Consider the following 57,671-nt stretch of genomic DNA (forward strand, 5'->3'; position numbering starts at 1 on the left):
ATCAATTCCTGAAGCTTTAGTAACCATAAATATAGTATTGTTTCCTACTAGTTTTACATAAAAAACAGTATTTCCACTCTCTGCTACAGGGTTTATTCTTAAAATTTTCCCACGTGTAATCTTCTCTTTCGCCTTTATACTATTAGCATTTTTATTCGAAACATCACTTATTTTTCCATAAGATATAGCATTCTTGAAGCTTTCTATTGCCGCCTCTTTAGATTCTTCAAGGACTACATAACTATTCTTAGCCGCTACAATTGCTATTTTCACTATTGCTCCGTCGCTTTTATTAACTACAGGAACAACCCAAGCCTCTGATCCAAAAACATTATAAAATAGCGGTTGAACTGGAGTCCAGTTAGCTTTATCTGCGCCGAGAGCTTTGTCCACAGCATTCATTGCACCTTTTCCATTTATATACCCTGGTGTTTTATAATAAATCATTTCACCACTTCTCATATCCATCATTGAATATCCTGTCATTGTAGTAGAATTTTCAGAGGTATTAGTATGATCAGTAAACCACTTCATTCTACCATCAGTGTCTATAACCCCAGTGACTTCTTTAGAGTTAACCTTAAGCCCTTCAACCTGTGTTTGCCCTTCCCAAGCTGTAGGTACATGAACTCCTTTTTTAGCTATAATTTTGTTCAAAAGTCCCTTCTGATACGTACCGAAATATTTATTATATAATTCGGCAACATTAGACGGATGAACCTCATCAACCCAATTTGGAACTTTACCTACTTTATAATCTGTTGCCTTAGCATCCTTAAACGAATAAAGTATTACCCCGTCAATTACTGGAAATTTTCTTCCAAATTTATAATGACCATAACTTCCTACATAATACGGATTATTCTCGTCATCAAGTTCTACATTAGCCTGAAAAAGAATTGATGATGGTTTTTGCTGCCTTAGATACCTTTCTAAATCTTTTCCAAATAAAAGTGATTCTGCTACTTTCGATGGTACACTAATTACTTTTGCCTCTTCAGGTTTTTCAGCCGAAACATATATTGAACCTGGAATTTCGCTATTTGTAATAGCGCGAAAAAGACCATCCACTTCTATAGGTGCAACATAAGAGGCTCCTTCCTTTGTCATAGTAATTCCTAGCTGCCCTATACTATAAATACTTGGATTTGGAAGAGTTCCAATCATTTTTTGCATTTCATAATAAGCAGTTTCTGGCGATATAACTATTATATGACTTGCATCTGCTTTTAAAACGCCCTCACTACTTTCTTTTACTGGAACTTCGAATGCAAGCTTACTAGCTCCTGCAGTAATTATTGGATATAAATTATATCCAATACTCAAAACTAAAAGTATACACATAACACTTACAAATTTGTCTTTATTCTTTCCATTTAACTTTGATAATAAGCTCATCTGAAAAATAGCTGGTACCCATAGAGCGGCCATGATAAAGTAAATACTTCTATCAACGCATACTACGTAAAATAAAAACCAACTGAAAATAAGACCAGTTATACCTCTTGCAATCTGCTCATTTTTATCTTCTTTCTTTATGCTTGGTTTTAAAAATAGCAGTATCATTATAATATAATATATAAGAATCCCCCCAATTTATCTTTCCTTACTTGAATTATATAGTAATAGGTCATATTATACAATTTTTCCTAAAGAAACATAATATCTAGTAAATATAACAAAAATCTATTTCCTACATTTCTTGATTATCTAGCGTACCCTAAAAATATATATCTGAAAACTCAATCTTAATCTTTTCAATATTACTATTAGCACTCAAATTATTATTAACAAAAACTTCCTCAATATCTAGTAACTTTTTTATAGGAAGTTCAAAACTAAATTCACTTCCTATATTAATCTCGCTTTCTAAAAACATTTTACCTCCATGCATTTCTACTAACGACTTAACTAAAGATAATCCTATACCACTGCCTTCTCTATTTCTCGTAAGGGACTTATCAACTTGAATAAATCTTTCGAAAATACATTGTTGCTTTTCTTTTTGTATTCCAATGCCTGTATCCTTAACAGAGATAACAACACTATCTTTTCTTTCAAAAATATATACTAAAATATTTCCACCTGAATTTGTGAATTTTATTGCATTTGAAATAAGATTCAACATTATTCTTTCTATTTTATCTTTATCACAAGCTATTATTTTTTCTTCCATTTCTGTATCAAATAAAAGTGATATTCTTTTATTTGATACATACTCAGCTACAGACAACGTTATTTCCTCTATAATACTAACAATATTACAATTACTTAAATGAATTTCAAAATATCCTGCATCTATTTTTGTTACATCTATTAAGTTATCAGTCAATCTTATTAATCTGTAACAGTTTTGTTTCATAGTTCTTAAATATCTCTTGCTTTTACCCTCATTTTCATTAAAGAGTTCCTTGAATTTAAGTTCCATAAGCTGGACAGTACCCGAAATAACATTGATTGGTGTTCTTAATTCATGAGATATATTCGCAAAAAAATCCGTCCTAAATCTATCATATTTAATTGCTTGATTTAAAAATCTTGTCTTTTCCTCATTTTCTTTCATTATCGCTTCATTTTCAAGTCGCTTAGTAATATCCCTTGCTGACAATATTAAGGCTTTAACTTTATTATTATCATCTAATAATTTATTACCACAAATCTCTAACCACACAATACTTCCGTTTGCATGCAAGCATCTACATTTAAATTTTTCATTTGTAGTTGAAGCAATTAGTTTTCTAATTTGCCTTAATACATTTTTCTTATCATCCCTGTAAACAAAATCAAAAACATGCTTTTCAATGACATCATCTGTACCATACCCAAGTATCACCTTTTGAGCAGCTGTAATATATTTAATTCTACCATCAATATCTGTTTTTATAATCATATCAGAAGTATTTTCAGTTATTTCTCTTAATAATGCTTCATTCTCCCTTAGATTTCTCTCCATCTTTTTTCTTTTGACAATATTGCGAATTACTATTAAAACTGCTAGCTTCCCCTTATATTTAAACGTAGATGTGCCTAACTCAACATCAATAATAGCCCCCTCGTTGGTAAGAAATTTTTCTTCGATAAATCGTGTATTCATTCCGCCTTCATATATTGTATTTATTCTACTCTTAGCAATATCAATATAATCAGGATGAACAAAATCCATAATGCTTCTTCCAATTATAGCCTTAGGGTCCTTCATGTCGAACAATCCTTCTGCTGCAGGATTAGCTAAGACTATTTTTCCATCACTGTGCACACATATAGCATCTGGAGATAATTCAAATAATCTTTTATACGCTTCCTCACTTTCTCTTAATTCACTTTCAATTTTCTGAACTTTAGCCTCTTCTATACTTATTTTTTCCATAACAGCAGCAACCTGAAAGCAAATTAGCTTAAGCATTTTTAGTTCCATTTGGCTATAGTGAAAATTTTTCTCTATGTATACAATCCCTAATAACTCATCCTTATAAATCAATGGATAAAAAGCTTCAAAACCTCCGCTACCCTTATTAATTATTTTTTCTTCTTTACAATCACAGATTTCTTCTATAGTGCCTCTAAATATATTAGAGATATCATTAATATTTTTTTCATTATAAAAAATTGCTTCGCCACAATGCTCTTTCCATTCTACTACTCCAAAATTTCTATTTACAATTTCTAAAACTAATACCCTTTTCACTTTAAAATAACTATTTATTATATTAATTAACTTGTTATACAAAGCATTTCTATCATTTTCAAATAACAAAACTTTCGATAATTCAATAACTTTATCAACATCTATTTCTTGTAATACATTATTATTAATATGTTCACTCATCTTAATTTCCCCTTTTTAAATCCATTGAAATGTCGTTAAACTTATAACCGAATTGACTTATTTTTAGAGCCTTCCCAAAATATTATATTCTACAAAATATAGTATAAACCTTTTTTTTTCGGATTTCATTTTGTATAATTTAGAATTTTTTACTATTTTATGACAAAGTCAAAGTAAAAACCTACAACAATAAAAATAATATCTAGTAATGAACTCATAATCTTGCTCCAAAATATGCTTACTACTTTTATAATCCTAATAGCTCCTCAGTAGTATTGTTTTGTCCCATAATATTTTATGGTACAATTAGATTAAAAACACATCATGTATTCTATGGAAGCTAGCTCACAAAAGGAGATGCAAAACTTTGGAAAAGTTATATTATGAAAATCCATATCAATCAGAATTTACAGCAGAAGTAATAAATGTAATAAAAAAAGAAAACAAGTATCACGTTGAACTGGACAAAACCTATTTTTACCCTGAAGGTGGTGGTCAACCAAGTGATACTGGATATATAAACGGTGCTGCAGTAACCTATGTATATGAAGAAGATGAAAAAATTTATCATGTAGTTGCCGTGAACCCTTTAAAAATTCATAGGGTTAAATGTAGCATAGACTTTGATAAAAGATTTGACTATATGCAACAGCATCTAGGGCAGCATATACTTTCTGCTGCTATTTCTGATTTATTTAATGCAACTACCATTGGTTTTCACCTTGGCACGGATTCTACTACTATTGATATTGATAAAGTTATTGGCATTAATGAAATTAAAATTGTTGAAAAAAAAGCTAACAAAATTGTATTAGACAATATTAAAGTAGAAATACTATATCCAACCAATTCTGAACTTAAAAAATTATCACTAAAAAAAATCCCAGTAAAAGCTGGTGAAAAAGTAAGAATAGTTAAGATAGGTGATATTGATATAAACCCTTGCTGTGGTACACATCCTCGCTCAACTATCGAGGTGCAATTAATTAAGGTTACAAAATTTGAAAAGTATAAGACTGGCATAAGAATTGAATTTATATGTGGACAAAGAGCTGTTTCTGATTATGCCTTAAAACATGAAGCCATGGAAAAAATGTCTAAACTTTTATCCTGCAATAATGCTACAGTTTTGTCCGTTGTAGAACGACTTTCCGGTGAACTTAATAAAGCACTTACTGAAAAAAGGGCCCTAAAGGCAGAGGTCGCGCAGTATGAAGTTCAAAATATGTTAGAGGCAGCCCCAAAAATAGAAGATATCAGGATACTTAAATGCATTTATGATAATGGAGATTTAAAATATACTAATACCTTAGCTACAAAATTGGTATCTGCTCCAAAGGTTATCGTTTTATTTGGAGTAAAATCTGGAGATAAAGCAAATCTTTTATTCATGTGCTCAAAGGATTTAAATATCATTAGCATGAGCTCTATTTTAAAAGATGCCATAACTCTAATAGACGGCAAAGGTGGTGGAAGTGCCTTTTCTGCACAAGGTGGTGGACGTAATAATAATAATTTAGATTCTGCGCTAGATTACGCTTACAACAAAATTAAAGAAAATATAATCTCTGGTTCAAAAAATTAAATACTTTACTAAGGTAATTTCATTAACAATTTAATAGTTACAGGTGAAAATATTAGGCACATTTCAATAAATAACTTGTTATTTATTGAAATGTGCCTAGCCTTGTTATTTCTAAAAAACAAAGTCTCTTGCCCCCTATAACCCTTCAATATACGTTTTACCATCCTCTGATAATCCGATACACAATGGAGAAACCATTACTTCGCGAACTTTATAATATTTTAAGCTTCCATCTTGTTGTGGTTTAAAAAATCCTGAAAAATCATGAATAGAATAATATTGACCTTTTTCTTTACCGATATAAATCATTGCATGTACTGGAAGAACATAGCTTTTCTGCTGCCGCCTTTACAGATTTTTTCCCGAGAATATCTGAAACAACTGCTATACCATCAATATTTGCTATCTTTAATAAAGCTACGTTTTTCTCAGTAATCCCACCAATAGCAACTACAGGAATAGAAATGTTATCTTTTATTTCTTTCAAGCAGTTCACTGAAACTGCACTTGCATCATCTTTAGTAGCTGTAGGAAACATAGCTCCAACGCCCACATAATCTGCTCCTTCTTTTTCTGCCTTTTGAGCTTCCTTAAGTGTTGAAGTAGAAATCCCTATTATCTTATTATTTCCTATTATACTTCGTGCAACACCCGCTGGCATATCACTTTGACCCAGATGAACCCCAGCAGCATCTATCGACTGTGCAATATCAATTCTATCGTTTATTATTAATGGGACCTTATATTTATCTGTAATAATTTTTATTTTTGATGCAATGTTATAAAATTCTAAAGTACTTAAGCTCTTTTCTCTAAGTTGAACTAATGTAACTCCACCTTTTATTGCTTCCTCCACACCAGTATATATATCTGTATCCACTAATACATCCCTATCCGTAACAAGATAAAGGCTGTAGTCTATATTATTCTTCATTTATTTTGCTCCTTTTCATTATTAGATCTTCAGATAAATTGTAAATAACATCTAGCATTTTCACTTTAAAGGTTCCTGATCCTTCACTATTTTTATCTAAGCTCTCATAAGCTATTTCTCCTGCAATACCCATTGAAACGATTCCTGCGAGTGCTGCTATTAAATTGTTATCTCCTGCACCTAAATAAGTGCCAATAACTGAAGTACACATGCAACCTGTACCTGTAACCTTGGACATTATTTTATGACCATTTTCTACGGAGTAGAGAGTTTTTCCATCTGATATAATGTCTACCACACCTGTTATAGCTACCACGGTATTAAATTTAATAGCAAAATCCCTTGCCATTTCCTTCTCTCTTGTAAATCCATCGCTATTCATAGAAAAACTCTCAGAAGCATCCACACCTCTTGTTATAGTTTCAATACCATAGAGTGTTTTTATCTCAGATAAATTTCCACGAATAACCGCTAATTTCACTTCACTTATAATTCTTTTACAAGTTTCTGTTCTATAAGTTGTTGCTCCTACTCCAACAGGATCTAGGATAACAGGTATATTTAATTCATTTGCCATTTTTCCTGCCTCAATCATAGACTCTATAATTACACTATTTAATGTTCCTATATTTATAACAAGTGAAGACGCCAGTGATACCATCTCAGAAACTTCATGGATATCCTCCGCCATAACTGGTGATCCACCAATAGCTAGTGTAATATTAGCACAATCATTAATAGTAACATAATTTGTTATTTGGTGTACCAATGGGTTCTTTTCTTTTAAATTGTTTAGTAATTCAACTATTTTCTTATTAATTTCCATTTAGACATCATCCTCCAACTTATTGTATATATAAATCCTGTAATAATCATAACAGGCACTGTAGCCCCTAGTACAAAATCAAGTTTTATAAAACTATAGTAAATTACTATTCCTATAATCCATACAAGGATTGCTCCCCAATTTATAAGTACACTAGATTGCAGCTTTGTATTTTTCTTTATTATAAAATAATCAGTAATCAAAATTGCAAATAATGGTGCAAAAACTGATCCTATAGCATATAAAAAGCCCTCATAATTTTCTATAGGAAGTATAATCGCTGCCAGTGTCCCAATAATTGTCATGACAATACCAACTTTTTTTTCACTGAGCTTTGGCATAATGTTTAAGAAAGAAACTCCTGCTGAATACACATCTAAAAATGTGGTGGTTACTGTAGATAACACTACTATCCCGAGAGCCGCCATTCCTAAATTTACAGCAAGCATCATAGCTGAAGGATCTGAATTATTCGAAACTATAGTAGCCCCGAGGCCTATAATAAACATCCATGAACTCCCTAAAAAATAACCTATGAAGCTTCCACAAGCTCCTTGTTTTTCACTTTTTGCAAATCTAGTATAATCTGCAATTAAAGGTAGCCAAGAAAGAGGCATAATTATACTGAATTCTAGTGCACGTCCAAAAGATATTCCTCCAGTACTTGCTTTTAGTAGTAATGTTTTATCTTTGAAGATAATTGTTCCAAGTACCAATGTAAGTATAAAAAGCAAAGATACAGCTGTAATATTTAATTTTTTCATACCTGCATTTCCAAAACAAAGCCATAATACTGTGAGTACTCCTATTAGAATGATACATACTAATCCATTATCAAAACCCCATAAACTTTGAGTTATTAAGTTTACAAAACTCGCTGCTACCTTTATCATAACTGCTGTCCAACCAATTAGTTGAAGTATATTTAAAATTGAAAATAAATAGGTACTATATACTCCAAAAGAAATATTGGTTGAAGTCATTGCTGGCACTTTTTCCCTAGTTCCGATGATGCCACCTAGTATCAATATTCCGGTGCCAATTAAATGTCCTAGTAAAATTACTATTATCCCTATTTTAAATCCTAAGGGTGCAATTAATCCTCCCGTCATTATTTCAGCAATGGATACCGCAGCTCCAAACCATAAAAATACAAAAGTCCAAAAACCTAGTTTTTCCTTATCATTAATCATTTGCCATTCTCGCTTTTTTATATAATTCATAGAAGTGATTGGTAGGCCCTACCCCATGCCCAATATCTAAGGAATGCTTTATAGCAGTTGTTATATACTGCTTTGAATTTTTTATTGAATCCTTCATGCTAAAGCCAAGCGCTAAATTTGCAGCTATGGCTGAAGACAAAGTACATCCAGTTCCATGAGTATTTTTTGTATTTATTCTCTTAGACGTAAAATGTATAATTTCACTTCCATCATAAAACACATCTATGGCATCGAACTGCATATGTCCACCTTTTATAAGCACATTTTTGCATCCTAGCTTGTATATTTCTTTTGCTGCACTTTCCATATCTTCTACTGTTTCTATGTCCAAAGCATCTGAATTTACTTCGCGAAGTATTTCCTCAGCCTCTGGAACATTAGGTGTAATAAGTGATGCTAGTGGAATTAGTTTTTTAATCAAAGCCGTTTTTGACTCTGGCTTTAACAGTGAATAACCGCTTTTTGAGATCATTACGGGATCCAGTACTATGTTTTTAGGATTGTATTGTTTTAATTTCTCACTTATTGCATCAATAGTTGAAATCCTCGATACCATACCAATTTTAACAGCATCTACATCTATATCTGTAAAAACAGCGTCAATTTGTGCCTTAATTATTTCCTCGTCTAGATCCCTAACTTCAAAAACACCCCTAGTATTCTGTGCTGTTATCGCCGTAATGACACTCATTCCATATACGCCATTTGCACTAAAGCTTTTTAAATCTGCTTGCACTCCAGCCCCTCCTGAGCTGTCAGAACCTGCTATAGTTAAAACTTTTTTCATATCAATTTCCTCCTAAAATAATTGTTTTTTAAATGTTAGATCAATTTTCTTTTGTATAAAACAAAAAAACACAAACCCATAGGATTTGTGTTTAAATTATCTTGATATATAAAAATCTATATATAATACACCAATAAACAACTTCCTACGCTGGCATTACCCAGTTCAGGTCATAGGGTCAAAGAATTAAAGTTCTTGCTCTCAGTTGGCCTATCCAACTCCCCTGTGTTAGGTTATTCTTTTTTATAAACTAAGGAATATGAAATGTCTTAACTAGTAATCATGTTAGTAATTTCATGTATCTTATAATAACATAAACAATTGTTATATACAATTCATGCCTTGTTATTACTATTCAAGTTTTATACCTGATCTTTTAACAGCTATATGCCATCCATGAAGTAATTCTTTTCTTTTTTCCTCGGTCATACTAGGTTTGAAACTTCTTGATATTGCCCAATGCTCCGCTACTTCATCTTTACTCTTCCAATATCCTACCGCAAGCCCTGCAAGATAAGCTGCACCGAGTGCTGTAGTTTCAGTAACCTCTGGTCTGTCTACTTGAACATTTAAAATATCAGATTGAAACTGCATTAAGAAATTGTTATTGCAAGCTCCTCCATCTACTTTAAGTTCTGTAAGTATAATTCCAGAATCTTCTTGCATTGCTTTTAATACATCACGTGTTTGGTATGCAAGTGCTTCAAGAGTTGCTCTTATCAAATGTTCTTTCTTTGCTCCTCTTGTAAGTCCTACAATTGTTCCTCTTGCGTAAGGATCCCAATATGGTGCTCCAAGTCCAACAAAAGCAGGAACTACATATACTCCATTTGTATCTTCTACCGCATTAGCATATTCTTCACAGTCACAAGCATTGTCAATCATGCGTAGCTCATCTCTTAACCATTGTATAGCCGCTCCAGCTATAAATACACTGCCTTCAAGTGCATACTGTACTTTTCCATCTATTCCCCAAGCGATTGTCGTAAGCAATCCTTGTGTGGATTCAATTGCTTTGTCCCCTGTATTCATAAGCATGAAGCATCCTGTACCATAAGTATTTTTAGCTGTTCCTGGTGAATAGCAAGTTTGTCCAAATAATGCTGCTTGTTGATCTCCTGCAGCTCCAGCAATTGGAATTTCTCCTCCAAACAATGAACTCTCTGTATATCCATATACATGACTTGAAGGTTTAACCTCTGGAAGCATTGATTTTGGTATATTTAATGTTTCGAGTATTTCATCATCCCATGTAAGTTTATGAATATTAAATAGCATTGTTCTTGAAGCATTAGAATAGTCCGTTACATATGTTTTTCCTTTTGTTAAATTCCAAATTAACCAAGTATCTATATTACCAAACAATAAATTGCCTGCTTCAGCTTCCGCTCTAGCGCCTTCTACATTGTCCAATATCCATTTTATTTTTGTTCCAGAAAAATAAGCATCTAAAATAAGTCCAGTTTTAGCTCTAACAACTTTATCGAAACCTTTTTGCGTTAATTCATCACAAGTCTCAGCTGTTCTTCTACATTGCCATACAATTGCATTATATACTGGAATTCCCGTTCGCCTGTCCCAAACTACAGTAGTTTCTCTTTGATTTGTAATACCTATTGCTGCTATATCAGACGCCGTAGCATTAACTTTAGCCATCGCTTCTGTTGCAACGCTAATTTGACTTGACCATATCTCCATTGGATCATGTTCTACCCAAGCTGCTTGCGGGAAAATCTGAGTAAATTCTTTTTGAGCGGAAGTTACAATAAGTCCCTTTTCATTGAATAGAATACATCTTGAACTGGTTGTTCCTTGATCAAGTGCCATTATATATTTAGCCATTTTAGCAAAACTCCTTTTTGAAATTAGTCTTATTCAATCGTTTACATATTGATAAATAAAAAAGCACGTCAAAACAAAGCATAATACTTCATAATAACGCGGCTCATTTTCTCTGCCATTTAATATATATCATTATATTTAGTATAACTGATTATTATAGTTATTGCAATATAACTTATAAACTTCACAGTTTAGCTTTATTCTTTAAATTTTTTAAATCAAAAAACTCTCAATATTTTCATCTATATTTTAAAACAAAATGGGTAAACTATATACTGTGCTGGATAATACAGTGTAATTTTTATATTAGAAGGGAGATTACTTATGAATAACAATTTAGAAGAAACAAAACAATTAAATAAACAATCAGCAGCTAATGGAGGTTCAAGCTCTTACGCAAATGCTGGTATGTCTAGTAGTACTAGTGATTCTACTCTACAAGAGACAGTACAATTAAATAATGAATCATCTGCAAATAAAGGTACTAGTGGTGTTTCAAATTCCAGTATGTCTAATATGTCTAGCAGCACCAGTGACTCTACTTTAGCAGAAACAAAACAATTAAATAGTCAATCAAGTGCTGGAATGTCTAATATGAGTAGTAGCACTAGTGATGCTACCTTAGAAGAGACAAAAAAGTTAAATAACCAATCATATGCAAATAAAGGTACTAGTTCAAAATAAACTTTTATTTATATGTTCTTTAGATTACATTTAATAATTTTTTAATGATATGATATTTCTTAAGGGAAGCCATTTAATTAAATGACTTCCCTTAAGATTTGTTTTATTGTTATATTAACCTATTCTTCTATATAAGTAATATTACCATCAAAAATATAATTCAAAGAAGTTTTTGTACCTTCTAGTGCATACATCATTTTTTCAATTACGACTTGTTCTTCTTTGCTAGTTGTTATAGAAAGTTTATCCTCTTCATTAACTTCAGACTTTAGTTCAAATTCATATATAAAATCGTTTATTAGTCTTATCCACTCAGATGTGTCATTAGAACCTATATTTTCTCTCTTTCCGAAATCTTTTAATGTTCTCTCTAATTGTTTTTTTGAATATCTCAATATATTTGCCATTCTTTTGCCTCCTAATTCTACCAATAAAGAGTATCTATTTAATAGGATAATACTATTTACTTATACTCTTTTTCTTACTTTATCAAAACATTTTAAATTTTATCCATAATAGCATAAAAGGATGAACTTTTTATGTTCATCCTTTTATCATTAAATAATTACTATTTTATTATTATTTAGCTTCAGGTTCAGCAACAACTGCTTCAGCTACAACTTCTTCTTTCAATTGTGATATAGCTGCGTAAATTTGATTTTCATCATCAGTAACTTTTATTTGTTTATTTAAATCAAAATCTTTTATTGTAATTGTGTCTCCAAGTTTTTTTTGTGATATATCAACACTTACTCCATCAGGCAATATGCCCATGCTTCCAAAAACATCTATCTCAGTTTTATAAACCTTCAACTCAAGTAGATTGTCAGTTACATTCGCTTCTCCCTTGAAAGAAATAGGTAATTGCATTTTTATTTCATGATCTTTTGAAACAAGTTGTACGTCTATGTGGCTAATTTTTGCTGTTACAGGATGTCTTTGAATTTCTTTTATAAGTCCAAATTTCTTATCTTCTCCATATTTAATCCATATTTTAGCATTAGAACCATGTTTTCTAAGAATGTTTATTAGTTCTACTTCTTGAACCTTCATAGGAGTTGCTTCCTTAACGCCATCACCATACATTACACCTGCAATAAAACCTTCTTCTACAAATTTTTTATTTGTTGGAATTCTTTCAAATGCATCCAAAATCATTTCTTCCATAATAATTCACTCCTCTTGGCTTATAAAGCCTTTCTGTTTATTATTTTATGTACATATGTTACCAATAATAATTTTCACTAAAATTTGTCTTGAACTTTAAAATGATATGATTTTTTTAACTACAATTACTTGAAAATTCAAAGTACATAATTATAAACATTAAAAGACAACATGAACTACCCTGCTGTCTTTCATGTTTTTATAAATATATTTATTGAATTTCCATGTTATATCCATTATTTATACAAATAAATAAAAAAAATCAGCATCACTACCTAAAAGATAACATTAGTATTTAAATATAACTGTATTATAACACATTATTGCACATGTTTGCAAACAGAAATTGTAAGGCGTATTACCGATTTCTAAAATGTCGTTAAATTTTTCAAAAATGAATATTAATAAATTGTTTTAAGAATGATATAATTAAATAAGCTAATTTTTATTACATATATATAATTGTATAGTGAATTTATAATAAGTGCTCTAAACATTGATTGGAGGAATTGCATTGATTAAATATAAAAAGATACCCTATATACAACTTGTCCCTATTATTATAATTACTCTTCTACTTTATAGAATAGTAAATAACGTTGAAAATATAGGTTCAATATTAAATAACTTTTTTTCTTTACTTACTTATTTTATTTGGGGTTTCGTTATAGCTTATTTGCTTAACCCACTTATGGTGTTTATTGAAAAGAGAACAAAAATGAAAAGAATTTATAGCATATGCATAATTTATACAATATTTATAGGTCTAATAATCTTAATAGTCACTTTATTCACTCCTAATATTATTAAAAGTTCCGTTGATTTATTTAATAATATCCCTCACTTTGCAAATAAAGCATATAAATGGTCTACCAATTTTTTATCTAAAAATGAACTATTAAACAAATTTGATGCTACTTCTTACTTAAATAGTTACCTTAGTACTTTTAATAAGGATGTATCTGCATATTTTAGCCCCGGTTTTCAAATTATAATTGATTACCTAATGGGTTTGGGTTCTTTCTTTATGAAATTAATGTCTGGAATTGTAATTTCAATTTACTTCTTAATGGACAAAGAATCTATTATTTTCAATCTTAAAAAGTTTACTTATTCCATTTTAAATGAAACAGTTGCTATTAAAATAATTGATTTTTTAAAAATAGTTAATACTACTTTTAAAAAATATTTTGTTGGTAAAATGATTGACTCTATTATTTTTGGTACTATTACTTTTATAGGATTTACGATATTAAAAATACCTTACGCTCTGCCTTTTAGTTTAGTAATAGGGGTAACAAATATGATCCCTTATTTTGGAAATATCATAGGAATGGTTCCCGCTGTTATAATAACAATCTTCTTTAGTCCAATGAAATGTGTACAGTTGGTACTATTTATTACAACCTTAAGCAATATTGATGGGTGGTTCATATCTCCAAAAATTATTGGAGATAAGGTTGGGATTAGTCCACTACTTATAATACTAGGAATTGTTCTAGGCGGAGGTTTTTTTGGTGTTTTAGGAATGTTACTTGGAGTTCCAACTATAGCCTTAATAAAGACTTTACTGGAAAATTTTATGAATAAACAAATTAAAGATAAACAAATTGAAGACAAATTAATTAAATAGCTTATTTTTCTGATTTTGAGTCGAATATAAAAGACAGTGCCAATGACGCTAAAGCAATTATTATAAATATTATAAATACTTCATGAAGCCCTGAATTTAAAGCTTGCTTTATCTGCTGCAAACTTACTCCACTACTCAAAGTCGCCTTAGAATACAAATTGTTAGGTTCTATTCCCTTTCTTCCTATATTATTAAAATATTTAACTATATTCATATTTAATATAATTCCAAAAATACTTACTCCTATAGTTTGACCTAGTGTACGCACTAGGGAATTCGCTGCTGTAGCTGCTCCTCTTTTGTTATATCCCACTGACTCTTGTACCATTATTGTTAATGTAGTAAAAGCTCCTCCAAATCCAAATCCCATAATGAAGCCATAAACTATAACTGATATTAATGAAGATTCACTACTTAAAGTAGACAAAAATACGCAACTAATAAGCAAAATTAAAGTAGATATACCAATTACTATTCTTCCACCATATTTAGGGATAGCTTTAGACAAAACAAACGAAGATAAGAACCAAGCAATAGACATCGGTGCCATAGACACTCCAGCAACTGTAGGACTTAATCCTAAAACATTTTGCATATATATAGGTAAATAAACCTCTATTCCTATTAAAATCCCTGCGGCTAAAAATGTTATTATATTTACAATAGTGCTAGTTTTTGTAAATATTTGAAAAGGTATAATAGGCTCATCCGCTCTTTTTTCCACATAATAAAACACAATCAACACTGCAATTGTAACTACTAAAGCTATTATAATATTATTTCTTCCACCGGTTAAGCTACCCAGTAAAAACGTTATAATTGCAATGGAAAATAATAAAGTGCCTACATAATCTATCTTATGTTTCTTTTTCTCAAAAGTTTCAATTAGGTTTTTTTGTAAAAGCACTATAGATATTATTCCAAAAGGTAGGTTTATAAAGAAAATCCAATGCCATGAGAAATTGTCTATTAAAAATCCCCCTAAAAAAGGACCAGCTAAACTTGCTATTCCCCATACTGTACTTAACCACCCCTGAATCTTTGGCCTTTCTTCAATAGTAAAAATGTCACCCAATATAGTATAAGTAACAGTAAATATTGCTCCCGCTCCCAGTCCCTGAACTGCACGAAACGCTATAAGCTGATACATGTTTTGTGATAACCCACAAAGACAGCTCCCAACTATAAAAATTATTATTCCAATAGAAAGAATGTTTTTTCTTCCATACAAATCAGCTAATTTACCGTATATTGGCGTAGAAATGGCTGTTGTCAATAAATAAGCGGAAAAAACCCAACTTATAAGTTCAAACCCATTTAGCTCTTTAACTATGGTTGGTATTGCAGTTGTCACAACTGTTCCCTCTACAGCTGCAAGGAACATTGACACCATTAATGCAATGACTATACTTCTTTTTTTTGATTTCATCCTTTGTGCCACTTCCTTTAATATGATAATTATCATCTATATTTCACCTAAAGTACAAATAAACGACAAATATCATTTTACCATTACTTATAAATATTTGTACAGTAAATTAAAAACTAGAGGCATGCCTTCTCAACTGCGTAGTTTGATCCTGAATTAATATTGTTTATATCATTTACTCTTTGCCGCTGGATGAATAGCTCTATCACCAATTTCTCTTTCAATTCTAGAATTTTCAAACAAAAGCTCACAAACTTTTTTTAAAGATTCCTCATCTTTTTTGATTTTACCAATTATAAGTTCGCTAATTGGAAACAATCCTTTTGTACCCATAACTGTTGCCATATCTAGTTGTAATAGCACCTAATTTATACACATGATAAGTTCTTTAGTTGATCAACCCTTCTTAAATCTCGATTGCACCGCTCGCTTTACAACATCAAAAAAACTTAACGAATGAACCATATGATTTGGCTCAACATATTTTCGAACAGCACGAAGTACTTTTTTTGGTTCTTTAGAAGAAAAAGTATAGGTACCATTTTTCTTCGTTTGGATCGCATATCGTGGAATCCACTTTCCTTTTAGCATTACGGACGCAATGACATTGTCAACCTCTTCCCAAGGAATTTGAATATATTTGCGAGAATCACGAGAATTGTAAAACTCAAAACCTTTGTCGCCGATCATGATTTTCCCATAATCTGCAAAACCCGTAAAAGCTGTTGCATCAATTACTAGATCCACATTTGTATTGAGTGATTGAACCATACGATCTACCTCTTTTCTATTATATGTTTTTTATTTATTTCTATTAATTATCGTACTACTGTTTTTCTCACTTTAATTTAACAAAAGCCCAGGCTAAAAAGCCCAGGCTGAGTAAAAAATATTACATTAAACCGATCAAGTGGAAAACAATACCAACTACGAACAGCCCAAGAATAATGATAATTGGAGATACTTTCTTCTTAAGCAACCACATACAAAATAATGTCAATGCTAATCCTGCAAGTCCAGGAATCAATGAATCAAAATTATTTTGCAATGTTGTAACCTTAACATTAGTTAATGACAAGCCACTTGATTGTTGCAACAGAGCTTCTTTAATACCGTTCGCTCCAGCAGGAATTTTGCTCCAATCAATGTATGCACCGTCAGCTAACTTAACGGTTGATACTGTCGGTGTAAATACAACAGATACCCATCGGTTAACTAATGATCCCAAAATGAACATACCAAGGATAGATGCTCCTTTAGTAATATCTTGTAGTAAACCACCTGATAAATCATCGGTAATATTAGAGCCTGTTTTGTAACCAAACTCTTGTGTATACCACGTAAATGCCATACGGATGATATTCCAACCGAAGAAAAAGATAATTGGTCCAAGGATGTTACCACCCATAGCAAGAGAAGCAGCTAATGCCCCTAAAATTGGCCTAACAGTAAACCAGAAAACTGGATCTCCTATGCCCGCTAAAGGTCCCATCATACCAACTTTAACACCTTGAATAGTTACGTCATCAATTGGTGCACCACTTGCACGTTCTTCTTCTAAGGCTAATGTTACACCAATGATTGGTGAAGCTACATATGGGTGAGTGTTAAAAAACTCCAGGTGACGTTTCAATGCAGCTGCACGCTCTTCTTTAGTCTTATATAATTTTTTAATTGCGGGCATCAATGCATATGCCCAACCACCATTTTGCATTCTTTCATAGTTCCAAGAACCTTGAATGAAAGTTGAACGCCACCAAACAGAAATACGATCTCTTTTTGTTAATTTTATTTTATTTGCCATTTTTATATTCCCTCCCTTCTTAGTAAGTGTCAATAATATCGCCTAATGGATCACCAGTATTTGAGCCTCCACCATTACCTGAGCCACCTTGTTTAGTAAGTGCTAAGTAAATAAGAGCTATAGATAAACCGATTGCACCTAATCCGATAAGTGTAATTTGTGAAATAGTTGCTAACACAAAACCAATTGCAAAGAATGGCCATACTTCTTTTGTAGCCATCATGTTGATTACCATTGCATAACCGACAGCTACGACCATTCCACCACCGATTGCTAAACCAGCTGTTAACCATATAGGCATAGCTTCAAGTGCTGTACGAATCGGACCAGCACCAATTGCTAAAATCAAGGCTGCTGGAATTGCAATACGTACACCCTGCATACAAATAGCAATGATATGCCACATTTCAACTTTTCTGATATTTCCTTGTTCAGCAGCAGCATCCATGAAATGTACAAATATTGTAGCAATAGTACGACAAATAATTGTTAATAATAGCCCTGCAACTGCTAGTGGAACAGCAATAGCATAAGCTGAAGGCACTCCTGCTGTACCTTGTCCACCAAGAACTAGGATGATTGCAGATGCAACAGAAGCAAGTGCTGTATCGGGTGCTACGGCAGCACCGATATTTGCCCAACCTAAAGCAATCATTTGAAGAGTACCACCTAATATTAGGCATGGTACTAAGTTACCTGTAACTAAGCCGATTAACGTACAAGCAATTACTGGTTGGTGGAATTGAAATTGATCCAAGATACCTTCCATACCAGCTATAAATGCCACGATAATGACTAATATGATTTGAACAACATTTAGATCCATGATTATTAATCCTCCTTTTTTATCTAAATAATTAGATTATTTTAGTTTATTTAATTCACCTTGTGCTTTTTTAAGGATTTCGTCCATTTTTCCTTTTGAATCATTTGGAACTTTACGAACATCAAAATCCAAGCCAGCTTGTTTAAGCTTATTGAAGGTATCAATATCTTCTTGATTGAAAGCAAGTACTTTGTTTGGTTGAACTTTACCTGGAGAGTGAGCCATAGATCCAACATTGATTGTCTTCAAAGGTACTCCACCTTCTACCACTCTAAGTACATCTTCTGGATTTTCAAAAAGAAGCAATGCACGCTGTCCGCCAAAATGCTGATCATTTTTTGCAAGTTTAATCATTTGATTAATTGGAACAACATGAGCTTTAACACCCGGAGGAGCAGCCTGTTGGATCAATTTCGTACGAAGCTCATCTTTGGCTACTTCATCTGACACGACAATAATTCGTGTAGGTTGCACAGATTTTGTCCAAGCAGTCGCTACTTGTCCATGAAGTAAACGAGAGTCAATACGAGCTAAAACATATTCGAATGATCCAGGTGCACCTGCATTAGATTGTTGAGCCGAAGCCTCTGAAGATTTACCATTATCTGCTGGTTCTAATTCTTCTGGCTTAACTTTAACTCCTTCTTTAGCTGACTTTAAGATATGAGCCGCAATTTCCTGTGCGGATTCCATTGAAAAACGTGAAGCAAAAGCTTCAATTACCATTGGTAGATTCATACCAGCTACGATTGCCCATTTAACTTTGTGTTCTTCAAATAGACTATTCGCTTGGTTGAATGGTGTACCGCCCCAAAGATCCACTAAGAATAAAACCTCATCTTGGTTGTCAAAGGATGAGATTGCGTCTTTCATTTTTGCTTTAACATCATCAGGGCCTTCACTAGGCATCAACGTAACCGCTTGTACGTTTTCTTGTTCTCCGAAAATCATCGCACCAGATTGCAATATGCCTTTAGCAAATTCTCCGTGACTAGCAAGAATAATTCCTACCATCTTTATACCTCCTATTTTTTATTATTACAGTAAAATCTATAAAAAAGTTTTGAAAAACCTGTAACCAAAATTAATGATTATGATACATTTCAATTAATAACAAAAACTAATAATAAAAGGTTTATATCACTATACACTGATACTATGGTACTTTGGCAGAAGTTAATATGGTGAATTTTATAGTTTTGACATTAAATCTACTTTTGAATCTGAAGAAATTTTTCTTATTTCTAGTTCAATGTCTTTTTCATTTAATTTTTTGAAAGCTTCAATATCTGTATCATCTACTGATACTACACTAGTTATTTGTTTCTTTCCTTCTTTAAATGACATACCACCAATATTTACACTCTTTATGGCTACTCCACCTTCAACCATTCTTACAACATCAGTTGGATTAGTGAATAGAAATAGCACTCTATCATCTTGGTATTTTGGATTATTATAAACTCTTATTGCCTCATCAATTCCTACAACACTTGATTTAATTCCTGGAGGTGCAACTTGCTCCAAAAGTGTCTTTCTAATTGAGTCATTTGTTACATCATCATTACATACAATTATTCTTTGACATTTTGTGTCTTTTGACCAAATCGTTGCTACTTGACCATGAATTAATCTGTCATCAATTCTTGCTAATGCAATTATCATTTTATAATTCCTCCTCGTTACTATTTTTTAAAGTCTCTTTTAACGATTTTATTCCAAGATGGCCAGTACTTAAGAATGTTATCGTGGCAACGTTTTCTTGATGTCCCAAAATCATTTCTGAAGATTTTAGTATTTACTCTGAAAATTTACCATGTATTCCTAATACTATAGCTATTATTAATTAGCCCTCCTATTCAAGTCATTAATACTTTGTTCTATATATGTTTATATAGCAATACCCATACCAAAATAGTGTATCAAAAAATAAAAATCCTGTAGACTCTTTAAAATAAAGGAATCTATAGAATTTTTTTTTATTATTTTATTTTATTAATACACTGTTTATTATTTTTAATACTGTAACATGAAAATATATAGTATTTTTATGTTACTCTGCAAAAAATTTGCACTACTCTGCAAAAATTTGCACTACTCTGCAAAAATATCGCAAATATAATACATTTCGTCATCCGTTAGACTAATATTGAGTGTCTCTTTAAATCTAAGAGTAGCCTCCATAACAACCCTTAAGACCTCATCATCTATAACACTCCTATCTCCACTATAGGTAAGTGTTTCTTTTATAATCATTCTCTCTAAGGCACAGCCCGTATGGAGCATTAGTTTAATTTTAAAAGAGTTACTAAAACTTTTACTCATTTCTTTTTCTAATACACTTGTAAAATTTATTAATACACTAATAATCTTATGTGGATTTAAAAATGTTAAAAACTCATTCAAACTATCTTCGCAAAGTTCTTTAACTACTATATTTTCTTCTTTCATCTCTGTAGGTATATCATTTTTCTGTATTATATTCATAAGACGTTTTTCACCATCACCTCCAATAAGATTCTCTATTGATATAAATGGCGCATTTATCTTAGGATTCATAACACCGACAGCGGCTATTATTTTATAGCGATTCATTAAATCCTCTAATTCAGCTTTAATATTAATTATTCCTATAGGTATAATTAATATTTCATCTCTCGTTACATTAATTACAATATTATGAACTAATTCTTTAAGTTTTTTTGCTGTGCCTTCTCCTGTTGAGCATATGGTTATTATAGCTGCATTCTTTTGCACCACTAATTTTTTGGAATCTTTACTATAAAGACCATAGCCTTTAAAATCCTTTAAAGAATCATATAAAGTATCTAAATCCATATCAAGCATATTGGCTTTTCTAACCGCCTCGAGCACGAGTGGCGTCGATGCCATATCCACAGTCTTGACTCTTATTCCTGTTTTTCCAGTTATTATAGTATCAAAACTTGTTAGAGATCCCATATCTACAAGTAGAAGCACTCCACTCCCCATATCAATTTCATTTACCTTTTCTATAATATCATTAAGCACCCTCTGTGGACTTACATCAAGTGGCATATCTATTCCCTCAACTACTCCCTCGCCTAAGAGATTTCTTACTACATTAACCATAGAACTTGCAGTACTGCTGCCATGTAGAGCAACTATCACGGCTACCCTTTCATTGTTTTGCTCTTCTTGCACCGAACTAATGAGAAGTGTTAGGTAAATCACTTCCATATCAGGTACTATAATATTATATTTTTTCTCAATAAGATCTTTTATTTTAAGCGATATATTAAACTCTTCAGGTTTGTCATTAATCGTATTTTTTATATTTGTATATTGCAGGCTACGCCTATTATCTATTCTTTTTAAGAATGCACTGAGGTGAAGACTAAAAGCATATAGAAACCTTTCATTAAACTTCCTTTTTAACTCTGTTTCTACAATCCCTCTAACTTGTTCTGCAAATTGAAGGGTATCTTCATTTACTATCTTAAGTATTTTTTCTCTATCCTGAGCACTATTTTTACTCTTTTTATAAAAGCATTTAAGGTGAATATTAATATCTGTTGTTATGAATTTTTTTATATATTCATCATCTGCACCTTCATCCTTTAAAATAGCAGCCTTATCTTCAATTATTTTATATAAGTTAAATGTTGGCTCAGAAGAGTCCTCTTCTATAAGAACTTTATACCCCTGTGGCATCACCACAATTTGCTTGCCAAAATGCTTAGATAACTCATCCATCTCCATTCTTTTACTACTTGAAGAGAATAGACTATTTTTTATATCCGAAGGTAAAGATTTGAAATCTATCTCAATGAAATCTTTATTATTTATGCTATTTAAAAATCCAGTAGCGCACACTAATTGTATATTAGATTTCATCTGACCAATATTCCCATATGAGGCACTTCCTATAATTGCCTTTACAGCTTCTGCATCTACCTTTATTGGTTTGTTTACTCTATGTGCTTCATTTGCTAAGAGAAATTTCACTATATCCAATTTGTCCTTACTTGGACGCTCTTCTAAAGAGGGGAGAGATATAACTATAGGAATTCTTCTTACAAATGTTTTTAGGAGTGATGACGCAGGGTCCTCTGTGGTTGCTCCTATAATAAGCACAGTAGATTTTCTGTTTCTCTCTGTTTCACCGAGTTTATTATAGTTTCCAGTATCTATGAAATAAAATATCATCTCCTGTCCTTCTGGCGGAAGTCTATGAATTTCATCAAGAAATAGTATTCCACCGTTAGCCTTGGCTACAAGACCTTCTTTTTCTACATCTGCTCCTGTGAATGCACCTTTTATATGTCCAAACATGTGTGATAAGAGAAGTTGAGGATTATTATAATAGTCTGCACAGTTAAATAGCACAAAGGGAGACTTAGCCTCTAATCTCTTAACATATACGGCGTATTTATACATCATATTAGCAAATAAAGTTTTGCCCACCCCTGTAGGACCTACTATAAGTGTATTAAGTCCATTAGGAGGGTAAAGGACAGCAGCTTTAGCTTGCTCAATATGAGTTCTTAGGCTTGTATTATACCCTATAAGACTATCAAATGGGTTCTTTTCTACCTCTTCAGTCTTCTCTTCCGATATAAGCTCATTAAAATTTTCTAATTCTAGGGGACCAGGCTGCAATTTATATTCTAAAAGTCTTTCCACGGTTTCTCTGTCTAAGAATAGTACAGGTCTACCTTTTATCTTTATTATCTTATCTGCTCTAAGTAAATTGTTTAGCTCAAGACTTACATTGTTCCTAATCATAGATAGACTTTTTGCTATAGTGCCGGCACTAAAACCTATTCCTTCCTTAATATCTTTTAAAAGGAATTTTTTAGATTCTTCAACCATAAAGCTATATATCTTTTCAATCCTTTTCATAACTTTCGCCTCATTTATAATAAATTTTTCTTATATTTAAATTATTTAAATCAAATGTAATTCACTATAATAATACTCTATTATTAATACACTATTCAATAGAGTATTAATAGTATATAAATATTCGAAATTCAATTATGTTTACAAAAATGATATATCACCTATTACAAACACTTTTGGAGTTGGTTTAATACACTCTATGGAACTAATGAAAAAGCTTTAAACGTTAAAAACACAGTAGAGTTATATTTTACTCTACTGTGTTTTTTATTTTTTGTTAAATCATCTCCTGCGGAGCTGAAATATTACTGACTTCAGAAGGAGATTTACCCCTTTGTAGACCTCTGGAGTAGATAACAATTCTCAATTGTTATCCCCCCACTGAAGTTTTGTCTTTGTTATAGTATTGAACTCCCACTTATAGAAGTGGGAGACTTCGCTTCTGAAATGTCATTAACTCATCCCATTCAGGTCTCAGCATTCCATACAAATACATATCATATCGTCTACCATCCCTGTGAATAAATTCTCTATAGACCCCTTCTCTTTTAAATCCTAATTTCTCATATAATTTTATTGCAGGTTCATTGTATTCAAGCACAGTAAGATATATTCTATGGAAATTTAGTTCCTCAAATCCAAACTCTATAGTTAATTTAAGAGCCTCTTTTCCGTGACCTTGTCCCCTATGTTTTTCTTCACCTATTCCTATATATATTAATGCAGTTCCATTATTCCAAGATATATTTTCAAATCCTGTAATACCAATAATTTCTTTCTGTTCAATGTTTTTAACAGCAAAAATGTACGCCGTGTTACATTCTTTTGCCTCGGTTATTATCTCCTTTACCTCTTCCATATTTTTAGGAATTGCACTTACTACATCATAATTACGCATGAAGGACACATCATTATGCCACTTTTTAAGTTCCAAAATATCTTCTTCATTTATCGAAGTAAGTTTTATTTTTTTCCCCACTAAAAGATTTTTCATTCTATCACCTTTCCTCGGCTTTAATTTGAAATTGATTATATGTAATCTTTAATAGAATAGACTAGCTGTACGCTAGTCTATTCTATTAAATCATCTTCTTCGAAGAAGATGATTTAACGACTTCAGAAGGAGATTCATACTCCCCCTAAATTTTTATTTTTGTTATAGTATGGAACTCCCCGTTACATAAGTTGGAAACTTTCCTTCTGGAATGTCGTTAAATGTTGCCAAAATTAAAAATATATTTCTTTTCTAATTTAAAAGGATAATAGGATAATTTAGATTTTCTAAGACCTACGATTCCAAGGTCCTGTTCCCTATTAATTATCTTAACATCACTAAAACTCGTATCAACAAAAGTTTTGTTAATAAAGCTATAGACTCCACTATACTTTGTATCTGCCTTTTCTATATGAATTACTGCCAAATCATCTTTTAATTTTTCTCCTAAACTAAACGCTACAATTTTTCCATCTACATAAACTGCTATTCCTTTATTATTTAAAATTTCCATATCCTTTAGGATATCTTTTATTCCCTGTAATTCGTAATAAAGTACATCATCATCATTATTACCTGCATACCATTTTTCTGCAGCTAATATTACGTCACTTATTACTTCTTCCCCTTTAATGTCTTTAACTTCATAGTTATACTTCTTTATAAAGGAATTATAATGATTCTTTTTCCCATGAAGCTTCTTACCCGAAAGCTTTATAAGCTTTTCTGCTTCATATAAATAATCAAAGTTATCTCTATCTTCCTTTATACAGATAGCATCAGCATCATCATATATATCCTTTATCTCTTCGATAACACCTTCATCAAGATCTTTAAATAAATATTCCATATTGTTTTCTGTTTTATAATCCATTAGTGCATCTATTATTTCTTTAAGATTTTCTTTACTATATCCCAAAGGTTGCATAAAATAATATCTTCCCTCGAAATCCTTCTTTTTTATTATTAGAGCACCTTTATAAATAGTAAAACAAACATCACAAGCTTCTCTCCATATATATAAAGTTGTAAAAGAATATTCACAACTTAGAAATTTATATGGATATATAAATTTTTCAAATACATTCTTATCTTCAATCATAAGCCTTTTAAAAATCATAATCTCAACCTTTCCCCTTAGGATATACCATAAATATAATCATATTTTTATATTCTTCTTTCATTTTAGACTGTTTGCTCATTTTTTGCAAGTAGATACTTTTATGAACTTTAGTTACCTTATAGATACTACTTAATTATAACATGCATATACATTTTTTTATAATTCTATTACCTACACTTCTTAACAATATTAATTGATTTTATATTTATAGTATTACCCAATAATATAATATTATTATATTAACAACATGGAACAGCTACACAGGTAATGATTTAACTATTTATATATATCAGAGAATTCTATTGATAGATTTTGTTCATAGTTTGTTTCAAATACCTCTTTATTATTAAGGTTGTTTTCTTCCTCTTCCCTATCAATTGTTCTAACTGGTAGAGTTATAATAAATTCGCTTCCTTTTCCCTCTTCACTATTTACACTAATGCTACCCCCATGCATTTCTACAAGAGACTTTACTAATGCTAGTCCTATTCCACTACCTTCATTATGCCTTGATGTAGATTTATCAATTTGCGCAAAACGCTCAAGAACAAACTCTAACTTGCCTTTTGGAATTCCTATACCTGTATCCTTTACAGATATTTCAACAAACCCACCTTTATCATAAATATTAACTAGAATACTTCCTTTTTTATGTGTAAATTTAACTGCATTGGATAGTAAATTCAACATAATTCTTTCAATTTTTTCTTCATCAAATGCAATTATTTTTTCTTCTACATCAGTATCAAATATGAGTGTTATTTCATGACTTTTTATATACTCCGCTACAGATTGCGATATTTCCTCTACAACATAAACTATATCACCATTTTTTAAGTTAAGACTTATGTAATCTGCCTCTATTTTATTTGTGTCTATTATATTGTTTATAAGTCTAAGCAACCTTAGCGAATTCTGATTCATTATATTAATATAATATTTAATCTTTTCATCACCTAAGTTTTTTGATCCGTCAAGAGACTTTAATAACTGTATTGTACTACAAATTACATTTAGAGGAGTTCTAAGTTCGTGTGACATATTAGTTAAAAAATCCGTTTTCACCTTGTCATATGCTATAAGTTCTTCAACCCGTCTACTAGCTTCAGCATTTTGCACGCTAAGGGCTTCAACTTGGTTTTTAGCTATTCCAAGCTCATTTACTAATGATAAGGCTTTTTTCACTGAATGCTTTAATGATATCAAAGTGTTTATTCTACAGAGTAGTTCATGCATATTAAAAGGTTTGCTTAAATAATCATTTGCCCCACACTCAAAGGATATAACTAAGTGTTCTACGTTGCTATCTGCAGTCATAATTAGCACAGGAAGTTCAAGAATAGATTGTTTTTTCCTAATAATCTCACATACTTCATTTCCTGAAATATCCGGCATCATCATATCGAGAATTACTAAATCTAAATCTACATTTTCGTCGATTATTCTCAATGCTTCCTTACCACTCGACGCCTCTAAAACTTCAAAAGTGTCATTTGATAGATAATTTTTTAATACCTTAAGATTCAAATACTCATCATCAACTATTAAAACCTTATACTTATCTTTGCTACTTGAATTTATATTTTCATTAATAATTTTTCTAACATTATCTATAGACACATTTACTATATCAGGTTTTAGTTCTAGATTATTTGAATGTTCAGCTAGTATTTCTGCAGTCTCTTCATTATCTTTATTATAAAGATAATGAAGATTACTCTTTAGCTCTTCCTCAGTACATAACGGAAGCGTAAAAATGAATTTACTGCCTTCTCCTATAATTGAAGAAACCTTTATAGTCCCACCCTGTATTTGAATAAGTTCTTTGGTTACATAAAGCCCTACTCCAGTGCCACCATACTTTTCTGCAATTCCATCCACTTGCTCATATCGATTGAAAATTTCATGAAGATTCTGCTCTGAAATTCCTATTCCTGTGTCTGCAACACAAATCTCAACAAAAGATTTTTTTACGATATAAGATAATATTATCTCGCCGTCATGTGTGAATTTTATAGCATTGCTAAGTAAATTATATAAAATTTGCTGTATCCTATCTTCATCCCCAAATACATACGGTGCGCTTTCGTCTATTAAATTTTTAAAAGTAACGTTTTTATTATTTACAGATATTTTACTAAATTTTATTACCATTTCTACCACATTACTTATATTAACTGCTTTCGTATGTAAGACAATTTGATTGTGTTTAAGCTTAGAAAATATCATCATATCATTAACCAAGTTAGATAATCTTTTAGCACTCGAATTCACCAAAAACAGGTCCTCTCTGAGCTCTACATCCAAATCAGCATATTTATTATCTACTATTCCTTCTGTTAATCCAACAATTCCGTTCAATGGAGTTTTTAGTTCATGAGAAGTTACCGCAAGAAAATCATCTTTTAATTCATTTAAAGATTTAAGTTTAGCACTACTACTTTCTATGTTAGAAAGTTCATTAGCTTGCCTCTTTGCTAAAACATAGTAATTTACGACAATAAATATTAATATACCTTGTGATGCAAATGAGTCCGTAATTATTATACTGTATTCATACAAGATATCATTGATTCTTGTAATAAATAATGCAAACAGTCCTACCACAACTATATGGTCAGTTTGTTTGTTCTTCATGCATATTTTACTAATTTTAAGCATCATATAAAATAGCAATGCAAGTGCAAATACTTCAAAAGGTGCTATAAAGTATAAATAATATTTAACTGGAGTAAAAATCACACTTAAAGTATATATCAAACCTGACCAATTGGATACTTTTACTACTTTACGTGACATGATTTCTTCGTAGGAATTATCTATAAACAGAATAATAAAGGGAATGTATGTATAAAAAGTCCATATTTTCATTTTTGTAGAAAAAATATAATTAAGGTGAGGGAATAGTGAAAAAAAGAACCCTTGGCCAATAAATAGTGTTCTAATCGTAATGATTAAGCAAATGATTGAAAAATATAATTGAGCCTTTTCTTTTCTTCTATTAATAAATAGTCCAAAACTATATATAGCAGCCATAATGGTACATCCAATAATAAATAAACTTAATGCTAGCTTCTGCTCTCTTATAGCTGTAATTTCCTTTGATTCCCCGAGTACTAATGTATCTATATATCCATATTTATTATAAAAATTACTAACCCGAAGGACTAAATAGGTTTCCCCATTTTCTACATAGAATGAGCCGCTAGCTGGCTCATTTTCTGGTATCATTTCGTTTTTAGATTTGCCCACCCGTCCAGCAGATGTTATTAGTTTTTTGTTAGCCCAAAGTTCATATGCATTTTGGATAAAATTTATTTTTACTGAATAAAGTTCCTCCTGATTGTCTATAAGTAGCTTTAATCTGTACGTACAATAGCCTTCTTGTCCAAACTTACCTGGTAACTTCCCATACCTAATAGTTTCTGCAGGAATACTTTGAAAATCCTGAGGCATGCGTAACTCATTATCATAAAACTCCCATTCTCCATTAAGTTTTATCATACCATCCTTTTTAAAATCCCAATTTCTTAAGTCTAATACCCCCTTTACTGCCAAGGGTATATTCTTTTTTGTATGACTAATTCCACTACTTCCCTTTATTATCGTAATAAACATAATTAAAGTTATTGATAGTAACATAAATATTTTTATTTTGTGTGACTTATTTTCTTCCATGAGTTATCTCCTTTATTAATTGTATTTATAGTAACATCGTAAAATATATTCTTACAGTATATAATAACATATTAAATGTCATATATATGTTATTTATCAACAAAATACTACACATTATTCCATATATTTTGCATTTTTTAAAAAAATCATTTTAATAAAACAATAACTGGATAGTAGCTGGTACAATGTAAACGAAGATATGTACTCAAACAAATTAATTTATGTTTATTATTTACATATTTGTACAATCATTTAAAACATTAATGATAATTCCATTTAAATATTTCCTATTTTATGATATAATTTTTTTAGGTTATATCTTAAGGAGCGTGAAATAAATTATGGACCCCGATGGTACGTGGCAAATTATATCTTTAGTGGTTTTGTTATTATTTTCAGCCTTTTTCTCTGCTTCTGAAACCGCTTTAATGACTTTAAGCAAAATCAGATTAAGGCATATGGTAGACTCAGAAATTAAAGGTGCTGCACTAATTAATAAACTACTTAAAAATCCCAGTAAACTCTTAGGCGGTATTTTATTAGGAAATAACATCTCCAATATTGGGGCCTCTGCACTGGCAACTTCCCTAGCAATTCATAATTTAGGACCCTCAGGAGTAGCTATTGCAACAGCTATAATGACAATTCTTGTATTGATTTTTGCGGAAATAACACCAAAGTCATTAGCTGCACAAAATTCCGAAAAAGTCGCTTTAAAGGTTGCTCGGCCATTAAGCCTAATTACCTTCATTTTAAATCCCCTCATTACAGTATTAATTTATATAACAAACACATTTATAAAAATACTTGGTGGAGAAATAGATAAGGTAAAACCATTTATTACTGAAGAAGAATTAAAAACTATGGTAAGTGTAAGTCATGAGGAAGGTGTTTTAGAAGGCGAAGAAAAGCAAATGATCTATAATGTATTTGAATTTGGGGATTCACAAGCAAAAGATGTTATGACTCCAAGAACTGATATGATTGTAGCAAACATAAACTCAACTTATGAAGAACTCATAAAAATCTTCAAGGAAGAGCAATTCTCTAGATTGCCTATATATCAAGATACTGTTGATAACATTATTGGAGTTTTATATATTAAAGATTTAATTTTCTTTGAAGATGGAAAAGAAGAATTCAGTATAGAAAAACATATGCGTCCACCGTACTTTACCTACGAATTTAAAAGCACTGTTGATTTATTTGCAGACATGCGTTTAAACCGTGTGCCTATATCAATTTTATTAGATGAATATGGTGGAACTTCTGGGATTGTTACAATTGAAGATTTAGTAGAAGAAATTGTTGGGGATATAGACGATGAATACGACGATGATACAGATAAAATTGAAGTTATTAAAGAAGATGAATATATTGTTGATGGTGATACGAAAATAAGCATGATTAATGAAATGATAGGCCTCAATATAGAATCAGAGGATTTTGATTCCATAGGTGGCTTCGTTACTGGAATACTAGGACGACTTCCAAAGACTGGGGAGACAATAAATTATAATAATACAAAATTCATTATACAAAACACCAGCAGAAATCGTATAGAAAAGCTAAAAATTATAACTTAATATAAATAAAAAATACTTAAAGTTAATTTAAATTAACTTTAAGTATTTTATTTAATCATCTCCTGCGGAGCTGAGCTGTCGTTAAAATCCACTACAAAATTTTTCTAGGAATTTTACCTTTTATTTTCTTTTCTATAGCATCTAAAAGAACTTTATCCTTTGGAGCTGAAAATAAATATGTATATCCTTCTTCGCCAGCTCTTCCTGTTCTTCCAATGCGGTGAATATAGCCTTCTGCACTTTCAGGCATATCGTAGTTATAAACATGACTAACTCCATTTATATCAAGGCCTCTTGCTGCTACATCTGTGGCAATTAAATACTGAATATCACACTTCTTAAACTCTTTCATTATTTTTTCTCTTTTTGATTGAGTTACATCAGAATGCAGCTTTTTACAATTATATCCTTTTTTATAAAGAGCCATCTCAAGATCATCAACTCTTCTTTTAGTTCTACAAAAAATGATGGCCATAAACGGATTATCTTCGTCCATTACCTTACATAAGTCTTCTTGCTTGCGTCTATCTGTGGTTTCTATTAAAAATTGTTTTATAGTTTTAAGTGTTGTCTCTTCTTTTTTAATAATTACTTCTTTAGGGTCATTCATATACTTATATGCCATCTTTTTCACATCAGAGCTCATAGTTGCTGAAAAACATAGTGTCTGCCTGTTTTTTGGTGTTTTTTCTAAGATAGCCTCCACATCATTTTTAAATCCCATAAGAAGCATTTGATCTGCCTCATCTAATACTATGGTTTTAAGGTTATCAAGCCTTACCGTACCTCGACTAAGATGATCTAGTAATCTTCCTGGTGTCGCTATCACAAGTTGAATATTTCCTTTTAATTTTTTCAGCTGTGAACCTATGTCCTTGCCACCATACGCTGCCAAAATATTTAAATTTTTACCTTCTGCAAGCTTCTTAGCTTCACTAGTTATCTGTATTGCAAGCTCTCTTGTAGGAGTCACTATTAATCCTTGAATTGTATCTATATCCGCTGACATATTATCAAACATTGGCAGTAAAAATGCAAGTGTTTTTCCTGTGCCTGTTTGTGCCTCTGCTATAACATCCTTACCGTCTTTTATTAGCCTAATACTTTGCTCTTGTATAGGCGTTGGCTCAGTAATTCCTTGAATTTTAATCATATTTAGTATATCATCGCTAAGTCCTAGCTTTTTAAACTTTATCATTTTTATTTACCTTTCTATTTAAACATATTTTTGTTAACTTTTTATACAAACCAATTAATTATATCAGACATTTATTATAATAAGAAGGGTTTTATAAATATTCTGCAATAAAGTGTAGATTTCATTAAAAAAAAGCAGATGCCCATTAGTTTTACTAATGGATATCTGCTTTCAATTTGAGTACTTTTAAAAGTACAAATTATACTTTATACTTTATTTTTTTAATTCTTGAACTCCAGTTACTTTACTTGTATCATCCATTTTAAATGTAGATTTAGCTTCATCTGTAGTAAAATATACATTTCCGTCTACTGTAGCATCTTTTAACTGAAAGTTGCTTGCTGTTACATAAAGGTCACCTTTGAAAGTTCCATGTTCTATGCTTCCTGCAGGACTACTAAAAGTTAATTTTGGAGCAGTTAAAGTGAATCTAGCTGTTACTGCATGTTTATCATCTTGTGTATATAGACCTATTTTACGTTGTGCAACTGCTGGTTCTTTGGTGTTTTTAAAATCACCCTCAACTACAAGATCTTTATCAATAGTTAAATCCTTAAGCGTTGCTATAATCCATGTACCTTTACTACTTATTGCATTTTCGAAAGCTACTTGATCATTTACTAATGAAGCTGTTGTTACTACATCAGTTTTTTCTGGTTCTTTTGTTGCTTCTTCTTTAGCGCCACATCCTACTAATAAAGTAGCACCTACAGCTAGTGATAGTATTATTGCTTTAATTTTCATACGAATCTCCCCCTCATTTCTTTTATTAACATGTCAAATTATTGATCAATTTCAGTATATCACATGTGATAAAAATATAACAAGGTGATATGCATATACAAAATGAACAAAATTAATAGCTCATAATTTGTAGTATTTGAAATGAAATTATAATGTATTAGCATTTAAAATAAAAACATTTATTTCATAGCCTTCACATGTATACCGTTTTATTTTATGTCAATAATTTTAATGTGTGATTGCAATTGAAAGGAGCATATTAATGAAAAATAATGTTAAATTAATAAATGATGATACTCTAGTTAAAGAATATATAGAAAGAGGCAAAGGACTTTTTAATGATGGAAAAATTGAAAAAGCATTCAAAGAATTTAATAAAGCTATTTTCCTTAATAATAAATATTCGCAAGCCTATTTTGTAAAAGCTCAAGCTCATATTGAGATGTACGAAGCTTACGAAGCGGAAAAATGCATGAATAAATATTTAAAGGAAGTTCCAAGTGATCCAAAAGCTTACTGGAAGTTAATTGATATAAACGATTTAACTGGTGACTTTGATAAATGCATTTACTATTGTGAAAAGCTTCTTGAAATCTATGAAAACAATGCAATCCTATATTTAAAGAAGGCAGGGTTTTTAGCACTTCTTAATGATTTTAAAGAAGCTTTAGACTGCTTTGATAAATGCCTAAAACTAAGTCCTGATTTTTATGATGCACTATGCGGTAAAGCCAGCGCGCTACTCTCACTACGTAATAAAAAAGAAGCTCTTGAAGTATATAATAAAGCCATTGAAATTGATAGTACTAAAAGTGTCGCCTATTTTGGAAAGTCTGAAGTATACATGGCTATGGGAGATAGTATAAGTGCTTTAATCTTTGCAGAAAAAGCATATGAAATAGAACCTGAAAATGAATGGTATAAATGTCACTTTAACACATTAAAAAATATGTACATAGGGTTTAAATCATCACCTTCGGTGCTGTAATTTCGCTTAATAATAAAATGCTCCCACTTATAAAGTGAGAGCATTTTACTATTTACATAGTCTTACTATTTCTTGTATTTTTCTTAAATGATTGTCATAGTCGGCTACAACACCTTCTACTTCACTCATTAGACTAGTATCCAACTCCTTATTCTGCTCTATAAATTTATTGCCTTGCTTTATTCCCATTTCCATAGCATCTATTGCATGCTCGCATACTTCCAAATCAGTATTTACGGGTATAAGTTTAATTTTCTCAAAAAAATCTGCCATAGTCCCCATTATTCCAAGAGTATCGGAAGCATTACCACCTAACTTTTCTATCCTATTGGTAATTGCCTCTTCATGTGTTTTAAATGATTCTATAATTTGAACTAGTTCATTTTTAAGCTTTGGCTCTTTAGCTTTATGCAGATAATCTTTAAAAGTAGTACCTCCCATGTGTATTCCTTTTAAGAATTTATTCATTGCTTTTACATCCTTATTTACATCCATAATCTCACCTCAGTTTATTGTGAGCATTAGCTGTTTGCTTTATACATAATTATTTACTTGAATGTCCCTTAACCTCCAATTACATCAATTGGATCGGTTTTTCGAAGTTCCTTAATAGGTGCAATTAAGCTTAAAAATGATACAATTATTGGTATAAACGACGCTACCCCTGCACCAGAAATGCTCCACAAAGGAATAAATTTACCAGTTGGATAAAGTACAGTTAAATTCAAAATAAAAGCTATAAGCGTAGTTAATAGTATTCCACCTATATATCCAAGTAAACATACCGTAGCGTTTTCCTTCCAAAGTTTAAAATAAAGGGTACTTTTTTTATAACCTATAGCTAATAATACTCCAAATTCGTATTTTCGATTAAGGAAGTTAATGTAATTCAAATTTCCAAGTGATATACATAGCACTACTATTATTATCATATTAAGCATAAATGATAAACTATTCATAGGCCTTAGAATTTCATCCAGTTGCGTTGAAAGACTGTAATAATCCCTAATCAAAATACTTTTAGGTGTACTTTTAGATAAATAATTAATTAAATTTTTATCTTTTATATTTTTAACCGAAAATGCTATAGAGTGCTTCATTACTGCACTTCTAAGAATATTATTCTTATTATCGCTGACTACCGCCAGCATTACTGGACCATCTGTAATTCCTGACACTTTAAATTTGCCTTCTATTTGGTAGCTTGCGGATATCTCTGAGCCAATATAATCTCCTGTTTTTAATTTGTTTTGCAGAGCATATTTTTCGGGAATAATGATTTCATTCTTATTGGTCCTAGGAAGTCTACCTTGAATTAGTTTCATATCAAGGGTAGTAAGAACCCTCGATATATCCTTTTCATAAAAATTTAAAACCTCTATAGACATTGAACCCAAAAAGCCACTATATTGAAGAGAACCATACTCACCAATTAGAGGCACAATATACCCTACATTATTATCATTAGTTATTTTGTCTAAGTAATCTTTGGGAATAGGATCTTCATTATTGCTAGACACTGTTGTGTATTTACTAAAAATATTAGTCGCTGTTATCTTTGTTAGCTCAATAGTACTTTTATTTATTAGTGAATAAAAATAAATTAGTAAAACACCCACCATTATAGACATTAGTATTGGCAATATTTTAAAAGTATTATTCTTAATATACTTAAAGGCTGATAGCGGATTCATTACATCCCTCCATTCCTCTTTTTTTAATTGAGGTAACAGCCCCATCCCATATATTAATTATATCATCTGCATTTTCAAGTATGGAAGCATCATGTGTTACAACAATAACTAAGGCATTATTTTTATATGCGTCTAGTAGCTTCATTACTTCCCTTGCACTAGAATGATCTAAAGATGCAGTAATCTCATCACCAAAAATTACTTTAGGGTCATTTATAAGTGCTCTAGCAATTGCAGCCTTTTGTCTTTGTCCACCAGATAATTGATGGGGCTTTTTGTTTGCCAAATGCTCAATGCCAAGCTTTTTTAATAAACCCAAAGCTTTTTCTTTTGCACGAGTACTATTGTCATTTATTGGTGTTAATACATTATCTATTACGCTCATATAATCTATAAGAAAATGCCTTTGGAAAATAAACCCAAAATCTTTACGCCTAAGCTCTGTACTTTTAGAAATAGATAATTCATTAAATTTCATATTATTGTAACTTATGATGCCTGATGATGGAATTTTAAGTCCTGCTAATGAATATAGCAATGAACTTTTACCGCTACCAGATGGTCCCATTATGCCTATTAACCTGTTTTCTTCCAATGAAAGATTAATATTTCTTAAAGCATATGTCTGAACCTCTTTTCCAATATCATATATCAAATTTAAATTTTCTACTTTAAATAACATAATGATTCACTCCTTTTTTATATTCCTTCTATCATTACTATAGGATCTAGCTTACTTATCATTCTGTTTACAGGTATTAATGTAAATAATGTTGTAAATAGTGGTATATAAATTGCCATATATAAAGCTTTTGAAGAATAGTGTACTGAAACCCCTCCAACCGCTCCAAATGTTCCATCATTTATTAAGATAGAAGACAACCATCCTAAAATTAGCCCTAGAGTAAATCCTAGTAGATTTACAATAAACACTTCCCAAAATACCTTCTTCATTAGTTCCACCTTGGTATACCCCATGGCATTTAAGATACCAAGTTCCTGTTTTCTACTAAAAAATTCTACATATTTAGAGCTTCCAGCGGAAATAACCATTACTATAATCGCAAGTATACAAATCATATCTAATGTACGCATTATAGATGCTATTTCATTATAAAGTTTAATTATTCCACTTAAAGTCATCACTGTTACCTCCTTTTTAGGGAAACTTAGTAGCAGTTTATCCACATCTTTTACTTTATTGTCCTTTGGAAAAACTAATATCGATTTTTCCGCTGTAATTGTATCCTTGGTATTTATTTTGGCTATATTAATGTTATAAGGCATAAATGATAAATACGCATCGCCTTCAACTATTCCTACCACTGTATACTCACCATTTAAGGCATCATTTTTATCAATAGAATTCCCTATTTTATCCCCGATCTTTACATTTTTATTTTTTGATATTCTATAATCTAGTGCCACTTCTTTATGATTTTCCAGTGGTAGTCTTCCTTCCTTTAATGTTATGTTGTGTTTTTTCATAACATATTCTATATTTTCAGGTCGTATACCTAAAATGGGAGCATTGGTTGAACTTCCGGGTATATCATAGCGTGTTTGATATGAAACAAATGGGATTATATTTTCTACATTAGAGTTGTCTTTAAGTGTCCTCATGATACTTTCTGGTATTGGTTTGTCTTTCCCCATACTTTGCACTGTCATATGATTTTTATATTGGTTTACATTTAGCTCTTGCATTGAGTCTCCTATAGATTTTACAAAGGTCTGGAAAATATATAAAAATGAAACGGCCACTAATATTGATATGGTAGAAGTAATAAGTTTTTTCTTGTTATTTTTACAATAACTTAAAGATGATAAAGGTTTCATTTTACTAACTCCTTTCATAGCATGTTTTTTATAATTACCTTCTAATAAAATAATACCAATTTTAGGAGTAATATAAAAGTAACCCTGGTCACAAAATAAAATGACCAGGGTTACTTTTTTAATGTATATCTATTCCAAAAGTAAATCCTTAATATATATCGCCGCTGATGTTCTATCAGAAATGCCTATTTTACTATATAGATTACTTACATAGTTTTTTACTGTTCCACCAGATATGTATAATGAAGATGCAATTTGCTTATTGGTAAAACCCTGAGATAGCATTTTTGCAATTTCAATTTCTTTTTCTGAAAGTCCAAAAGAACTTAATAATTTAGCTTCACGATTCTTAATATTTTTTTGATTGTCATTACTGTACTCTTTGACTATTTTACCAGCAAGCACTATAGCAATTTTAGAGGGCAATATAAAAGCACCCGTGTACGCATCCTTCACCGCTTTTATAAGTCCATCCCCTTCTATATCCTTCAAAATATAACCAGTTGCACCATTGCTTAAAGCTTTAACAATGAATTCTTCATCATCAAAGGTTGTAAGAATAAGTATCATTATATTAGGGAATTTTTCCTTTATTAATTTGGTGCATTGTACTCCATCCATATTTGGCATTCTTATATCCATTAACACCACCTGAGGTTTAGTTTCAGAGCATAATTCTAGTGCCTCCACCCCATCTTTTGCAAGGGCCACTACTTCTATATTTTCCTCTAGTTCAAGTATTGTCTTAAGTCCATCCCTCATAAGGGTTTGATCATCTGCAATTAACACTCTTATTTTGTCCATAAAAGCCTCCCCCAAAAATAAAGCATTTAATATTATTACATTTTTCTAAAAGTTATTGAAGGCAAGCTTTAGAATAAGAAAGTGTAATGAGAAGTTCTAAGCCCTCTTGCACATCAGAATTAATGTCAAAGCTTCCTTCTAAGTCATAAACTCTATCTCGCATAGCGCGAAGCCCGAATCCGTAGTTTAATGTACCTGCACCTTCGCCATTATCTTCAAGAGAAAAACATACTTTATCATCTTTTTTTATAAGTTTAAACAAAAAAGCATTACTTTTACCATGACGAATCCCATTGGTAAGCCCCTCTAATAGAGAAGATAAAATTACATTTTTCGCTTGTTTATTAAAATTTAATGAAGAGTCTATTTCAGTTTTAATTACAACCCCTGAGTGTAATTGAGTATCCTTAATGAGCGCTTCTAATGAAGGATAAAACTCCAGTAATTCATCACCTTTTTCAAGCACCCGGACAGAGGTACGAATATCATTAAGACCCTTTCTCACTTGACTTTGTGCTAAGCAAAGTTTCTCTTTTGATAAATTCGAATTCACCTTCATCAGCCTTTTGCTAGCCTCTATTTCTACTAATACAGTGGTTAATGTATGCCCCACTGTATCATGAATTTCCCGTGCTATCTTATTTCTCTCTTTAATAATAGTCATCATCTCTAACTTTTCATATGCATCCTTTAAATTCATATATATGCATTCTTTTTCTAATTTCTCCATAGTTATTTCATTTAAAGAGACTTCAATTATTTCTGCTTGCTTTAATAAATATCTCACAAGGAAAAACATCAAATAAATCATAGAAAAAATTGATAGACTTAAAAGTATTTTCACAATGATACTTGCAAATTCAAAATCCACCATAATACTTAAAGTTACGCAGTAAAGTACAAATGAAAAAATTGAAGCAATTATACCAAATGCTAATTTGAAATTTAGAACAATATCTTCCAACATAAAATAATATAAACATAAAGATAGATGAGAGTTATCATTTAGATTAAGTGTAAATATAAATATAAAATCTATTATTAAAGAAAAACAACTTAAATTTTTATGATTTTCACTATCATATATGAAAAACACTCTAATAGTGTAAGATGTTAAAAATAAGAAGGTTAAAGTAATAATTAACAATTGATTTTCAGCGTTATAAAGTGCAGTTATTAAAAATATCCCAGTAAATAGTATATAATTAATAATCAGTAAAATGTCCTTAATCTTATTTTTCATAAAATACCTCATAAATTTAAAATAGTATTATTACCTAACTTTACAATAAAAAGAATTTATAATCAAGTTTTACTCTTTCATTTCAAACAATCCAAATATCTCTTCCTCACTTAAGGCTGCAAAACCTTCGCCGCCAGATAGTTCATCCCCCATAAGCTCTGATATAAGCTTTTTCTTCTCTTCTTGAAGTGACAGAATTTTTTCCTCAATTGTGCCCTTAGCTATAATTTTTATAACACTCACCACATTCTTTTGCCCTATTCTATGAGCCCTATCAGTTGCCTGCTCTTCTACTGCTGGATTCCACCAAGGATCAAAGTGAATTACTACATCTGCAGAAGTTAAATTTAGGCCTGTGCCTCCAGCCTTTAAGCTTATTAAAAATACAGAATTTTCGCCATCATTGAAGTCTTTTACCAAATTTATTCTCTTCTCTGACAGCACTGATCCATCCAAGTAACTAAAAGCTATTCTCTCTACTACAAGTCTTTTTTGTATATTCTTAAGAACAGAGGTGAATTGAGAGAAAACAAGCACTCTATGCCCCTCCTCTATACTCTTATGAAGTTGTTCCACTAGAGCTTCTATTTTTGCGCTATCACCACTATAATCATCCATGAGTACTGTTGGATCTAAACATATTTGTCTTAACTTTGTTATATACGAAAGTATCTCTATTTTACTATTTTTAAACTCATCATTTTTCACCTTCTTTTCAATAAGTTCCATTGCATGATTTGCATAGGTTTTATAAACTTTCTTTTGCTCCTCCTCTAAACTTACTATTAGCGTTTTTTCTATTTTATCAGGTAATTCCTTTAAAACATCTTTTTTCAGACGCCTTAAAATAAAAGGTTTTATAAGCCTATTTAAATCTTCTAATATCTCCGGACTCTCCTTAAGCTTTTTATGGTATCTTACACTAAATCTCTTTTGATCATATAGGTATCCTGGCATTATAAAATCAAATATAGACCATAAATCCATAAGAGAATTTTCTATTGGTGTACCGGATAGTGCAAATCTTGTCTTCGCCCTTATCTCCTTCACAGCTATTGCATTTTGAGAGTTTGGATTTTTTATATTTTGAGCTTCATCTAGTATGCAATAATCAAACTCTAATACCTTGTAACTTTCCAAGTCCCTCTTTAATAGGTTATAGGTAGTTATAATCACATCATAATTTTCTATATTATTTATTATTTCTTCTCGCGCGTCCTTTAACCCATTAACCGCAGCAACCTTTAACCTAGGTGCAAACTTTTCAAACTCGCTTATCCAATTATATATTAGGGATGTAGGTGCTACAATTAAAGTCTTACTTCCCTTACTTGCTAATATAAAAGTAATAGCTTGAATAGTTTTACCAAGACCCATTTCGTCTCCTAAAATCCCACCAAACCCTAAATAATCTAATGTTTTAAACCAATTATATCCGATCTTTTGATACTCTCTTAATTTTCCTTTTAAATCAACTGGTTCTTTAAAATTCAATTTTTCAATATTCTTAATCTTATCTCTTACCTCTTTTAATTCTTTTTTTCCTTTTATATATCTAATGTTATTTTCCTTTAAATAACCATCTAGGAAAATACCTTTGCTTTTAGATATTTCAATATGATTATTATCACTATCAGATGGTGTAATCACATCTAAGAGCTTTAAGAATTTATTAAGCTCTAATTCCTCCAAATCAAGATACTCACCACTTTTCAGCTTATAATACTTAAGACTATTTCTAAAGGCTCTTAGTATATTTGTAGTCTCTTGCGGCTTAATATCCCCTATTTTGAAATCCATTTCAAAATAATTGTATTTTCCGCTTTTAATATCTCCACTAATACCCTTAGCACCTAAGGATTTTATACCTTTAAAGTTTTCGGAGTAATATACTTCTCCTATTTCTTGAAGTCTCCCAATATCACTTTTAAAAAATTTGAATATATAGTCCTCTCCCTTTAAGAAATAAAACTTATTTCTTATCTCCTGAAAACCTAAAACTTTTAGAATTGATATAACCTGAGCTTCCTTTTTATAATCCCTATATACTATTTTTTCAAGGCAATCCTCAAAGATATTAAACTGAAAAGTTCCATACTTTACTTTTAATGTTAGAGTAATATCTTTCCCCTCCTGATTAAAGTAGAAACTAAACTCGCACTTACCCATTACTATTTTATCTTTTATAGCCTTAGATAAAACAACACTCGGTGACAATAAATTAAGATCAGGAATCAGCCTTCTTAATATATTCTCCTCCTCAAATCTTGTAATAGTTACGACCTTTGCCTCATTAAAAACTTGAAGGTACGGACTTATCTTATAACAAAACTCATAATCTGGAATATATATATTTGTTCCATACAAGAAAACATCATTCTTAGATCCTAAAGATGCTGGCATTCCGCTTGAAGATTTAAGTACATAATTATCCTTTATTATTTTTAAATCAAAATCTAGGGGTGGAGACTCATATAAAATTTCTGTATCCACAGGTCTATAAAAAAAGCCATCATTTAAATAGACTCTATGCTTAGTTATAATCTCAAAAAATTCCCTAGTTAAATATTTAGGAATATTTATGTTTTTTCCATCTACATACAGGCCTTCACGTCTGTTAACTTGCCTCCTAGTTCCCTCCATGGTCTTTAACATTTCAATAAAATCAATAAGCCTTTTATCCTTTGTGCTCAATCTTTGATTTTCCATATTAAAAGTAAAATTTTTGCTATAGTTTATAGGAATATTATTATAATACCCTAATAAAAAGTGGTTAATATCCTTTAAAACATAAAGATTACTTGCGCTCATAGAGCCTAACCCTATTTTAAACTCAGCCGTAAGGTCGCTCGTCCACTGATTTTTATTTATGTACACCTCTATTTTAATTTCATCCTTATGTTTTTCATCTCCTAAAAGCATAGATAGTACATTGTTACTATTTTTAAATATATCTGGGTTTATAACATCATCCTCTCTTAAAAGAGGGTGATCAGCTAAATCCCCTAATGCTTTATAAAATGTTGCCACTAAATGTTTGCAACAATAATTTTCTTTTTTGAACTCATTGTTTTCAAAATCAGAACAGCTACAGAAGGTAGTAAAAATACTTCTTCGAACTGCATCCATCTCAATTTTCGTGTGATATTCATTAAAAAGCTTCTCTGAAATCACATTTCCATCTATACATATTAATTTATCTTCATTAGTAATATCTATAGAAGAAACCAAATCATTATTAAGGACCCTTTGCCCACTCGCATGATTTTTACCACTGGTTCCTTCATTAAATATTTGTAATATCATATCTTCTTTCAACATATTTTCTCCCTAGTTCTTAAGTTTTATATTCTTTTAATTATACCACAAGGGACATTCAAGTAAATAATAAGTCAGTATACTAGTCTATTTTCATGCCCCTAAACGCAGAAAGAACATAAAACTTGCGTTCTATGTTCTTTTTAAATGTATACTGCAATTTAAAGCACATTTAATCATCTCCTGCGGAGCTGAAATATTAATGTTTAGCCTTCTTAATAGGTACTATAATCCTATCAAATAAATCTTTATTTTCATTTACTTTAGTTTCACTACCGACAACACAATGTAAATTCTGTTTTTTTACAGCGTCCAATAGATCCACAAAGTCTCTTACGTCACCCGCTGTAGTAGATAACACCTCATCACGTAGCTTTTGAATATCAGCTTGAGTAGTTCCTGTAAAATACATATTATCCCCCATTAGACCTTTAGAAGATGGCCCTGCTAAAGAATCCATACTTCCTATTGTTCCTATTATATAATTAGTCATCTCTTTTTCACTCACTTTAAAGTTTTTTAAAAATTTCACAGCATCATCAAATGTGTTTAATGTCTCCTTTAAATTTGGATCGCGGTAAGAATAGAACAATACTTCATCCTTTCCAAAGCTCATAGCCCCACCATATGCACCGCCTTTTACTCTAAGTTCCTGCCATAAATAATCACTATTTAAAATATTTTCAAGAACCTTCATATGTCCATTATAGTTGTACCCTGCTTTTTTAAAACACCCAGCCTTAACTACATATTGCACTTGAGATGGAATTACAAAAGCCTCATTCTTTTTTGAAAAATCAAATTCATATTTTTGCTTAGGAAATTTTTTTTCCTTAATTCTTTCACCTAATTTATTTAGACTAATAATAAATTCTTCATAATTTTTTTCATCTCCAGTGTAAGTTACAACCAATTCCTCTTTGTTAAATACAATATCTTTAACATCATTTAAATTTTTTACCGTTTCTTCAAATTTCACATCAAAATTATCATCCAAATCACAAATAAAATCGTAGTAAGGTAAATAATCCAAATCAGTATACTTACCACTATCTGATAAATAGGACAATGTACGTTTTATTGCAATTCTGTTACCTTCATTAACAAACATAGATTCATAATTCACTCTTATTTTTTTAATTAAATCTTTCATACGCTCCTTATCATCAAACTTACTATGATTCATTATTTCATCTAGTAGTTCCAAGGAATTTGGTAATGCACTATTAATAGCATTTACTGAAACACTCATTTTAGGAGAGTATTTATTACTATCAGTATTATTTTTAAATGATGTTGAATTAAATCCAATTCCACCAGTATACTTCATCATTTTATTTGAAAGTTGCATAATATTATATTTTTCAGTACTAACATTTCCTAAAACACTCGCAAGTAATTTCAAATATAATACTTTGTTTTGGGGCACCTTTGAACTGTCAAAATATAAATTAGAATAAGTAATTCCATTAGTGAACATAGGGTGACTTAATACTTTTATACCTCCTTCTAATTTTTCTATTGTTGGAATTTCTTCTGATTTTAAATTTATATCCTTAAGTGTAAGTGTTGGTATTTTAGATAAATTTTCTTTTGAATCCGATGTTCTCTGCCACTTTTTTAATTCTTCTGCGTCTTTCTTAATTGTAGCTAATTCAATTTGTGATAGTGATTTTTTATACTCTGAAAGTTTCTTTTTTAACATTTCTTCTTTTATCTCATTTAATCCACTAGAAGGTTTTAAAACAACTAATGAATTATTTTCATTATCTAATAAATATTTTTGCACTAATTTTTCAAAATACCCATCAGATATCTTAGATTTTATTTTATTAAGTGCTGGGGTAATTTCTAGATATTCTGTAGGACTCACATCATAATTCCAGCAATTTAAAGCTGAAGACATGTAATTCATGCCTCTGTTAGCATCTGAATTTTGAGTACGCAAACTAAGTTCTACAGCAGTGAATACTGAATTTACTAATTCTTTATCAAACCCCTCTTTTACCACTTGTTTTAAAGCATCATCAACAAGACTTTTAAATTTATATTTTTCTGATTCATTTGCATTGGTAGCAATTATACTGAAAGTTGGTTGCTTAGTTGATGGATTAAAACTCGCATAAACATTCGTTCCAATACCATTATTTAATAAGGTTTTCCTTAGAGGTGAAGCTTTAGTATTCAAAAGGATTTCTTGCAAAATTTGAAAACCTAAAACATTTTCTACATCTGTTACCTTATCGATCATATAGTTAGATGATAGGTATGACATATTTGCTGTGCCTGCACCTTTAGCCACAGGATACAAAGCTGTTTTTTCAACTTTTTTTTCATGGTTTTTCTGTAATTTAATTTTACTATCCACAGTTGTTTTTTTAAATTTACTTAGATAATTATCATTCATAAATTTTAATGTATGTTCAATATCCAATTTCCCATATAAATATATAGAACTATTTGATGGAACATAATATTTTTTATATGTTTCCATAAATTTGTCGTAGGTTAAGTCAGGAATATTATCTGGATTACCTCCAGATTCAAAACTGTATGAATTTTCATTAAAAAGCGATTGGTTAATAGTATTTGATAAAATTACCTCTGGCGAAGAATTATTCCCTTTCATTTCATTGTATACTATTCCATTATAATTTAACTCTCCTGTTTTACTATTAACCTCGTAATGCCAACCTTCTTGTTTAAGTATCTTAGGATTTTTAGATATGTTTGGATAAAATACTGCATCCATGTATACACTCATCAAATTATCAAAATCCTTTTCATTCTTACTTGCTACTGGATACATTGTAAAATCTGGCCCTGTAAAAGCATTTATAAACGTACTTAGTGATTGCTTAGTCATAATTAAAAATGGATCTTTAACAGGATACTTCTTTGAACCACATAAAACTGAATGCTCAATAATGTGGTTAACACCAGTGTTATCATTCACTGGTGTACGGAAACTTACTGAAAATACTTTGTTTTCATCCTCATTTTGTAAATAAATCAGTTTGGCTCCACTTTTAATATGCTTAAATATCATGGCAGTTGAGTGTATATCGGAAAGCCATTTTTTAGATTCTAACTTAAATCCTGATATACTTTCTCCTGTTTTTAAATCTTTCTTAACGCTTATAGCTGGCAAAGAATTACTTAATTGTACCGGCATCGTTTGCGCACCTTGTGTAACTTGCGTACCAAGTACGACTTGCGTACCAAGTACGACACTACTGAAGCTATTAAATAATAATCCAATTGCCACCAATATAGGAGTTATTTTTGTGAACCTCTTCATTTGATTCCCCCTTAGCTATAAAATTTTTAATTATTATTTTTTATGTTATAAGTAGTATGTTTTATTTACAACATTCAATGCATTAATTATTGTATATCCTAAATTTAACTTAGGAATAATTAAAAAAACAACTATAAAATTAAAATTTTACAACTAAAAAAAAACTCACTTTTCAGTGAGTTTTTTTATAAAGATACATTTATTTGTTTTTATGCAGAAAGTTCTTGTTTTGCTTCCTCTTCTACATTTTTCTTTAAGCTTACAGCAGGTTCACTTGGCAATTTGAAATGGGGTATAAATCTATCCAAGCCTGTTAATGTAAGAATTAATAATGAAAATACTGCTACCATAGCCATGAAGTTATATTTTATTATATCAATTGGAGCAAATTTGTATAATGGATAAACTGCAGAGGCTATCCCTACATAAAATCCGATATATACGTGCCATGGAATAAGTTGCGATCCAAATACTCCAAGTGAACTTCCAAAAGTAGCATTTCTAAGCCGTAGCGTATATAAGTCTTCTTTACTACCTTCTACGTTGTCTTCAAGAAGATTTTTAATTATTGGTCCAACTGTTACAATTTGAGCCATTTCATCTGCTAATGCTGCATTTCCAAGAATTGAAAGCATACCGTTCCAAAACATAAGTTGTTTTATGTTGCATGAAATTTTTGATACTAATCTTGACAATGGTGCAAATGCATTTATTTTACCCATTATACCGGCAAAAGCTCCAATCCACATCATCATTACTATTACCCATGAACCTGCATCTGCGAATCCTTTTTTCATTAATTCTAAAAATTGAGGTATGTCTGTTATTGTTCCAGCTGTTAACCCAAGGATTAAAGATGTTATTATTCCAAGTCCTAAACAAGCAAGTGTTGGCATTCCTTTTACTGCAACTACAAGTACAACTAATAGTGGAATAATCATATAAACTGGAACTCCAGTTTTAACTTGATTTAATAGTACCACTGCTGATGGTTTAGCTGCTTCAAGGGATTTCCACACACCTTCTGGAATTTGGTCTATTGCTTGGGCTGAACTTCCAACTATTGTTGGAAGTTTCATTAACAGACTTACAAAGTAAAAAATACCTGCTGTTATTACTAAAGTTATAAGAGCCCATACTCCTTGATGCTTTATTCTATCAGTAACATCAACATTTTGAATACCTGAACTTACAACAGTTGTATCTGAAATAAGTCCTATATTATCTCCAAAACAAGCTCCTCCTGCAATAGCGGCTGTAGTAAGCATTATATTTCCACCTGTTATATGATTTAGCCATAGGAAAATTGGAGCACAAGCTGCAAATGTTCCCCATGAAGATCCTGTTGCAATCGAAAGAACAGATGTTACTAAAAGGCCTGTAACTGCTACTGTTCTACCCGTTATTCCAAGCGTAAGTGCTAAATTAATTATCGCAGCTCCAACACCTGTTGCCATAAATGCTTCTGCTAGTGCGTATGCTAGCATTAGTATAAAAAAAACTAATTGCATTTCTTTTACGTTTTCCACAGCAGAATCAACAATATCATTAAATTTGAACTTACAAGTTATTGCAGCTATTATAGCTGCGTAAATTACTGAAATTGGAGCTGCAATTAATGCATCCATTCTGGACATCATTAATCCGGCCATTAAAAATACTGGTGATAGTTTTAATAAATTCATTAAACATATATGCTACTCAAAATATGGTCAAATATATTCACTAAGAAATTAATAATTTTGTTTGCGCAGTTTTTTTAATATATATACAATTATAAATTAAATTTTCGTGCATTAATAATTACTGCTGAATAATTTGCGAGTAGCTCCCCCTTTCGATATTTTTTTAAAACTTCAACAAAATTCCATAATAAAAATCATCAATTAAGAAATATTATTTCTAAATTTTGAGAAAGGTTTAAATTTTTCTTATGTGATTTTTGATCATACACATTAGTGTGTCATTTTAAACTTTCATATTTCCTTGAAAGTTTTCTTTGATTAGGTATTAGATTTCTACTATAGTTTTACATGGCAGAAATCATTATTTAAAACTTTTGCAATTTATATAAATGTATAACGATTACATTGCAAGTTATAAAAAATAAATATATAACGATTACACTATAAGTTACAAAAAATAAATAATCTAAATATAAGTTTTAATTTGATTCATTTAATATGATCACAAAACAAGCATAAAAGTGTATATTATTTCATCATATACACTTTATTTATAAGTTCTTTATTTCTACTATAACCAGTATATAATACTATTTAATATAAATCAATTGAATTTATTTAAATTGAACATTTAGCTATCAATTATATCTTCTCTCTTGAATGTTGATAAAAATATAAACACTATCAATAAATATTGATAGTGTTTATATTTTTTATAATTTACCTTTCTACAACTTAAATTCCCCTACTATTAAATCAAGTATTTCTGAAACGCCTTTTAATTTTTCTGATTCTTGTGCTACATTCTCCATTCCCATAACTTGCTCTTGAACACTTGCACTAACCTGCTGCGTAGCTGCAGCTGCTGATTCTGAGACAATAGAAATATCATGTACAGCCTCTAAAACTATATTTTTATTTTCATTTACCGTTTTAACATTATTACTTAGCTCATCTATTTGTAAGACTGTATCCTTCATAGAAGACTTAATAAAGGTAAACGCATTTTCTGCTATCTCCATAGCCTTATTTGCTTCAATATTTATATTTAATGCATTATCCATGTTAGCTTTAGTTCCACTTATTTCATTTTGAATTTCCTCCACTAAACTACTTATTTCATTAGTTTCATTAGCCGTTTGTTCAGCTAATTTTCTAATTTCATCGGCTACTACAGCAAATCCTTTTCCACTTTCACCAGCTCTTGCAGCTTCTATAGCAGCATTTAGTGCAAGCAAGTTAGTCTGTTTTGCTATAGCTTGTATAGTATTTATAATTTGTCCAATAAAACTTGATTTATTGGAGAGAAGATTTATATTAGTCTCTAGTTCCCCTATCGCTTCATCATTTTCCTTAAACTTGCGTGAAAGTAATTCCATAGATTTTATGCCCTTACTATTTATATCATCAGTTTTATTAAAGTATTCTTTAACTAAATTAGCACTACTTACAGCATTATCAATTTCCATTGCAAAACTTGCAAGCTTTTCAGTTGCAATTATGGAATTTCTGGCCTGCGTAGAAGCCCCCTCAGCTAAATTATCTACCGTTTGTGAAATTTCGTTTATGGTTTGTGCGCTTTCATTTGTGGCCTCGGATAAATTGTTAGAAGCCTCATTAACTTCTCCTGAACTCTCTTTAATTGCTGTACTTATTTGCCTTAGAGAATTTCTAAGCTCTGCTACAGATTTTGCCATAACACCTATTTCATTCTTATTTTTTATCATTATTTCATTATTTTTATCATAAGTTAAATCAAGTTTTGTAGTCTTTTTAACGATTTCTGAAATATCCAGTATAGGATCAGACAGCTTTTTACCTATCAAATATGCTAGTCCAAATGATACTATCACTGAGATTAAAATTACAACCCCAAAAGATATTATTAACATTCTTAATGGTTTTCTAATCTCACTAACTGGAATAGCAAATCCTACTTTCCATTTAGCTGATGGAATATCAGTAATAGCAAAATATTTATTTTCTCCATCATAATCCTTTAAATTATTAACTTCAGTAATTTTATCTTTTTTATTAACAACAATTTTATTAAGACTTCCGTTCATAATTGTCGCTAAATTTTTAATTTCATCCTTAGTTGCTTGAAAATCCTTATTGCGATGAACAATAATATTATTTTCATTATCTAAGAGAAAAGCATAACTATTATCAATAGGTTTTGCTTTTCCAACTATATCTGTAAGATATGCTACACTTATATCGGCTGCAGCTACTCCTACAACTTTTCCATCTTTCTTTATGCTTTTAGCTATAGTTATAACCATCTTATTTGAGTCTTTATCAACATATGGTTTTGTATAAATTGCTTTGTCACTGTCTGTCGCTGACTTGTACCAATCTGTTTGTGTACAATCATACCCGTCTGTAGGCGCCCATTCACTAGCAGATAACATTACTTTATTTGTATATCCTATATATAAATCTATACTATTTTCTAAATTTACTGCCTGTCTATTTTTCAAATAATCTACTATTTGTTTGTTGTTGTAATTACTATTAAATTCTATAGAGCCTGCAGTATCCTCCATCAAATTGCCTTGAATCGATAACCAGCTGTCAATTATGCTTGAATACTTCTCACTAGTTGCTATTAGGTTACTTGTAGCTTCCTTTAATATTAATTTATTAGAAATTAAATATGTTGTAAATGTAGAAAAACATAGTACCCCTATTACTATTAAACATATAAATGCTGTAATCCTAGTTTTAATACTTTTCACTCTTCGATTCCCCCTCTTTATTGTCAATTTAATCATCTTCTTCGAAGCTTTAATCATCTTCTTCGAAGCTTTAATCATCTTCTTCGAAGCTTTAATCATCTTCTTCGAAGCTTTAATCATCTTCTTCGAAGCTTTAATCATCTTCTTCGAAGCTTTAATCATCTTCTTCGAAGCTGTAATCATCTTCTTCAAAGCTTTAATCATCTTCTTCAAAGCTTTAATCATCTTCTTCAAAGCTTTAATCATCTTCTTCGAAGCCGCTCATCACCTGCGGCGCTGCAATGTTAACGTCTTCAGAAGGAGATTTATACTCCCACTGAATTTTTATCTTTGTTACAGTATAGGACCCCCACTTATAGAAGTGGGATACTTTCCTTCTGAAATGTCCTTAAACAGATTCTCCATTTAACATATCAATCATCTCTTTCTTTTCCCTCGTAAACCTATTGTATACACTTTTTTTTATCGCCTGTGAACTATCTCTAAAGTAAACGTTAACTTTTTGACGTTCATTATATAAATCATTTATGATATTGCTATCACTATTATTTAAATTAATTTTAGAGAACACAGATAAAGTTCCTCCTACACCATGTTGAACCGCTGTAGACAATAAACTTTCCTTTAAAGCATTACTTTTTGTGCTTATATCAAACCCATATTTTGATTTTAAATCTTGTGCTGCTGTATCATAATAATTTTGTTTTATAGAATCTTGCTGCAGTTTCAAAAATTTCTCTTTATTATTTAAAGCAATACTAGACCATGCAGCATCAAAATTTTCACCAAAGCTATTACCATCTTTAGCTTTTGCCTCTGATAGCTTTAAATAAAACTCCTTATCTTTTGTACTAAGTGAATTGATAAAGGAATCTAAAGAACCTGTTTTAGATGAAAACTGCCACGCCCCATAGGACTTCCCACCATAATCTCCTGAATTATTACTTATTGTTCCTGGATTAACATTAGATTCATATTTAGCAGATGTAGATCCGAGCCCAGTGAATTTATTAGATGTATCTTCACTGGTATCATTTGATAATGCTTGCGTCGCATCTCTCATATTTGAACTAAAATTGCCTATGGAACCCAAAGAATCATCTAAACTAAAAAAATCTTGCTTTGCTAAAGCAGTCGACATAAGCTCTGCCATCATTGAATTACCTGAGCTATCCATCATTTTTATAAGCATTGTTTGAAAAGCTGATTCCTGCATTGCTTTTTCATGTTCAACATCATTATTGCTTTTATCAGAAATCATATTGTCATTTTTAGTTTTAGATATATATTGATTTAACAATGTATTATTAATCATATTTGTAGATAATGCCATCACTATCACCCATTTTTTATAAATTTTTTCTATATACTATTATCGTCTACTTTTAAAAAAACTTTATAATTATAATTAAATATTAAGGATAAAAGCAAAATATTAGCATATATTAAAGTAATAATATATAATCAAAATATATAATTTGTATGCAGTGTGCTTATTTATGTATTAACGATTATAATGTATTGTTATAGTGGTTAATTAATATGTAATTCTATAAAGGGTGAGTAATATGCAGAATGAAATCGATTATGTAAAAATTGGAAATCGAATTAGAATTGAACGTGAAAAATTTGATATGACAAGAGAGAAATTATCAGAAATTTTAAATATTTCCCCTTATTTTTTAGGACAAATTGAAAGAGGGGAAAGGAAAATGAGCATCAATACATTGATAAACCTTTCTGAATGTTTACATATTTCGATAGATTATTTATTTTTTGAACTAGTGAATAATAATGCTAATAATAATGCTTTATATTCATTAATAGATAAATGTACAGAAAAGGAAGTCAAAGTTATTGAAGGGCTTATAAAGTTGTTATTACCACACCTTGCAAGGTAAAAGTATTGATAACCAATGTTTCATAAAAAAAACGGGCTAACAATATTTATACGCTGTTAGCTCATTTTTTATTTTTCTTTTTTCATATATACTAACTATTAATTAATTAAATTTAGTTATGAAGTCAATTAATTTTATATAATAAATTTGGGGAGTGTTTATGGAGAAAAAAATTACCAGGTCTTTACATGAAGAGAAACTTAAAACCCGCATTAATTCATTGAGGGAAGTTTTAAATGAACTTTGCTGTACAACTGATGGACCTGAAGCGAATATGAAAAAATTAAATGTGAGTTGCCAATTGGATGAACTTATAGTTGAATATATGAATATAACAAAAAAATAATTATACCAAATAATAAGAAGCTACCTCATGTAGCTTCTTTTTATTACTAAAAATTCTAAAACGCTTATAATGTTTTTTCCAATTTTCATACTCTTTTGTCATTTTTTAAAATGACATATTATATATCGCCTCTTCCAAAATTGTTAATTATATTTCTCCTATTATAACATTTCCTTTATTTGTTTTTATTGTTTTAAAGTGCTATTATTAATGTATATACATTAATGAAGGGGGAATTAAATTGAACACAATGAAAGAATTCACTTTTGAGCCTCGTTATTTAAGTTTCGCTGTTATAAATGATGTAACTGTAGGAAATAAAATATTGAATGATCTTATTATAGATGAAGAAACTTGTTTAGGTCATAGACAGGTAGGTAGCAGAAGTTATCACATCTTCTATTTCAAGAATGACCGTTTTTCCGTTTATTATCATAAAGGTGGAATAGACGCAATGTACTCATCTAAATCACTAGATGTAGTTTTAGCTTATGTGAATAATCTAAAACCAGAGGATTTTGAGTAACCAAATACAAATAATATATCATAAAATGAAGTATGACTGGAGATGGAATAATGAGCATTAAAAATATTACAACACTAGCAGATACAAAGTATTTAAAACTTTATAATGCAGAGTATACCAATAAAAATGGAATATCTAGAAATTGGACCATAGCTTCTAGAAAAGATTTAGCTACATTAAAAAATAATTATTTTAATGGCACCGAGGACAATATAGATGCTGTTATAATAGTATCTACTCATATAGATGAAGATAAATTAGTGGTTATAAAGCAATTTAGGGTTCCTCTTAATGATTACGTTTATGAAATACCTGCTGGGCTTATAGATCGTGGAGAGGTCTTTGAAACTACTGTAAGACGTGAACTAAAGGAAGAAACAGGACTTGATTTGATTCAAATTGATTATGATAAGACCAAATCTAAGGCATATATATCAACAGGTATGACAGATGAGTCCGCAGCCTTAGTTTATTGTACTTGCTCTGGTGAAGTGTCGAAAGATTATTTAGAACCAGATGAGGATATTGAAGTTATGTTATTATCCAAGGAAGAAGCTAAGATTTTAATTAGTTCTAATGAGAAGATAGATATTAAGGCTTTTCTTGCAATACAAAACTTTATAGGTTAGATGTTGTTAAATAAAAAAGCCAGCAGAATAAATTAATTTATTCTGCTGGTTTTTTTTACATTTTATATTAGTTTCTTTATGATTTTATTGCCTCTTTATCATTTATATTATCTATACCTTTAGGCATCACTGCACTTTTCTCACTTGCCATATTTGCAAGCACCATACTCATTATACCTTCCATTGCATTTGGTGTTTTCCCATCAGTTCCACCCATTATTACTGTTTGTGGTACTAGTGGAGATTTACTTATTTTTAACGCCTCTGCAAATGCTATCATAACGCTTTGCCTAACTTGTAAATCTGGGCCGCCATATGCCTCAACTAAAGCTCTCGCTGCGGTCCCCTTTGCGATACCCACCTTTGTTTCTTGCTCAGCAGTAGCATCTGCAACTGCTTTAATATTTAGCGCTGTTGCTTTACCTACTGTTTCAAGTTTGAATGATTCTGCTCTTGCCGCAAGTTCCACTTGTTTAGCATTAGCGCTTGCTGTTAATTCAATAGTCTTTGCCTCAGCCGCTGCCTGAGCTTCTCTTGTATATCTTTCAGCATCAGCTTCTTGAGTTCTCTTATATTTGTCAGCTTCTGAGAGTTTCTGCGTTTTTAATGCTAACTGTTCTGCCAATCTTAATTCAGATTTACCCTTATTATCAGCTACTTCTATATCAATACTTGATTGTGTAAGAGCCGACTGAGCCATTGCTTTTGCCTCCGCTTCATTTAATTCTCTTTGCTTTTCAGCAGATTTTTGTTTAGCTTCATTGGTCTTAATTTCTTCCATAGCAACTTGTCTATCTCTTAGCTGTGCAAGAATTTTTTCGATTCTTGTATCACTAGCAGAAGCTGCCGGTGTTCCAATTAATACTTCTTGTAGCTCTAAATCATACAGTTTAAATTTACCTTTCATTTCATCTGATGCTTGCTGTTGGATTTCACTTCTATCTTGAACTAATTGTATAAGTGTTTTGGTTTGCCCAATATTCTTGAAATAACCAGCTATCATTGGGTCAAGCGATTGTTCAATAAGCATTTTAATATCCCCAAACCTTTGTATAACTGATGATGCTTTTCTATAATCAATGTTAAATACTACGGTTAGTGGTAGATTAGGCTCGAAAGCATCCTTAGTTATCAAACTAATTTCTTTTAAATTATCGTCTAATTTGTGTACTCCACTTTGACCACTAATCCATTTTAATATTACATTAGTAGTAGGAACTGGTACAACTTTACCAGCATAAGTATTAAATGCATACTTTCCTGGCATCATTGAATCTCTCCAAATACCCTTTTTACCTTGTTCAACAAGTTCTCCATGAGAGTACCCTGTACCCGAAACATCTTCACCTTTGTCACCAAAATAGCTTACCACAACCCCCACATAACCAATTTCTATTATGCTTTTAGGTACTATATCAACACTTGCAAACATTCTATTAATGAAATAAACTCCATCCGTAAGTACTTGCATCTGCTTACCTTTTCTACCATCTGCAGCTAAAAACTTCTCTGGTTCTTGGAAATTATTGTGATAGAACTCATTATTTATACCTTCGCCAACAATAGGTGCAATAATTGCTCCGTTGTCCGGTGTAGGCCCTTCATTAATAGTTACAATACCTATAGTATCAAGGTTACCGTCCTTGTTCCTTTTATTGTATACAACTTCCATTTCACTACCATCATTCTGCTGATTGTATTGCTCAGTAGTTTTTGAACTTGATATAATTACAGGATTAAAACCGCCTTGCCTAACTAAGTCACTCCGCATTGTTTCTATTTGCGCTGTCTCATCCTTTGAAGTAAATATTGAATGTACCTTATCTTTCGTAATTATAATAAATTGTGCTAAGTTAAATGCATAAGTACCCTCACGAAGAATTTGCCTTTGTGGTCCTTTTTGCCCGCCGCTATTTAAAAATGCTACAACATCTTGAAATGACTTACTTTCTGGTATAACCTTACCTAAAGTTTGACCATCCCCTAAACTTTCTCCTGACCTTGAAAATACATAAGCTATTTGACCTTGTGGTATTGTTACAAGCCTTACCTTTTTAACCTTGTACTTAAAAGGTGTTTTGAAATGAACACCAGCCCTTAGTACTTCTGGTTGGTAACCTGCTTCTCCTTTAAGTGCTATAAGACCATCAGCCGGCACTGAACCACCTGCACTCCACCACTTCTCAACAATACCTACCTCATCTGTTCCTATGCTTGTAAATCCTATGCCATAAGCAATTAAAATTAATGACACTACAACTATACCTGCTATGATTAAAACTGTGTATGAACTAATAACCCCCACCCCTTATAATGTATGCTTTGTTATATTATATGCCAATATGATTGTATTAGTCTATAAAAAAAACATCAAGATCATAAGATCTTGATGTTTTTTTATGGTGCTCCATCAGGGAATCGAACCCTGGACACCCTGATTAAGAGTCAGGTACTCTAACCAGCTGAGCTAATGAAGCATGTCCGACAACATCTTTATTATATATCATTTTTACGTATTTGTAAACACTTTTTTTATAAAACTAATAGATAAATAGTTATTTATTAGTTTTATAAGAAAATACAAATAGAGAAAAGCATACTTACTATTTGATTTTAACAGTAATAACTGTGATTATACCGATTAGAGTTGCTTAAGTATATAAATAGGCTATCCCATACATTCAATAATCTTAACCACCCATTTGCACAATTTCGTAGATGCTTTTCTTGCGGTTTCTACTACCCTATCATGTGAGTGTTTAACTTTTTGAATTCCTGTAGCCATATTTGTAATGCAAGCAATACCAATCACGTCCATTCCTAAATAGTTTGCTACTATTGTTTCAGGAACTGTTGACATCCCAACCGCATCAGCCCCTTGTCTTCCAATCGATCTAATTTCTGCAGCAGTTTCATAGTACGGTCCCATAAAACCAGCGTAAACACCTTCTTTATATTCTACACCAATCTCATCTGCAATAGCTTTCGCCTTATCAATAAGTTCTATTTTATATGGTTCAGACATATCTGGGAATCTCAAACCAAATCTTTCATCATTAACTCCAATTAATGGATTATCACTAACAAGATTTATGAAATCATTAATAATCATTAATGTTCCTGGAGTAAAACTTGTATTTATTCCTCCACATGCATTTGTTACAATAAGATTTTTAATTCCTAACTGTTGCATAACATATACAGGATAGGTTACCTGTTTCATTGTGTATCCCTCATAGTAATGAAATCTTCCCTGCATTAATACTACTTCTACACCACTAATTTGCCCGAAAACTAATCTACCCTGGTGCCCTGCCACTGTAGTTTGTGGAAAATTAGGAATATCTTTATACTCAATGTATTTACTATTTTCAACTGCACCCTCTAAATTTCCTAAGCCAGAACCTAATATCACTGCAACTACTGGTTTCTTGTCTACCTTACTTTTTATATAATTTACTGATTCTATAACCTTATCATACATTTAAAATCTCCCCCTATAGAATTATAGTAAATCCTATATATTGATGCCTTATATCATTATTTTATATAATTTACCGTATTTTCTTTTCTCGCTGGTGCATTAGTTATCTCAATTTTTTTATACCCAAGGCAAAATGCATGTATTTGTCTAAATCCTTCTGGTATTTCAAGCTCCTTAACAAATTCTGTGCCTTCTTCGCTATTTAATAGATGTGCAATAAGACCAATCCAACAAGAACCAATTTCTAAGGATTCTGCTGCTATAAGCATATTTTCTACTGCTGCTGCGCAATCAACTGAGGCAGACTGATTATTTTTGTCTCCTGAAACTAATACTACAGTTGGTGCATTATAAAACACATGAAATTTTTCATTATCAGCAAATCTTCTAATATATTCA

The 57,671-nt window shown here is 31.0% G+C and carries 46 protein-coding genes, 1 tRNA gene and 1 riboswitch (2 of these 48 running past the window's edge); of the genes, 9 read left to right on the plus strand and 38 right to left on the minus strand.

From position 1 onward, the window contains the following. Nucleotides 1-1,566, minus strand: partial view of a hypothetical protein gene (locus ACWJJ7_RS07115; RefSeq protein ID WP_462964551.1) — the 5' portion only. It extends 105 nt beyond the left edge of the window; only the first 1,566 of its 1,671 coding nucleotides appear in the window; the start codon lies at nucleotides 1,564-1,566; the stop codon falls past the left edge of the window. A gap of 154 nt (nucleotides 1,567-1,720) precedes the next feature. Next, nucleotides 1,721-3,826, minus strand: a complete 2,106-nt coding sequence (locus ACWJJ7_RS07120) for a PAS domain S-box protein (protein WP_462964552.1) — start codon at nucleotides 3,824-3,826, stop codon at nucleotides 1,721-1,723. A 367-nt stretch (nucleotides 3,827-4,193) separates the two neighbouring features. On the opposite strand from ACWJJ7_RS07120, the gene ACWJJ7_RS07125 reads away from it, so the two are divergent. Next, on the plus strand, nucleotides 4,194-5,411 hold the full coding sequence (locus ACWJJ7_RS07125; RefSeq protein WP_462964553.1) for an alanyl-tRNA editing protein: 1,218 nt from the start codon (nucleotides 4,194-4,196) through the stop codon (nucleotides 5,409-5,411). 135 nt (nucleotides 5,412-5,546) lie between these two features. On the opposite strand, the gene ACWJJ7_RS07130 is transcribed toward ACWJJ7_RS07125, so the two are convergent. From ACWJJ7_RS07130 to glpK, 6 genes are all read right to left on the minus strand, one after another. Then, nucleotides 5,547-5,720: a hypothetical protein gene (locus tag ACWJJ7_RS07130; protein WP_462964554.1), complete on the minus strand. Its 174-nt coding sequence runs from the start codon at nucleotides 5,718-5,720 to the stop codon at nucleotides 5,547-5,549. Then, nucleotides 5,704-6,345: a thiamine phosphate synthase gene (gene thiE, locus ACWJJ7_RS07135; RefSeq protein ID WP_462964555.1), complete on the minus strand. Its 642-nt coding sequence runs from the start codon at nucleotides 6,343-6,345 to the stop codon at nucleotides 5,704-5,706. The genes ACWJJ7_RS07130 and thiE overlap by 17 nt, the downstream gene beginning before the upstream one ends. Then, the gene (gene thiM, locus ACWJJ7_RS07140; protein ID WP_462964556.1) at nucleotides 6,335-7,171 is read right to left on the minus strand and encodes a hydroxyethylthiazole kinase; all 837 of its coding nucleotides are present in this window, start codon (nucleotides 7,169-7,171) and stop codon (nucleotides 6,335-6,337) included. Before thiM ends, thiE begins: the two co-directional genes overlap by 11 nt. Beyond that, entirely contained in the window at nucleotides 7,150-8,364 is a 1,215-nt protein-coding gene (gene cytX / locus ACWJJ7_RS07145) for a putative hydroxymethylpyrimidine transporter CytX (RefSeq protein ID WP_462964557.1), read from the minus strand. The genes thiM and cytX overlap by 22 nt, the downstream gene beginning before the upstream one ends. Next, nucleotides 8,357-9,181, minus strand: coding sequence for a bifunctional hydroxymethylpyrimidine kinase/phosphomethylpyrimidine kinase (gene thiD / locus ACWJJ7_RS07150; protein ID WP_462964558.1), 825 nt, complete (start codon nucleotides 9,179-9,181; stop codon nucleotides 8,357-8,359). The genes cytX and thiD overlap by 8 nt, the downstream gene beginning before the upstream one ends. 124 nt (nucleotides 9,182-9,305) lie before the next feature. Beyond that, a riboswitch (TPP riboswitch) is annotated at nucleotides 9,306-9,416 on the minus strand. Nucleotides 9,417-9,532: 116 nt separating this feature from the next. Beyond that, on the minus strand, nucleotides 9,533-11,023 hold the full coding sequence (gene glpK, locus ACWJJ7_RS07155; protein WP_462964559.1) for a glycerol kinase GlpK: 1,491 nt from the start codon (nucleotides 11,021-11,023) through the stop codon (nucleotides 9,533-9,535). A gap of 324 nt (nucleotides 11,024-11,347) precedes the next feature. Between glpK and ACWJJ7_RS07160 the strand changes: the two genes are divergently transcribed. Next, nucleotides 11,348-11,707 carry a hypothetical protein gene (locus ACWJJ7_RS07160; RefSeq protein WP_462964560.1) on the plus strand — a complete coding sequence of 120 codons (360 nt, stop codon included), beginning with the start codon at nucleotides 11,348-11,350 and terminating at the stop codon, nucleotides 11,705-11,707. 119 nt (nucleotides 11,708-11,826) lie between these two features. Here ACWJJ7_RS07160 and ACWJJ7_RS07165 read toward each other — a convergent pair whose 3' ends face one another. Both ACWJJ7_RS07165 and ACWJJ7_RS07170 read right to left on the minus strand, forming a co-directional pair. Beyond that, the gene (locus ACWJJ7_RS07165; RefSeq protein WP_462964561.1) at nucleotides 11,827-12,114 is read right to left on the minus strand and encodes a hypothetical protein; all 288 of its coding nucleotides are present in this window, start codon (nucleotides 12,112-12,114) and stop codon (nucleotides 11,827-11,829) included. A 172-nt stretch (nucleotides 12,115-12,286) separates the two neighbouring features. Then, a complete protein-coding gene (locus ACWJJ7_RS07170; protein WP_462964562.1) occupies nucleotides 12,287-12,874 on the minus strand; it encodes a 50S ribosomal protein L25 in 588 nt (195 codons plus the stop codon). Nucleotides 12,875-13,388: 514 nt separating this feature from the next. Here ACWJJ7_RS07170 and ACWJJ7_RS07175 point away from each other — a divergent pair. Further along, on the plus strand, nucleotides 13,389-14,507 hold the full coding sequence (locus ACWJJ7_RS07175; protein ID WP_462964563.1) for an AI-2E family transporter: 1,119 nt from the start codon (nucleotides 13,389-13,391) through the stop codon (nucleotides 14,505-14,507). Nucleotide 14,508: 1 nt separating this feature from the next. On the opposite strand, the gene ACWJJ7_RS07180 is transcribed toward ACWJJ7_RS07175, so the two are convergent. The 11 genes from ACWJJ7_RS07180 to ACWJJ7_RS07230 form a co-directional block, all read right to left on the minus strand. Then, entirely contained in the window at nucleotides 14,509-15,936 is a 1,428-nt protein-coding gene (locus tag ACWJJ7_RS07180) for an MDR family MFS transporter (protein WP_462964956.1), read from the minus strand. Nucleotides 15,937-16,107: 171 nt separating this feature from the next. Then, nucleotides 16,108-16,281 (minus strand): hypothetical protein, encoded by a 174-nt coding sequence (locus ACWJJ7_RS07185; protein ID WP_462964564.1) that lies wholly within the window; start codon nucleotides 16,279-16,281, stop codon nucleotides 16,108-16,110. 51 nt (nucleotides 16,282-16,332) lie between these two features. Then, complete coding sequence (locus tag ACWJJ7_RS07190) at nucleotides 16,333-16,707, minus strand: DUF956 family protein (protein ID WP_462964565.1); 375 nt, start codon at nucleotides 16,705-16,707, stop codon at nucleotides 16,333-16,335. 121 nt (nucleotides 16,708-16,828) lie between these two features. Beyond that, nucleotides 16,829-17,740, minus strand: coding sequence for a PTS system mannose/fructose/sorbose family transporter subunit IID (locus ACWJJ7_RS07195; protein ID WP_462964566.1), 912 nt, complete (start codon nucleotides 17,738-17,740; stop codon nucleotides 16,829-16,831). A gap of 19 nt (nucleotides 17,741-17,759) precedes the next feature. Further along, complete coding sequence (locus ACWJJ7_RS07200) at nucleotides 17,760-18,566, minus strand: PTS mannose/fructose/sorbose transporter subunit IIC (protein ID WP_462964567.1); 807 nt, start codon at nucleotides 18,564-18,566, stop codon at nucleotides 17,760-17,762. Between the two features lie 36 nt (nucleotides 18,567-18,602). Further along, complete coding sequence (locus tag ACWJJ7_RS07205; RefSeq protein ID WP_462964568.1) at nucleotides 18,603-19,580, minus strand: mannose/fructose/sorbose PTS transporter subunit IIA; 978 nt, start codon at nucleotides 19,578-19,580, stop codon at nucleotides 18,603-18,605. A 177-nt stretch (nucleotides 19,581-19,757) separates the two neighbouring features. Continuing rightward, on the minus strand, nucleotides 19,758-20,231 hold the full coding sequence (locus tag ACWJJ7_RS07210) for a mannose/fructose/sorbose PTS transporter subunit IIB (RefSeq protein WP_462964569.1): 474 nt from the start codon (nucleotides 20,229-20,231) through the stop codon (nucleotides 19,758-19,760). Nucleotides 20,232-20,660: 429 nt separating this feature from the next. Further along, nucleotides 20,661-23,450: a sigma-54-dependent transcriptional regulator gene (locus ACWJJ7_RS07215; RefSeq protein ID WP_462964570.1), complete on the minus strand. Its 2,790-nt coding sequence runs from the start codon at nucleotides 23,448-23,450 to the stop codon at nucleotides 20,661-20,663. Between the two features lie 418 nt (nucleotides 23,451-23,868). Beyond that, entirely contained in the window at nucleotides 23,869-24,444 is a 576-nt protein-coding gene (locus tag ACWJJ7_RS07220; protein ID WP_462964571.1) for a GNAT family N-acetyltransferase, read from the minus strand. A 217-nt stretch (nucleotides 24,445-24,661) separates the two neighbouring features. Next, a complete protein-coding gene (locus tag ACWJJ7_RS07225; protein ID WP_462964572.1) occupies nucleotides 24,662-25,546 on the minus strand; it encodes a DUF2156 domain-containing protein in 885 nt (294 codons plus the stop codon). A 297-nt stretch (nucleotides 25,547-25,843) separates the two neighbouring features. After that, nucleotides 25,844-29,245, minus strand: coding sequence for an ATP-binding protein (locus ACWJJ7_RS07230; protein ID WP_462964573.1), 3,402 nt, complete (start codon nucleotides 29,243-29,245; stop codon nucleotides 25,844-25,846). Between the two features lie 341 nt (nucleotides 29,246-29,586). Between ACWJJ7_RS07230 and ACWJJ7_RS07235 the strand changes: the two genes are divergently transcribed. Continuing rightward, nucleotides 29,587-30,831: an HlyC/CorC family transporter gene (locus tag ACWJJ7_RS07235; RefSeq protein ID WP_462964574.1), complete on the plus strand. Its 1,245-nt coding sequence runs from the start codon at nucleotides 29,587-29,589 to the stop codon at nucleotides 30,829-30,831. 91 nt (nucleotides 30,832-30,922) lie between these two features. Here the strand turns inward: ACWJJ7_RS07235 and ACWJJ7_RS07240 are convergent, their stop codons facing one another. After that, entirely contained in the window at nucleotides 30,923-32,029 is a 1,107-nt protein-coding gene (locus ACWJJ7_RS07240) for a DEAD/DEAH box helicase (RefSeq protein ID WP_462964575.1), read from the minus strand. 213 nt (nucleotides 32,030-32,242) lie between these two features. Next, on the minus strand, nucleotides 32,243-32,773 hold the full coding sequence (locus ACWJJ7_RS07245) for a hypothetical protein (RefSeq protein WP_462964576.1): 531 nt from the start codon (nucleotides 32,771-32,773) through the stop codon (nucleotides 32,243-32,245). 262 nt (nucleotides 32,774-33,035) lie between these two features. Between ACWJJ7_RS07245 and ACWJJ7_RS07250 the strand changes: the two genes are divergently transcribed. Then, nucleotides 33,036-33,761, plus strand: coding sequence for a tetratricopeptide repeat protein (locus tag ACWJJ7_RS07250; RefSeq protein WP_462964577.1), 726 nt, complete (start codon nucleotides 33,036-33,038; stop codon nucleotides 33,759-33,761). A gap of 48 nt (nucleotides 33,762-33,809) precedes the next feature. Here ACWJJ7_RS07250 and ACWJJ7_RS07255 read toward each other — a convergent pair whose 3' ends face one another. From ACWJJ7_RS07255 to ACWJJ7_RS07305, 11 genes are all read right to left on the minus strand, one after another. Next, nucleotides 33,810-34,256: a DUF2383 domain-containing protein gene (locus ACWJJ7_RS07255; RefSeq protein WP_462964578.1), complete on the minus strand. Its 447-nt coding sequence runs from the start codon at nucleotides 34,254-34,256 to the stop codon at nucleotides 33,810-33,812. 68 nt (nucleotides 34,257-34,324) lie between these two features. After that, a complete protein-coding gene (locus tag ACWJJ7_RS07260; RefSeq protein WP_462964579.1) occupies nucleotides 34,325-35,455 on the minus strand; it encodes an ABC transporter permease in 1,131 nt (376 codons plus the stop codon). After that, on the minus strand, nucleotides 35,433-36,137 hold the full coding sequence (locus ACWJJ7_RS07265; protein WP_462964580.1) for an ABC transporter ATP-binding protein: 705 nt from the start codon (nucleotides 36,135-36,137) through the stop codon (nucleotides 35,433-35,435). The genes ACWJJ7_RS07260 and ACWJJ7_RS07265 overlap by 23 nt, the downstream gene beginning before the upstream one ends. 17 nt (nucleotides 36,138-36,154) lie before the next feature. Next, nucleotides 36,155-37,294, minus strand: a complete 1,140-nt coding sequence (locus tag ACWJJ7_RS07270; protein ID WP_462964581.1) for an ABC transporter permease — start codon at nucleotides 37,292-37,294, stop codon at nucleotides 36,155-36,157. 129 nt (nucleotides 37,295-37,423) lie between these two features. After that, on the minus strand, nucleotides 37,424-38,098 hold the full coding sequence (locus ACWJJ7_RS07275) for a response regulator (protein WP_462964582.1): 675 nt from the start codon (nucleotides 38,096-38,098) through the stop codon (nucleotides 37,424-37,426). A gap of 52 nt (nucleotides 38,099-38,150) precedes the next feature. Continuing rightward, a complete protein-coding gene (locus tag ACWJJ7_RS07280) occupies nucleotides 38,151-39,341 on the minus strand; it encodes a sensor histidine kinase (protein WP_462964583.1) in 1,191 nt (396 codons plus the stop codon). 69 nt (nucleotides 39,342-39,410) lie between these two features. Beyond that, nucleotides 39,411-42,662, minus strand: coding sequence for a DEAD/DEAH box helicase (locus ACWJJ7_RS07285; RefSeq protein ID WP_462964584.1), 3,252 nt, complete (start codon nucleotides 42,660-42,662; stop codon nucleotides 39,411-39,413). A gap of 196 nt (nucleotides 42,663-42,858) precedes the next feature. Further along, complete coding sequence (locus ACWJJ7_RS07290; RefSeq protein ID WP_462964585.1) at nucleotides 42,859-45,960, minus strand: insulinase family protein; 3,102 nt, start codon at nucleotides 45,958-45,960, stop codon at nucleotides 42,859-42,861. Between the two features lie 209 nt (nucleotides 45,961-46,169). Then, a complete protein-coding gene (locus tag ACWJJ7_RS07295) occupies nucleotides 46,170-47,645 on the minus strand; it encodes a Na+/H+ antiporter NhaC family protein (RefSeq protein WP_462964586.1) in 1,476 nt (491 codons plus the stop codon). Between the two features lie 728 nt (nucleotides 47,646-48,373). Next, nucleotides 48,374-50,611 (minus strand): methyl-accepting chemotaxis protein, encoded by a 2,238-nt coding sequence (locus tag ACWJJ7_RS07300; RefSeq protein WP_462964957.1) that lies wholly within the window; start codon nucleotides 50,609-50,611, stop codon nucleotides 48,374-48,376. Between the two features lie 163 nt (nucleotides 50,612-50,774). Continuing rightward, entirely contained in the window at nucleotides 50,775-51,719 is a 945-nt protein-coding gene (locus ACWJJ7_RS07305; protein ID WP_462964587.1) for a VgrG-related protein, read from the minus strand. A gap of 235 nt (nucleotides 51,720-51,954) precedes the next feature. On the opposite strand from ACWJJ7_RS07305, the gene ACWJJ7_RS07310 reads away from it, so the two are divergent. The 4 genes from ACWJJ7_RS07310 (at nucleotide 51,955) to ACWJJ7_RS07325 (ending at nucleotide 53,788) form a co-directional block, all read left to right on the plus strand. After that, nucleotides 51,955-52,287, plus strand: coding sequence for a helix-turn-helix domain-containing protein (locus tag ACWJJ7_RS07310; protein ID WP_462964588.1), 333 nt, complete (start codon nucleotides 51,955-51,957; stop codon nucleotides 52,285-52,287). A 160-nt stretch (nucleotides 52,288-52,447) separates the two neighbouring features. Then, a complete protein-coding gene (locus ACWJJ7_RS07315) occupies nucleotides 52,448-52,633 on the plus strand; it encodes an aspartyl-phosphate phosphatase Spo0E family protein (RefSeq protein WP_462964589.1) in 186 nt (61 codons plus the stop codon). A 250-nt stretch (nucleotides 52,634-52,883) separates the two neighbouring features. Then, nucleotides 52,884-53,159, plus strand: coding sequence for a hypothetical protein (locus ACWJJ7_RS07320; RefSeq protein ID WP_462964958.1), 276 nt, complete (start codon nucleotides 52,884-52,886; stop codon nucleotides 53,157-53,159). A gap of 50 nt (nucleotides 53,160-53,209) precedes the next feature. Then, entirely contained in the window at nucleotides 53,210-53,788 is a 579-nt protein-coding gene (locus ACWJJ7_RS07325; protein WP_462964590.1) for an NUDIX hydrolase, read from the plus strand. A 76-nt stretch (nucleotides 53,789-53,864) separates the two neighbouring features. On the opposite strand, the gene ACWJJ7_RS07330 is transcribed toward ACWJJ7_RS07325, so the two are convergent. The 4 genes from ACWJJ7_RS07330 to ACWJJ7_RS07345 all read right to left on the minus strand — a co-directional run. Next, nucleotides 53,865-56,084, minus strand: a complete 2,220-nt coding sequence (locus tag ACWJJ7_RS07330) for an SPFH domain-containing protein (RefSeq protein ID WP_462964959.1) — start codon at nucleotides 56,082-56,084, stop codon at nucleotides 53,865-53,867. 104 nt (nucleotides 56,085-56,188) lie between these two features. Next, nucleotides 56,189-56,265, minus strand: a tRNA-Lys gene (locus ACWJJ7_RS07335). 191 nt (nucleotides 56,266-56,456) lie between these two features. Next, a complete protein-coding gene (locus ACWJJ7_RS07340; RefSeq protein WP_462964591.1) occupies nucleotides 56,457-57,272 on the minus strand; it encodes a purine-nucleoside phosphorylase in 816 nt (271 codons plus the stop codon). A gap of 56 nt (nucleotides 57,273-57,328) precedes the next feature. After that, nucleotides 57,329-57,671 carry the 3' portion of a nitroreductase family protein gene (locus ACWJJ7_RS07345; protein WP_462964592.1) on the minus strand. It continues 218 nt past the right edge of the window, so the window shows 343 of its 561 coding nt (coding positions 219-561); the start codon falls outside the window, past its right edge; it ends in the stop codon at nucleotides 57,329-57,331.

The organism is Clostridium sp. CM042 (assembly GCF_055080995.1).

What these genes read in the sequence shown, in the direction of transcription:
- ACWJJ7_RS07120 (WP_462964552.1), bottom strand. Translation starts at nt 3,826, where the DNA reads ATGAGTGAACATATTAATAATAATGTATTACAAGAAATAGATGTTGAT.
- ACWJJ7_RS07130 (WP_462964554.1), bottom strand. Translation starts at nt 5,720, where the DNA reads ATGATTTATATCGGTAAAGAAAAAGGTCAATATTATTCTATTCATGAT.
- thiE (WP_462964555.1), bottom strand. Translation starts at nt 6,345, where the DNA reads ATGAAGAATAATATAGACTACAGCCTTTATCTTGTTACGGATAGGGAT.
- thiM (WP_462964556.1), bottom strand. Translation starts at nt 7,171, where the DNA reads ATGGAAATTAATAAGAAAATAGTTGAATTACTAAACAATTTAAAAGAA.
- cytX (WP_462964557.1), bottom strand. Translation starts at nt 8,364, where the DNA reads ATGATTAATGATAAGGAAAAACTAGGTTTTTGGACTTTTGTATTTTTA.
- thiD (WP_462964558.1), bottom strand. Translation starts at nt 9,181, where the DNA reads ATGAAAAAAGTTTTAACTATAGCAGGTTCTGACAGCTCAGGAGGGGCT.
- glpK (WP_462964559.1), bottom strand. Translation starts at nt 11,023, where the DNA reads ATGGCTAAATATATAATGGCACTTGATCAAGGAACAACCAGTTCAAGA.
- ACWJJ7_RS07160 (WP_462964560.1), top strand. Translation starts at nt 11,348, where the DNA reads ATGAATAACAATTTAGAAGAAACAAAACAATTAAATAAACAATCAGCA.
- ACWJJ7_RS07165 (WP_462964561.1), bottom strand. Translation starts at nt 12,114, where the DNA reads ATGGCAAATATATTGAGATATTCAAAAAAACAATTAGAGAGAACATTA.
- ACWJJ7_RS07170 (WP_462964562.1), bottom strand. Translation starts at nt 12,874, where the DNA reads ATGGAAGAAATGATTTTGGATGCATTTGAAAGAATTCCAACAAATAAA.
- ACWJJ7_RS07180 (WP_462964956.1), bottom strand. Translation starts at nt 15,936, where the DNA reads ATGAAATCAAAAAAAAGAAGTATAGTCATTGCATTAATGGTGTCAATG.
- ACWJJ7_RS07185 (WP_462964564.1), bottom strand. Translation starts at nt 16,281, where the DNA reads ATGGCAACAGTTATGGGTACAAAAGGATTGTTTCCAATTAGCGAACTT.
- ACWJJ7_RS07190 (WP_462964565.1), bottom strand. Translation starts at nt 16,707, where the DNA reads ATGGTTCAATCACTCAATACAAATGTGGATCTAGTAATTGATGCAACA.
- ACWJJ7_RS07195 (WP_462964566.1), bottom strand. Translation starts at nt 17,740, where the DNA reads ATGGCAAATAAAATAAAATTAACAAAAAGAGATCGTATTTCTGTTTGG.
- ACWJJ7_RS07200 (WP_462964567.1), bottom strand. Translation starts at nt 18,566, where the DNA reads ATGGATCTAAATGTTGTTCAAATCATATTAGTCATTATCGTGGCATTT.
- ACWJJ7_RS07205 (WP_462964568.1), bottom strand. Translation starts at nt 19,580, where the DNA reads ATGGTAGGAATTATTCTTGCTAGTCACGGAGAATTTGCTAAAGGCATA.
- ACWJJ7_RS07210 (WP_462964569.1), bottom strand. Translation starts at nt 20,231, where the DNA reads ATGATAATTGCATTAGCAAGAATTGATGACAGATTAATTCATGGTCAA.
- ACWJJ7_RS07215 (WP_462964570.1), bottom strand. Translation starts at nt 23,450, where the DNA reads ATGAAAAGGATTGAAAAGATATATAGCTTTATGGTTGAAGAATCTAAA.
- ACWJJ7_RS07220 (WP_462964571.1), bottom strand. Translation starts at nt 24,444, where the DNA reads ATGAAAAATCTTTTAGTGGGGAAAAAAATAAAACTTACTTCGATAAAT.
- ACWJJ7_RS07225 (WP_462964572.1), bottom strand. Translation starts at nt 25,546, where the DNA reads ATGATTGAAGATAAGAATGTATTTGAAAAATTTATATATCCATATAAA.
- ACWJJ7_RS07230 (WP_462964573.1), bottom strand. Translation starts at nt 29,245, where the DNA reads ATGGAAGAAAATAAGTCACACAAAATAAAAATATTTATGTTACTATCA.
- ACWJJ7_RS07235 (WP_462964574.1), top strand. Translation starts at nt 29,587, where the DNA reads ATGGACCCCGATGGTACGTGGCAAATTATATCTTTAGTGGTTTTGTTA.
- ACWJJ7_RS07240 (WP_462964575.1), bottom strand. Translation starts at nt 32,029, where the DNA reads ATGATAAAGTTTAAAAAGCTAGGACTTAGCGATGATATACTAAATATG.
- ACWJJ7_RS07245 (WP_462964576.1), bottom strand. Translation starts at nt 32,773, where the DNA reads ATGAAAATTAAAGCAATAATACTATCACTAGCTGTAGGTGCTACTTTA.
- ACWJJ7_RS07250 (WP_462964577.1), top strand. Translation starts at nt 33,036, where the DNA reads ATGAAAAATAATGTTAAATTAATAAATGATGATACTCTAGTTAAAGAA.
- ACWJJ7_RS07255 (WP_462964578.1), bottom strand. Translation starts at nt 34,256, where the DNA reads ATGGATGTAAATAAGGATGTAAAAGCAATGAATAAATTCTTAAAAGGA.
- ACWJJ7_RS07260 (WP_462964579.1), bottom strand. Translation starts at nt 35,455, where the DNA reads ATGAATCCGCTATCAGCCTTTAAGTATATTAAGAATAATACTTTTAAA.
- ACWJJ7_RS07265 (WP_462964580.1), bottom strand. Translation starts at nt 36,137, where the DNA reads ATGTTATTTAAAGTAGAAAATTTAAATTTGATATATGATATTGGAAAA.
- ACWJJ7_RS07270 (WP_462964581.1), bottom strand. Translation starts at nt 37,294, where the DNA reads ATGAAACCTTTATCATCTTTAAGTTATTGTAAAAATAACAAGAAAAAA.
- ACWJJ7_RS07275 (WP_462964582.1), bottom strand. Translation starts at nt 38,098, where the DNA reads ATGGACAAAATAAGAGTGTTAATTGCAGATGATCAAACCCTTATGAGG.
- ACWJJ7_RS07280 (WP_462964583.1), bottom strand. Translation starts at nt 39,341, where the DNA reads ATGAAAAATAAGATTAAGGACATTTTACTGATTATTAATTATATACTA.
- ACWJJ7_RS07285 (WP_462964584.1), bottom strand. Translation starts at nt 42,662, where the DNA reads ATGTTGAAAGAAGATATGATATTACAAATATTTAATGAAGGAACCAGT.
- ACWJJ7_RS07290 (WP_462964585.1), bottom strand. Translation starts at nt 45,960, where the DNA reads ATGAAGAGGTTCACAAAAATAACTCCTATATTGGTGGCAATTGGATTA.
- ACWJJ7_RS07295 (WP_462964586.1), bottom strand. Translation starts at nt 47,645, where the DNA reads ATGAATTTATTAAAACTATCACCAGTATTTTTAATGGCCGGATTAATG.
- ACWJJ7_RS07300 (WP_462964957.1), bottom strand. Translation starts at nt 50,611, where the DNA reads ATGATTAAAGCTTTGAAGAAGATGATTAAAGCTTTGAAGAAGATGATT.
- ACWJJ7_RS07305 (WP_462964587.1), bottom strand. Translation starts at nt 51,719, where the DNA reads ATGGCATTATCTACAAATATGATTAATAATACATTGTTAAATCAATAT.
- ACWJJ7_RS07310 (WP_462964588.1), top strand. Translation starts at nt 51,955, where the DNA reads ATGCAGAATGAAATCGATTATGTAAAAATTGGAAATCGAATTAGAATT.
- ACWJJ7_RS07315 (WP_462964589.1), top strand. Translation starts at nt 52,448, where the DNA reads ATGGAGAAAAAAATTACCAGGTCTTTACATGAAGAGAAACTTAAAACC.
- ACWJJ7_RS07320 (WP_462964958.1), top strand. Translation starts at nt 52,884, where the DNA reads ATGAAAGAATTCACTTTTGAGCCTCGTTATTTAAGTTTCGCTGTTATA.
- ACWJJ7_RS07325 (WP_462964590.1), top strand. Translation starts at nt 53,210, where the DNA reads ATGAGCATTAAAAATATTACAACACTAGCAGATACAAAGTATTTAAAA.
- ACWJJ7_RS07340 (WP_462964591.1), bottom strand. Translation starts at nt 57,272, where the DNA reads ATGTATGATAAGGTTATAGAATCAGTAAATTATATAAAAAGTAAGGTA.